General features: G+C 48.7%; 53 protein-coding genes, 1 pseudogene and 1 riboswitch (2 of these 55 cut by a window edge). Of the genes and pseudogenes, 15 read left to right on the forward strand and 39 right to left on the reverse strand.

Going from position 1 to position 57,671, the window contains the following annotated elements; all coding sequences use genetic code 11:
• The 3 genes from EIM92_RS23145 to EIM92_RS23155 all read right to left on the reverse strand — a co-directional run.
• A protein-coding gene (locus EIM92_RS23145) for a DUF3048 domain-containing protein (protein WP_246021140.1) crosses the window boundary here: on the reverse strand, nt 1-759 show its 5' portion. 324 nt of this gene lie to the left of the window's left edge; 759 of the gene's 1,083 nt are visible here — the first part of the coding sequence; it begins with the start codon at nt 757-759; its stop codon lies off the left edge, out of view.
• 153 nt (nt 760-912) lie between these two features.
• Nucleotides 913-1,743, reverse strand: a complete 831-nt coding sequence (locus tag EIM92_RS23150) for an alpha/beta hydrolase (RefSeq protein WP_125084869.1) — start codon at nt 1,741-1,743, stop codon at nt 913-915.
• 114 nt (nt 1,744-1,857) lie between these two features.
• Complete coding sequence (locus EIM92_RS23155) at nt 1,858-2,079, reverse strand: hypothetical protein (RefSeq protein ID WP_125084870.1); 222 nt, start codon at nt 2,077-2,079, stop codon at nt 1,858-1,860.
• A 247-nt stretch (nt 2,080-2,326) separates the two neighbouring features.
• Between EIM92_RS23155 and EIM92_RS23160 the strand changes: the two genes are divergently transcribed.
• On the forward strand, nt 2,327-3,028 hold the full coding sequence (locus EIM92_RS23160; protein WP_125084871.1) for a DUF1129 family protein: 702 nt from the start codon (nt 2,327-2,329) through the stop codon (nt 3,026-3,028).
• A gap of 123 nt (nt 3,029-3,151) precedes the next feature.
• Here EIM92_RS23160 and EIM92_RS23165 read toward each other — a convergent pair whose 3' ends face one another.
• From EIM92_RS23165 to purE, 21 genes are all read right to left on the reverse strand, one after another.
• Nucleotides 3,152-3,910, reverse strand: a complete 759-nt coding sequence (locus tag EIM92_RS23165; RefSeq protein WP_125084872.1) for a hypothetical protein — start codon at nt 3,908-3,910, stop codon at nt 3,152-3,154.
• The gene (locus tag EIM92_RS23170; RefSeq protein WP_211344402.1) at nt 3,910-4,605 is read right to left on the reverse strand and encodes an ABC transporter ATP-binding protein; all 696 of its coding nucleotides are present in this window, start codon (nt 4,603-4,605) and stop codon (nt 3,910-3,912) included. The genes EIM92_RS23165 and EIM92_RS23170 overlap by 1 nt, the downstream gene beginning before the upstream one ends.
• Nucleotides 4,606-4,646: 41 nt before the next feature.
• On the reverse strand, nt 4,647-5,030 hold the full coding sequence (locus EIM92_RS23175; RefSeq protein WP_125084874.1) for a GntR family transcriptional regulator: 384 nt from the start codon (nt 5,028-5,030) through the stop codon (nt 4,647-4,649).
• 45 nt (nt 5,031-5,075) lie between these two features.
• Complete coding sequence (locus EIM92_RS23180) at nt 5,076-5,834, reverse strand: ABC transporter permease (protein ID WP_125084875.1); 759 nt, start codon at nt 5,832-5,834, stop codon at nt 5,076-5,078.
• Nucleotides 5,827-6,777: an ABC transporter ATP-binding protein gene (locus EIM92_RS23185; RefSeq protein ID WP_125084876.1), complete on the reverse strand. Its 951-nt coding sequence runs from the start codon at nt 6,775-6,777 to the stop codon at nt 5,827-5,829. Before EIM92_RS23185 ends, EIM92_RS23180 begins: the two co-directional genes overlap by 8 nt.
• 173 nt (nt 6,778-6,950) lie before the next feature.
• Nucleotides 6,951-7,568, reverse strand: coding sequence for an NUDIX hydrolase (locus EIM92_RS23190; RefSeq protein WP_125085334.1), 618 nt, complete (start codon nt 7,566-7,568; stop codon nt 6,951-6,953).
• Between the two features lie 62 nt (nt 7,569-7,630).
• The gene (ilvA, locus tag EIM92_RS23195) at nt 7,631-8,941 is read right to left on the reverse strand and encodes a threonine ammonia-lyase IlvA (RefSeq protein WP_281279646.1); all 1,311 of its coding nucleotides are present in this window, start codon (nt 8,939-8,941) and stop codon (nt 7,631-7,633) included.
• A 183-nt stretch (nt 8,942-9,124) separates the two neighbouring features.
• Nucleotides 9,125-10,084, reverse strand: a complete 960-nt coding sequence (locus EIM92_RS23200; protein ID WP_125084877.1) for a ring-cleaving dioxygenase — start codon at nt 10,082-10,084, stop codon at nt 9,125-9,127.
• A gap of 160 nt (nt 10,085-10,244) precedes the next feature.
• Nucleotides 10,245-10,493 carry a hypothetical protein gene (locus tag EIM92_RS23205; protein ID WP_211344403.1) on the reverse strand — a complete coding sequence of 83 codons (249 nt, stop codon included), beginning with the start codon at nt 10,491-10,493 and terminating at the stop codon, nt 10,245-10,247.
• Between the two features lie 169 nt (nt 10,494-10,662).
• The gene (gene purD / locus EIM92_RS23210) at nt 10,663-11,928 is read right to left on the reverse strand and encodes a phosphoribosylamine--glycine ligase (protein ID WP_125084878.1); all 1,266 of its coding nucleotides are present in this window, start codon (nt 11,926-11,928) and stop codon (nt 10,663-10,665) included.
• Nucleotides 11,929-12,487: 559 nt separating this feature from the next.
• Nucleotides 12,488-14,035, reverse strand: a complete 1,548-nt coding sequence (gene purH, locus EIM92_RS23215; RefSeq protein WP_125084879.1) for a bifunctional phosphoribosylaminoimidazolecarboxamide formyltransferase/IMP cyclohydrolase — start codon at nt 14,033-14,035, stop codon at nt 12,488-12,490.
• A 235-nt stretch (nt 14,036-14,270) separates the two neighbouring features.
• Complete coding sequence (purN, locus tag EIM92_RS23220) at nt 14,271-14,903, reverse strand: phosphoribosylglycinamide formyltransferase (RefSeq protein ID WP_125084880.1); 633 nt, start codon at nt 14,901-14,903, stop codon at nt 14,271-14,273.
• Complete coding sequence (gene purM / locus EIM92_RS23225; protein ID WP_125084881.1) at nt 14,903-15,946, reverse strand: phosphoribosylformylglycinamidine cyclo-ligase; 1,044 nt, start codon at nt 15,944-15,946, stop codon at nt 14,903-14,905. The genes purN and purM overlap by 1 nt, the downstream gene beginning before the upstream one ends.
• Before the next feature lie 74 nt (nt 15,947-16,020).
• Nucleotides 16,021-17,499, reverse strand: coding sequence for an amidophosphoribosyltransferase (gene purF / locus EIM92_RS23230; protein ID WP_125084882.1), 1,479 nt, complete (start codon nt 17,497-17,499; stop codon nt 16,021-16,023).
• Nucleotides 17,484-19,727 (reverse strand): phosphoribosylformylglycinamidine synthase subunit PurL, encoded by a 2,244-nt coding sequence (purL, locus tag EIM92_RS23235; RefSeq protein WP_125084883.1) that lies wholly within the window; start codon nt 19,725-19,727, stop codon nt 17,484-17,486. The genes purF and purL overlap by 16 nt, the downstream gene beginning before the upstream one ends.
• Nucleotides 19,705-20,394, reverse strand: a complete 690-nt coding sequence (gene purQ, locus EIM92_RS23240) for a phosphoribosylformylglycinamidine synthase subunit PurQ (protein ID WP_125084884.1) — start codon at nt 20,392-20,394, stop codon at nt 19,705-19,707. Before purQ ends, purL begins: the two co-directional genes overlap by 23 nt.
• 3 nt (nt 20,395-20,397) lie before the next feature.
• The gene (purS, locus tag EIM92_RS23245; protein ID WP_055109705.1) at nt 20,398-20,643 is read right to left on the reverse strand and encodes a phosphoribosylformylglycinamidine synthase subunit PurS; all 246 of its coding nucleotides are present in this window, start codon (nt 20,641-20,643) and stop codon (nt 20,398-20,400) included.
• A gap of 177 nt (nt 20,644-20,820) precedes the next feature.
• Nucleotides 20,821-21,729 (reverse strand): phosphoribosylaminoimidazolesuccinocarboxamide synthase, encoded by a 909-nt coding sequence (locus EIM92_RS23250; RefSeq protein WP_125084885.1) that lies wholly within the window; start codon nt 21,727-21,729, stop codon nt 20,821-20,823.
• A 28-nt stretch (nt 21,730-21,757) separates the two neighbouring features.
• On the reverse strand, nt 21,758-23,056 hold the full coding sequence (gene purB, locus EIM92_RS23255) for an adenylosuccinate lyase (protein ID WP_125084886.1): 1,299 nt from the start codon (nt 23,054-23,056) through the stop codon (nt 21,758-21,760).
• Complete coding sequence (gene purK, locus EIM92_RS23260; protein WP_125084887.1) at nt 23,053-24,315, reverse strand: 5-(carboxyamino)imidazole ribonucleotide synthase; 1,263 nt, start codon at nt 24,313-24,315, stop codon at nt 23,053-23,055. Before purK ends, purB begins: the two co-directional genes overlap by 4 nt.
• Nucleotides 24,315-24,824, reverse strand: coding sequence for a 5-(carboxyamino)imidazole ribonucleotide mutase (gene purE, locus EIM92_RS23265; RefSeq protein WP_125084888.1), 510 nt, complete (start codon nt 24,822-24,824; stop codon nt 24,315-24,317). Before purE ends, purK begins: the two co-directional genes overlap by 1 nt.
• A 340-nt stretch (nt 24,825-25,164) precedes the next feature.
• Nucleotides 25,165-25,266, reverse strand: a riboswitch (purine riboswitch).
• Between the two features lie 272 nt (nt 25,267-25,538).
• Here purE and EIM92_RS23270 point away from each other — a divergent pair.
• Nucleotides 25,539-26,692 (forward strand): IS3 family transposase gene (locus EIM92_RS23270; RefSeq protein ID WP_125081524.1). Its coding sequence is split into 2 segments (ribosomal slippage): nt 25,539-25,800 and nt 25,800-26,692, totalling 1,155 coding nucleotides; the frame shifts between segments, so codons are not numbered across the junction.
• Between the two features lie 62 nt (nt 26,693-26,754).
• Here the strand turns inward: EIM92_RS23270 and EIM92_RS23275 are convergent.
• The 4 genes from EIM92_RS23275 to EIM92_RS23285 all read right to left on the reverse strand — a co-directional run bounded on the left by EIM92_RS23275 (nt 26,755) and on the right by EIM92_RS23285 (nt 30,192).
• Nucleotides 26,755-27,189 (reverse strand): universal stress protein, encoded by a 435-nt coding sequence (locus EIM92_RS23275; RefSeq protein ID WP_125084889.1) that lies wholly within the window; start codon nt 27,187-27,189, stop codon nt 26,755-26,757.
• An 81-nt stretch (nt 27,190-27,270) separates the two neighbouring features.
• Complete coding sequence (locus EIM92_RS23280) at nt 27,271-27,534, reverse strand: DUF1294 domain-containing protein (protein WP_125084890.1); 264 nt, start codon at nt 27,532-27,534, stop codon at nt 27,271-27,273.
• A 216-nt stretch (nt 27,535-27,750) separates the two neighbouring features.
• Nucleotides 27,751-27,882 carry a hypothetical protein gene (locus EIM92_RS24560; protein ID WP_281279647.1) on the reverse strand — a complete coding sequence of 44 codons (132 nt, stop codon included), beginning with the start codon at nt 27,880-27,882 and terminating at the stop codon, nt 27,751-27,753.
• Between the two features lie 174 nt (nt 27,883-28,056).
• A complete protein-coding gene (locus tag EIM92_RS23285) occupies nt 28,057-30,192 on the reverse strand; it encodes a DNA topoisomerase III (RefSeq protein WP_125084891.1) in 2,136 nt (711 codons plus the stop codon).
• Nucleotides 30,193-30,768: 576 nt separating this feature from the next.
• Between EIM92_RS23285 and EIM92_RS23290 the strand changes: the two genes are divergently transcribed.
• The gene (locus tag EIM92_RS23290) at nt 30,769-31,767 is read left to right on the forward strand and encodes a ketoacyl-ACP synthase III (protein WP_125084892.1); all 999 of its coding nucleotides are present in this window, start codon (nt 30,769-30,771) and stop codon (nt 31,765-31,767) included.
• 35 nt (nt 31,768-31,802) lie between these two features.
• Complete coding sequence (locus tag EIM92_RS23295; protein WP_125084893.1) at nt 31,803-32,372, forward strand: thymidine kinase; 570 nt, start codon at nt 31,803-31,805, stop codon at nt 32,370-32,372.
• 75 nt (nt 32,373-32,447) lie between these two features.
• Here the strand turns inward: EIM92_RS23295 and EIM92_RS23300 are convergent, their stop codons facing one another.
• Nucleotides 32,448-33,152 (reverse strand): hypothetical protein, encoded by a 705-nt coding sequence (locus EIM92_RS23300; RefSeq protein WP_342772886.1) that lies wholly within the window; start codon nt 33,150-33,152, stop codon nt 32,448-32,450.
• Nucleotides 33,153-33,337: 185 nt separating this feature from the next.
• On the opposite strand from EIM92_RS23300, the gene EIM92_RS23305 reads away from it, so the two are divergent.
• From EIM92_RS23305 to EIM92_RS23325, 5 genes are all read left to right on the forward strand, one after another.
• Entirely contained in the window at nt 33,338-33,550 is a 213-nt protein-coding gene (locus EIM92_RS23305) for a hypothetical protein (RefSeq protein WP_125084894.1), read from the forward strand.
• Nucleotides 33,551-33,605: 55 nt separating this feature from the next.
• The gene (locus EIM92_RS23310; protein ID WP_125084895.1) at nt 33,606-34,457 is read left to right on the forward strand and encodes a sulfurtransferase; all 852 of its coding nucleotides are present in this window, start codon (nt 33,606-33,608) and stop codon (nt 34,455-34,457) included.
• A 666-nt stretch (nt 34,458-35,123) separates the two neighbouring features.
• Nucleotides 35,124-36,005 (forward strand): alpha/beta hydrolase, encoded by an 882-nt coding sequence (locus EIM92_RS23315; protein ID WP_125084896.1) that lies wholly within the window; start codon nt 35,124-35,126, stop codon nt 36,003-36,005.
• Between the two features lie 1,102 nt (nt 36,006-37,107).
• Nucleotides 37,108-37,689 (forward strand): DoxX family membrane protein, encoded by a 582-nt coding sequence (locus tag EIM92_RS23320; RefSeq protein WP_125084897.1) that lies wholly within the window; start codon nt 37,108-37,110, stop codon nt 37,687-37,689.
• A gap of 275 nt (nt 37,690-37,964) precedes the next feature.
• Nucleotides 37,965-38,447, forward strand: coding sequence for a hypothetical protein (locus EIM92_RS23325; RefSeq protein ID WP_125084898.1), 483 nt, complete (start codon nt 37,965-37,967; stop codon nt 38,445-38,447).
• A 124-nt stretch (nt 38,448-38,571) separates the two neighbouring features.
• On the opposite strand, the gene EIM92_RS23330 is transcribed toward EIM92_RS23325, so the two are convergent.
• Nucleotides 38,572-39,330 (reverse strand): exodeoxyribonuclease III, encoded by a 759-nt coding sequence (locus tag EIM92_RS23330; RefSeq protein ID WP_125084899.1) that lies wholly within the window; start codon nt 39,328-39,330, stop codon nt 38,572-38,574.
• Nucleotides 39,331-39,524: 194 nt separating this feature from the next.
• Here EIM92_RS23330 and EIM92_RS23335 point away from each other — a divergent pair, with 194 nt between their 5' ends.
• Together EIM92_RS23335 and EIM92_RS23340 are read left to right on the forward strand one after the other, a co-directional pair.
• Nucleotides 39,525-40,877, forward strand: coding sequence for an IS4 family transposase (locus tag EIM92_RS23335; RefSeq protein ID WP_125081488.1), 1,353 nt, complete (start codon nt 39,525-39,527; stop codon nt 40,875-40,877).
• A 126-nt stretch (nt 40,878-41,003) separates the two neighbouring features.
• A complete protein-coding gene (locus tag EIM92_RS23340; RefSeq protein ID WP_125084900.1) occupies nt 41,004-41,735 on the forward strand; it encodes a LuxR C-terminal-related transcriptional regulator in 732 nt (243 codons plus the stop codon).
• A 272-nt stretch (nt 41,736-42,007) separates the two neighbouring features.
• Here the strand turns inward: EIM92_RS23340 and EIM92_RS23345 are convergent, their stop codons facing one another.
• The 5 genes from EIM92_RS23345 to EIM92_RS23365 all read right to left on the reverse strand — a co-directional run bounded on the left by EIM92_RS23345 (nt 42,008) and on the right by EIM92_RS23365 (nt 46,179).
• Complete coding sequence (locus tag EIM92_RS23345) at nt 42,008-43,381, reverse strand: amino acid permease (RefSeq protein ID WP_125084901.1); 1,374 nt, start codon at nt 43,379-43,381, stop codon at nt 42,008-42,010.
• 85 nt (nt 43,382-43,466) lie between these two features.
• Nucleotides 43,467-44,129 (reverse strand): hypothetical protein, encoded by a 663-nt coding sequence (locus EIM92_RS23350; protein WP_125084902.1) that lies wholly within the window; start codon nt 44,127-44,129, stop codon nt 43,467-43,469.
• Nucleotides 44,130-44,146: 17 nt separating this feature from the next.
• Nucleotides 44,147-44,599, reverse strand: coding sequence for a flavodoxin (locus EIM92_RS23355; RefSeq protein WP_125084903.1), 453 nt, complete (start codon nt 44,597-44,599; stop codon nt 44,147-44,149).
• A gap of 120 nt (nt 44,600-44,719) precedes the next feature.
• Nucleotides 44,720-45,346, reverse strand: coding sequence for a LysE family translocator (locus tag EIM92_RS23360; protein WP_125084904.1), 627 nt, complete (start codon nt 45,344-45,346; stop codon nt 44,720-44,722).
• An 86-nt stretch (nt 45,347-45,432) separates the two neighbouring features.
• Entirely contained in the window at nt 45,433-46,179 is a 747-nt protein-coding gene (locus EIM92_RS23365) for a YqcI/YcgG family protein (RefSeq protein WP_125084905.1), read from the reverse strand.
• 222 nt (nt 46,180-46,401) lie between these two features.
• Between EIM92_RS23365 and EIM92_RS23370 the strand changes: the two genes are divergently transcribed.
• The 3 genes from EIM92_RS23370 to EIM92_RS23380 are packed head-to-tail and all read left to right on the forward strand — an operon-like array spanning nt 46,402 to nt 49,861.
• Nucleotides 46,402-47,115 (forward strand): polyphosphate polymerase domain-containing protein, encoded by a 714-nt coding sequence (locus EIM92_RS23370; RefSeq protein WP_125084906.1) that lies wholly within the window; start codon nt 46,402-46,404, stop codon nt 47,113-47,115.
• A 5-nt stretch (nt 47,116-47,120) separates the two neighbouring features.
• A complete protein-coding gene (locus EIM92_RS23375; protein ID WP_125084907.1) occupies nt 47,121-47,822 on the forward strand; it encodes a DUF4956 domain-containing protein in 702 nt (233 codons plus the stop codon).
• On the forward strand, nt 47,819-49,861 hold the full coding sequence (locus EIM92_RS23380; RefSeq protein WP_246021141.1) for a CotH kinase family protein: 2,043 nt from the start codon (nt 47,819-47,821) through the stop codon (nt 49,859-49,861). Before EIM92_RS23375 ends, EIM92_RS23380 begins: the two co-directional genes overlap by 4 nt.
• 138 nt (nt 49,862-49,999) lie before the next feature.
• Here the strand turns inward: EIM92_RS23380 and EIM92_RS24795 are convergent, their stop codons facing one another.
• Both EIM92_RS24795 and amyS read right to left on the reverse strand, forming a co-directional pair.
• Complete coding sequence (locus EIM92_RS24795; RefSeq protein WP_425464217.1) at nt 50,000-52,699, reverse strand: alpha-amylase family glycosyl hydrolase; 2,700 nt, start codon at nt 52,697-52,699, stop codon at nt 50,000-50,002.
• 96 nt (nt 52,700-52,795) lie between these two features.
• Nucleotides 52,796-54,541: pseudogene (gene amyS, locus EIM92_RS24800) on the reverse strand (alpha-amylase); the annotation flags it as partial.
• Between the two features lie 551 nt (nt 54,542-55,092).
• Between amyS and EIM92_RS23395 the strand changes: the two are divergent.
• Nucleotides 55,093-55,347: a GlsB/YeaQ/YmgE family stress response membrane protein gene (locus tag EIM92_RS23395; RefSeq protein ID WP_125084908.1), complete on the forward strand. Its 255-nt coding sequence runs from the start codon at nt 55,093-55,095 to the stop codon at nt 55,345-55,347.
• A gap of 91 nt (nt 55,348-55,438) precedes the next feature.
• On the opposite strand, the gene EIM92_RS23400 is transcribed toward EIM92_RS23395, so the two are convergent.
• Together EIM92_RS23400 and EIM92_RS23405 are read right to left on the reverse strand one after the other, a co-directional pair.
• Entirely contained in the window at nt 55,439-57,037 is a 1,599-nt protein-coding gene (locus tag EIM92_RS23400; RefSeq protein ID WP_125084909.1) for a response regulator transcription factor, read from the reverse strand.
• On the reverse strand, nt 56,994-57,671 hold the 3' end of the coding sequence (locus EIM92_RS23405; protein ID WP_125085338.1) for an ABC transporter substrate-binding protein. The gene runs 744 nt beyond the window's last position; 678 of the gene's 1,422 nt are visible here — the last part of the coding sequence; its start codon lies beyond the right edge, outside the window; the stop codon is at nt 56,994-56,996. Before EIM92_RS23405 ends, EIM92_RS23400 begins: the two co-directional genes overlap by 44 nt.

Here is a 57,671-nt window from a genome sequence, read left to right on the forward strand (position 1 = left end):
TATAGCAGAATCATATTCATACCCTACCCGGTAATTATCGAGTTGAAATTTAACCTCGACCTTTTGAACGGGAGTGCCTTCGCCCGGATCTTCTTCATCGCGGAACGTATAGGTAGGAACATCTTCATCTTCGATGGCATATTTTCGTTTGGCCGCCCCTTCCAGCAGCTTTTCTATATTGGTATATAAATTATGTGGTGCCTTCCGGGATTTATCCCGCCAAAAATAGGCTCCAGCATTCGAGATCTCGTCCAGATCCTCCTTTCGCTGCTGTTGAAGAATGGCATAGGCGTCATTGCTCGCTCCGGCATGAACGAGCACGCCGTGATAGCTTTCTCCCAGATCAATCATATAGGGACGTATGCTGCGGACTGGCCCAATCCGTGTCGTCTCATCCCCACTTTGATAAATCGCGATAAGCCGGGTTACCCCGCCTTCAGCGAGTACTTCATATACAATGTCTGCTTGACCAAGCCCAGACTGCGGTCTCGCGGCCGGTGCATTGTTAATCATGACTGCCAACGGTTTCCGGGTAATCGGCTCCTCCGTAGGCAGGCCAGTCAACGGTGCTCTATATGCATACGTAGGCTCCTCCACAATAGGCTCCTCCAAGCTTGCCCCCGGCACTTCCTGGATTTCATTCCCGTTTCCCATGATGGCGGTCTTGCCTTGTCCACAAGCAGGGATAATCATTAAACTAGACAACAATAAGAGCAGCAGCATACGCTTTGAGCGTTTTGATGAATTAGAATAGTTCAAGTTGCTTTCCTCCGAACACCATGTATTTTCCTCATATTATACGCTGATTATCCATGTGTCGAAAGATATGATTCGTGATTCACATGCAAATCAAAGGCGCAGCTGCCGATTTACACGGCACTGCGCCTTTGATTTACCCAAATAATACTGTTCTTATATCATCCAATGCTGCCAATCCGTTTGAACAGTCTCTAGACCATTCAGCCACTCTTTCGTCTTCAGCAACAATTGATCGCGGTGTTCACTGGATGAATAGGTGTGATCGCCCTGAAAAATAATTTCCTTATCACAGCGGCCTTCCGGACGCATCCAGAATACTTTCTGAAAGAGAAAAGCATAATCCACTGGAATCGCATCATCCGATGTTCCGTGAATAACAAGCACATCTCCGGAAAACTTAATCGCCTCCTGGAAAGGCTGATACTCGCCCAGTGAATCAAAGAACAGTGGACTGAATCCATAACCGAGATAGTCGGCTAGCCCCTTGGCCTTCGCTTCATCGTATACATCCCTTCCTGTAATCTTCACGATATCGTTAAAAGGATAACCAACAGCAGACCACAGAATGAGCTTCTTAACGCGGCGGTCACGCACTGCGGTGAGAAGCGCAATTGCTCCTCCTAAGCTATGTCCGATCAGGATCACCCGTGTCGGATCAATATCTCCGCAGCTGAGTCCATAATCGAGAACGGTACGTGTCTGCGCAATCAGGGAGTCGACTCCCTCTTGACCATACTCGCCGCTACTCTCTCCGCAGCCAATATAATCAAATCGAACGACTAGGTTCCCCTCACTAGCCAGATCTCGGGCGGCCTTGACGAACAGTCGATCTACCCCGATTCGGCTGCCAACAAAGCCGTGGCAAATAACAATTAACGGGACACGTTCCTTACACCGCCCCTGTTTCTTCGCTGTCTTCCCGGGATAATGTATACTAGCCGTTATTTTCTCTTCCCCATGCTGAATAACAATTTGTCGCTCCATCCGCATTGACCTCCCTCGACTGTAATGCAATATATCAATTATTCCGATAAGTTTAATATGAATTATTGATTTATCTTAGCATTACATGAGGTCAGGTGTCAATCGTCACTTCAATTATTCATAATACTGCCGAAAATAATCCTGCGTTAATTCCCAGCCTTCCCTCGACCCAACTTCCTGGTCTCCGCCCGCAAGCCATGGCTCAGAATATCCCATACGGACCTCATGGTCCGTGAATTCGGACTCAGCATCCATCGCCGTCACTTCCTCTAAACTTCCTCTTGAATGGCTGTTAAGCAAATACTTCCGAGTTAGCTCTGAATTAAACTGTCCCATGGCTTTCGCACCTCACTTGTTTAAATTGAGAGAATATTGTCCACTTCTCCCTGCATATTATTGTTGGAGCGACGCCGTATTTTTATTCTGAATATCCCGTGATTCTCCAGACTCACTCTCAAGGACACTTCCGAGGACCCTTGCGAGAGACGGTGAATATGAAGTATACTACTGGAGAAAATCGGAAATTCGCACATATATATGCTAGGTTGAAATATTAGCCAATCATGCCTGGAGGGAAAGATTCATGTACATTCATGAGATGATCAGAGAAACGAATCAATTAAGAGGGCAGATGTCCCCGGCTAATGAGGCTTATTTTGGAGAAATGGTGATGTATTTTCGTTCCGGCTCCAGTTCGCTCACCGAGGCCAAGGGAGAAGAGGTTCTCCTTACGCTGGCTCGACGCATTATTAAGTATCAGGAGAAGAACATTTCGGCTTCAGAACTATTCGGTGATGATCCGAAGGCTTACTGCGAACAGCTTGCCGATGATGTATTAATGAAGAAGCCCCGAAGCCTGCAGGACAAAATCAAATACTACACAATGATTCCCTGGGTCGCATTGACTTGGGTATTCTTTATTTACATGCTCACAGGATTTTTCAGCAAATGGTTTGGCGGTGAGCTCGAGTACACCCAAATTAGTACGGCTTCCTTGATTCTCATCGCGGTTCTCTCGATTCTGCTGATCGAAGGGGTAACCCGATTTCTCGGCCCCGGAACTAAGCGGCGAACCGAGCAGGAGCAGCCCCATCACCAGTCAACAAAATACAACCCGAAGACGGTCGGAATTTATCTTGGTATTACTATAGCCATCGCAATAGTCGGCCTTGGATTGACTCGGCTGCTTCCCGCATTCACCGTATCGCCTTGGGACAGCCTGATCATATTCGCTATTGGCATTGTCGGCCAGAAACTGATTTTCGGTCGAAAAAGCAAGTCGTAATCATACCTCTCTTACCCGCTGTATGCAGTATGTAATGTATTATGCAGCAACCTAAAAGGCTAAGCAGGACATCCTGCTTAGCCTTTTAAATTACGAAGGAGCCCTGATCAGGTTTTTCGCTCCCTATATTTCAACTTTTCTGCTCATCAAATAATTGATCAGCACCAGCATTAAGACAATTATCACGCCTTCAAATAACAACTGCCCTACAGTCATAAACGAGGCAGAAGGCATTAACTGAGCATTAACTGCCGTATCCGAGTATTCCAAGCTGTCTATGCGAAACAGCAGTACATCATATCCTCTAAACAATATATGCTCTACCCAGCTCACTGTATTTTGAATAACGATAAATGCCAGAAGTCCGATCCAGGTACCTGCTTTGCCCCGCAAACTAACACTTGCTCCGATCGTTATCGACAGAAGAATACTCACCATCAGGTAAGTAAGGGACCAGCCCGTCATAAAAATAATCCCGAACCAATCCGTCACGTCAGCAACCAACAGCTCCTGTGGCCACCAGAAATCTTTAAAAACAAACTTGGTATATATAAAATAATGAGCGGTAACTAGAAGTCCCAATACCAGACTGAATATCCACCACAGGACGATGCTGCTTACTGCACTCCACACTGGCCGTATCGGCAGCAATCTGCGACTGTAGGCCTTTATGTTATTCTCGTAAGTCTTCGAGGCAAGAATGATCAGAATAATTCCAGTCATCACATACAGCATAATGGACAACAACAATATGATCGCCTGCTCCCAACCCCTGACATTGCCAATGACCCCGATTGCGATTTGCAGTAAAACCAATACAGCAAGAAGTCCCAGCGATAAATTAGCATTACGCTTCCAATCGTACTTAAGCAGTCTCAACATTACGTATACACCTCTTTAAACATGTCATCGACACTTTTTCCGTACTTTATCCGGAGTCCCTCTACCTCTTGCTGCATGATGATTTCGCCCTCGCGGATAAAGATAACTTCATCGAAAATCCGTTCGATATCCCGGACGAGATGGGTCGAGATAAGCATACTGCTATCCTCGTTATAGAACTCTACAATCGCGTCCAGAATTTTATCGCGGGCAACCGGGTCAACCCCGCCAATCGGCTCATCCAGCAAATACAGCTTCGCATTCCTGGATAAGGTTAGAGTCAGATGCAGCCGCTCGTTCATTCCTTTGGACAAGGAAGTAATCCGCTCCTTCTCATTTAAGTTCATAAAATCAAGCATATTATGTGCCTTCTCTTCATCAAAATCCGGGTAGAAATCCCGATAGAAATGAACCGCATCACGCACCTTCATCCACGATTCCGTTAACGGCTGATCCGGCATGAACGATACGTCTGCTTTGGTCTTCAAGCCCACTGAATTGCCCATAACATCAGCCGTTCCGCGATTAGGCTGTATAAGGCCTGCAGCGATTTTCATAATGGTGCTCTTGCCGCTGCCGTTGGTACCGAGTAGGCCTACAATTTTGCCAGCCCCAACGGAAAAAGAAACATCATGCAAAGCTTTTTTGGAACCGTAGGATTTGGATACACTTTGAAATTCCAGTATATTTTCCACAATATTCGTTCTCCTTCTCTAACCATGATCTGACTATAGAATTAGTTTTTAGATTCGCTTGAATTGCTGTGAACCGCTTCAGCAACGATCGCGGCGATATCCTCACTCGTAAATCCGAGCTCCTGCATGCCATGAATGAACCGTTCGAGCAAATCTCCCGCCATTTCTTTTTTGATCATCATAATTTTTGATTCCTCACTTGTCACATATCTTCCTAACCCTCTTCTAGTCTCTACAATCGCTTCCCGCTCCAGCTCCTGAAATGTCCGCTGCACGGTATTTGGATTAATTTGCAGCTCGGCAGCAAGCTCGCGAACAGATGGGATTTTGTCTCCCGCCTTCAACTTGCCGGTAACGATCTCTCTTTTGATATAGTTCATGATCTGTAAATAGATCGGTAAATTATTATCGAATTCAATACTCACAATTTGTTACCCCTTTCCGCCCTATACCCTCTGAGGCCATGCCCATTAGGCGACATCCCGTTTCTTAAACGTAACAAAGCTGACCCCGAGAAACAAGAACATATACACAGCCAATACGATGAGCGAAAAAGTCATGGTCATTCCCTGGAATGGCGGGCTGCCCTTTGCATACACCGATAAATCGGCATTCACAAACAGCCAATATTTAGCAAATGAATATCTGGACAGCAGGGAAACAATGATCCACTCCAGCATAAGCACTGCCATTCCAATGCCAATCGTAGCTCCACTAGAGCGGGTTAGCGTCCCGATCATAAACGTGAACGTCACATAAATCGTCAGGTATACCCCATGATACAGGGTAGCGGACAACAACTGGCTTAGCTCTGTAATACCCGAGAAGCCAAACATGACTGCTCCCGCCGCCAAACCTATGAACAAAGAATACAGCGTCAGCAAGAATGAATATAATAAGACGATCACGTATTTGGAAGCCAGAATTTTGCTGCGGCTAATTGAGCGAATCAGCAGCAGCTTGATCGTTCCGCCGCTAAACTCCTTGGAGACAACGCCCGCTGTGCAGATGATGCTAAGGATGACCAGAAACTGTCCGAGCCCGTTTTGCGCCACGACGACCTCAGCAAACTGAGGAGCCGTCAGAACATTTTGCAGTCCGCCCATGAACTGAGTCAGATATGCAAATAACAAGATGAATGTCGTAATGATCGCGTAGGGCACAAAAAAACTACGCTTCTTGAACATTTTCAACCATTCATTCCAAACCAGCCTGCCAAAACTACGCAATATAATTCCCTCCTGTCCATCTAAGGAATTCATCCTCCAACGATTCCCGGCTTTCCTCCATGCGATACAAGCCGATACGCTCTTCACTCAGCGCTTGAACTATACGAGGAATGTGACGATCACGTACAACAACCGTGATTTCCTTCTGCTCCGGAGCAATGCTGGCAATGGTAACCTCCTCCATTCGCTGAAGCCTTTCTTTGGCTCGCACGGCATTATCAGTCCGCAGCTTTAGCTTCACGTACTCCATTTCATTTTGAGGCTTATCTAAATCTCTTACCGTCACAAGCTCGCCTTGCTGGATCACGACGACCCGACTGCACATCAGCTCTATCTCTGACAGCAAATGGCTGGATACGAGAATCGCGATTCCTTCCTCACGGGCAATCTGCTTTAAATACTCCCGCATCTCGCGGATGCCCGCCGGATCGAGTCCGTTCGTCGGTTCATCGAGGATAAGAATCGATGGCCTATGCAGCAGCGCCTGCGCAATACCCAACCGCTGGCGCATGCCAAGCGAATACGCCTTTACCTTCTTATGCAGTGCCTGCTCGAGTCCAACTAGTTTCACAACCTCGTGAATTCGCTCCTCCGCAACCCCCTCTACCATCCGTTGAAATTGCTTCAAATTACCGTAGCCGCTCATATAACCATAGAACTCCGGGTTCTCAATAATGCCGCCGATGTGGGCGACAGCTTCTGTAAAATTTCGACGCACGCTCTTTCCTTTGACGAGAATGTCGCCTTCGCTCATGGAAATGAGGCCAACAATCATCCGGATAGTCGTCGTCTTGCCCGCCCCATTAGGCCCCAGCAACCCAACGACCTCCCCTTTTTGTATATCAAACGACAGCCGATGAACAAGATACTTGCTCCCAATCTTCTTACTCACCTGATTCACCGAAAGCACGGTAGGATATGTCTCTATTTTGTGTACGCTCATCATCCCACTCCTTTGTACTAGTGTTATAGTTGAATAGTACACTAATACCGAATCACTGTAAAGCCTTTTTTTATTTGCACAAATCAAAAACACTTTAATCCCTTTCATGACAAAGAAAAAAAGCAGCCTAATCGGCTAATCACCGATATAGACTGCTTATGAGAATGCTGCCCTTAATCAACCATCGTCGGCTGATCGGGATTCCTCTGGAACCCGAACATCATTTTGATCTGCTCCTCGGTGTTTCTTTGGAGCGATAGCTGTGGGAGGCGGTTTTCCGCAAAGAAGGCTACGTCATTCGTTTCAAGTCCCGCGGCGGCTTCACCACCGACAATTTCGCATTGAATAAATATTTTATAGATATGATATGGCTCTGGAGGATGCTGATGAAATTTCTTATCCAGTACGGCGAGCAAACGAATCGGCTTCGCTTCATACCCCGCTTCCTCCTTAATTTCCTTCACCACTACTTCAGAAGGAGACAGTCCAATGTCTCCCCACCCGCCGGGCAATGCCCAGCCACCGTCATGCTTCTCTTTGACGAGCAGTACCTTGTTATCCTTAAAAACAACACCGCGAATGTCGACCTTTGGCGTCGCATATCCCCGCTCGTTGGCAAAAGACAGTTCAATAATCTCTCGATCCACCGTTGTATAGCTATCCAATATGTCAATGCTAATTTTCCGGAGCTGCTCATAGCGTTCAGCATCATAGACATCCTTGGTATAGGCAAGCCCGGTCTGCGCGATAGCCTGTATTTGCTTCGCCCATTCCAGCCATTTTGGAGTCATGTTCATCTTCAGCCAACCTCCGTTCTACAACTGGATTATTCCGGTAAGTTACCCTCTTAGAATCAAATTAATAAGTTAAATAAATTCAGATCACGGTTCAACTCCGTATAGGTGATGCCTTTAGCATCCATGCGGGCGACCAACGCCCCATAATCCGCAGGGTCACTGAGCTCAATGCCAACCAGCGCCGGCCCGTTCTCCTTATTATGTTTCTTTGTATACTCAAACCGGGTAATATCATCGTTCGGCCCCAGCACATCCTGCAGGAACTCACGGAGCGCTCCGGCACGCTGCGGGAAATTCACCATGAAATAATGCTTCAGTCCCTCATATATGAGCGAACGCTCCTTCATTTCCTGCATACGATCAATATCATTATTGCCGCCGCTGATGACGCAGACGACCGTTTTGCCGCGAATTTCATCCCGATACAGATCAAGAGCAGAGACGGCCAGTGCCCCGGCAGGCTCTACAACAATTGCACTGTCATTATATAAATCAAGAATCGTCGTGCACGCCTTCCCTTCCGGCACCTTTGCAATATCATCCAGCACATCAGCGCATATGCGATAATTCAAATCACCCACACGCTTCACAGCTGCGCCATCTACGAACTTATCGATCGTCTCCAGCGTAACGACCTGCTTCTGCTCGAAGGATTCGCTCATCGAAGCAGCGCCTAGCGGCTCAACCCCAATCAGTTTCGTCTCCGGACTCATCGCCTTGATGTATGTGCCGACGCCAGAGGCCAATCCGCCCCCGCCGATCGTGACAAACACATAGTCCGCAGCCGTATCCAGATTCTCCAAAATTTCCATGCCAATCGTTCCGTTGCCCGCAACAATCTTCGCATCGTCAAACGGATGGATGAACGTCATGCCCTGTTCCCGGCACGCCTTCATCGCTTCCTCATAAGCGTCGTCATAAGTATCGCCCGTTAAAATAACCTCCACATGAGAGCCGCCGAATCGTTTGACCTGCTTCACCTTCTGGTTCGGCGTCGTACTCGGCATATAGATCGCACCCGGAATTCCCAGCGCATTGCAGGAGAAGGCCACCCCTTGGGCATGGTTGCCCGCACTGGAACAAACGATGCCCTTCTCCAGCTCCTCCGGACTTAAGCTACGAATCTTATTATATGCACCGCGGATTTTGAAAGAACGAACAACCTGCAAATCCTCCCGTTTCAAAAATACACGGCATTCGTATTTTGCCGATAATGTCGCATCCAATTGCAGCGGCGTACGCACCACAACTTCCTTAAGCACATGATGCGCGCGAACGATCTCTTCCATCCCTACCGTACGTTGTTCTGTACGTTGTTCTGTACGTTGTTCTGTACGTTGTTCTGTTTCTTGTTCCGTTGGATTCATCTTTTCTCCTCACTTCACTTCGACAAATTAATAGTTCATCTATTAAAATAAGCTTCTGCTAAAATAAACTTCAGTCCCCGGTAGAGCGAAAATGTCTGCCTAAACCACGCTGAAATACTCACCCCATTTGAATATCCTACAGCAACATAATTGCATCGATCAAGATGATATTTCAAAGCCGACTCATTCCCCTGCCCCTTCTTCATCCAGTTCCAATGAACGAACCTGAAAGCTGCTCAAATGGGGAAGTATTGCACTGCGACGCGACTCATACTTTGCAGGCAGCTTGAGCTCCTCACCAAGGTGCTCCGGCAGTTCGTCTATTGTAAAGCCCGGTGAGTCAGTGGCAATTTCAAACAAAATCCCGCCAGGTTCCCGGAAATACATCGCTTTGAAATACTCGCGATCGATGATCGGCGTTGGGCGAAGTCCGCACTCTTCAATCATTCTCCGCCACTCCTCCTGCTCCTCGCTATCCCTTGCCCGCCAAGCGATATGGTGAACCGTTCCCGCTCCACCGCCGCTTCGCGGAATATTCTCGGCGTTCAAATCAATCCAGTTGCCAAGATCTCCCGCCGCTTGATACCGAATAAGCCCTTCCTCCTCAGCAACCCGCTTCATATCGAGAATCAATTCCAGGACGCCTGCCGTACTTACGCTATTGCTGCTGAACAGCAATGCGCCGCCAAAACCCTTAATAGCATATTGCAAGGGCACTCCGCCAAATGACCATGTACTGGCAGGTCCCTCGGTCCGTTCCACAAGATCGATCAGCAGACCGGAATTATCTGTAAAACGTACATAGTCCTCGCCAAAGCGTGAAATGTCCATATAAGGTATGCCGAACCTCTTCAGACGTTTGCGCCAGAATAACAGACTGCCTGGCGGAACGGCATAAACCGTAACTCCGACCTGGCCTCCACCAATCATCCCGTTCTCCACACCGTCCTGTGGAAAAAAGGTGATAATCGTTCCTGGGCTGCCCGACTCATTTCCAAAATACAAATGATATATTTCCGGTGCATCAGAATTCACCGTTTTCTTTACTAATCTAAGACCAAGAACGCCTGCGTAAAAATCCACGTTCCCTTGAACGTCCCCCACAAACGCCGTAATATGATGTATTCCTGCCGTGGTTGGCATGGCTCGTCCTCCCGAAAAAACTTCTTCTCGTTATTATACGTAACCTGTAGCAACAATTCACCTTCTATCGCAAAGTTTTGGCTGGAAAACAAGAAACAGCGCCAGATATAATCTGCCGCTGCTGCTTGCTTAAACAATCATGCTTACACGATTTCCACGATCACTCCACTTGACCGCTGCGACGCTTCCCTGCATGCCCCGTGTTCTCGAAATCATCCGAAATATCCCGTTCGGCTGGATCTTTGGCAAGCTCCGTGAGCTTCCATTCCGTCGATCCCATAATCAGATCCGCAGGAAACTCTTGCCCGCGGTACAAATATTCCGATCTCCCCCACTCATCCGTGTACAACCCTTCCACTTCCACCTTCTCGCGCGAAATTGGAAGCATATCCTTCTTTTCCTGGCTCATGGTCGATTCGACGCCTCCATTCAACAATAATCAGAAATTTCTTATCGTTAAGATGCGCCGGAATCGGGCGGCTTATCCGTCTTGAGCACAGAATTAACTCAATTACAAAATAACCTGTTTAGCTAGTGAAAATAGATAAGATCCACGTTTCCGCCATGCTTTTTCATCCTTATACTAAGGCTTTCGCTGCAATATCGGAACGCTGATGCTTGCCCTCGAAGGTGATACGTTCCGCGGCGGCATAGGCCTTATCACGAGCTTCAGCAATATCTTGTCCTAGCCCGACGACGCCCAATACACGGCCACCGTTCGTGATCCACTCTCCAGCCTCATTCTTCGCTGTTCCTGCATGGAATACAAACGCATCCTCAATTTCATCCAGCCCGGAGATCGGCAATCCCTTCGGATAGGACGCTGGATAACCTCCAGAAGCTAGTACGACGCATACCGCCGCTTCATCGCTCCATTCGATCTCTACCTGATCCAAGGTTCCGTTAACGGATGCAAGAAAGATCTCTAGCAAATCGCTCTTAAGTCTTGGAAGCACAACCTGAGTTTCCGGATCACCAAATCTCGCATTAAATTCAATCGTCTTCGGCTTGCCATCCGGCGAAATCATCAACCCGGCAAACAGCACGCCCCGGAATGGGCGACCCTCAGCCACCATCGCCTTGGCCGTTGGCTTAATGATCGTCTCGACCGCTTCCTCAATGATGGATTCCGCGATATGCGGCAGCGGAGAGTATGTCCCCATGCCGCCTGTATTTGGTCCTTTATCATGATCATAAACCTGCTTATGATCCTGCGCTGCCGACATCGGACGTACAACTTCTCCATCTACAAATGCAAGGATCGACATTTCCTGTCCTTCCAGGAACTCCTCGATGACCACCTGGCTGCCAGCATCGCCAAATACCTTGCTAACCATAATGTCCTTCAAGGCAGCTTCCGCTTCCTCACGTGTAAAAGCTACCGTTACTCCTTTGCCCGCAGCCAGCCCGTCCGCCTTAATGACAATTGGCAGCTTCTGCAGATCAAGGTACGCTTTAGCATCATCATAATTGTCGAACTTCTCATAGGCAGCCGTTGGAATATTGTATTTTTTCAACAAGTCCTTCATAAACGTCTTGCTGCCCTCGATATGAGCCGCATTCTTTCTTGGCCCGAATACAGGAATCTTCTTTGCCTCGAACGCATCTACAATACCATCTGCCAGCGGATCATCTGGCCCGACAACCACCAAGCCAACCTGCTTCTCCTGGGCAAATGCCGTCAATTTATCGAACTCATTGACCGCAATCGGAACAATCTCGGCTACTTGACCAATTCCCGCATTGCCCGGCGCGCAATAAATTGTGCCTGCCTTCGGGCTTTTAGCCAGCGCACAACAAATCGCATGCTCCCGGCCGCCACCGCCAATCACTAAAATGTCCATACCGTTCCCCCTTATATCCAAACAGCAAACGGCAGGCCGCCTCCGCGGTCCACCGTCCCTGTCCATTCTGAAAGTATATTGAATTGCACAATCCATATCCGAAGCCCCGGCTGAACTCAAGATTCGACGCCGATTCCACCCCTCCGAAATACTTCGTGATCAAATCCCGACGTTTAAAACTACCTCTTATAATAAAGGTTTTAAACGTTGGGGTTTCAGCACCGAGAAGCTTGGGTGAAGCCAGGGGCTGAGGAGCGGAGCGTAGGCAAAACCTACGTGAGCACCGGAAGCCCCGGCTGAACTCAAGATTCGACGCCGAATCCCCTCCTCCGAAATACTTCGTGATCAAATCCCGACGTTTAAAACTACCTCTTATAATAAAGGTTTTAAACGTTGGGGTTTCAGCACCGAGAAGCTTGGGTGAAGCCAGGGGCTGAGGAGCGGAGCGTAGGCAAAACCTACGTGAGCACCGGAAGCCCCGGCTGAACTCAAGATTCGACGCCGAATCCCCTCCTCCGAAATACTTCGTGATCAAATCCCGACGTTTAAAACTACCTCTCTAGTGCTTGAAGTGGCGGATGCTGGTGAAGACCATGGCAACCCCATACTTATTCGCCATTTGAATCGATTCCTCGTCCTTAACCGAGCCACCGGGCTGAATAATCGCCGTCACCCCAGCTTTAGCCGCAGCCTCAACCGTATCGCCCATCGGGAAGAATGCATCCGAAGACAGCACGCTGCCCTCCACTTTTTCCCCTGCCTGTTCAATAGCGATTTTCGCCGAGCCGACGCGGTTCATCTGACCAGCACCTACGCCGATCGTCATATTGTCTTTTGCCAGCACGATCGCATTAGACTTAACATGCTTAACTACTTTCCAGGCAAACAAAAGCTGCTTCAATTCCTCCTCAGAAGGAGCACGATCGGTAACAACCTTCAAATCAGACTCCTGCAGGGAATGAACATCGCTCTCTTGGACGATCATGCCACCGTCGATGGAGGTAACCACCAGTTGGCTTTTACGGTTGGCTCCTAGCTCCAGGCCATTGATTTTCAACAACCGGATGTTCTTCTTCTGCGTTAATAGAGCTAATGCTTCATCCGTGAATCCAGGAGCAAGGATGATTTCCAAGAAAATCTCCTTGAGCTGTAAAGCTGTTGCTTCGTCAATAATGCGGTTCGCTGCAACGATTCCGCCAAAGATCGATACCGGATCAGCCTCATGCGCTTTGCGGAATGCCTCGGAAATGCTGGTTCCAATCCCCACGCCGCAAGGATTCATATGCTTAACAACGACGACAGCAGGCTCTTCGAATTCCTTGACGATTTGCAGTGCTGCATTCGCATCATTGATGTTATTATAGGAAAGCTCTTTACCGTGCAGTTGCTCCGCCGAAGTGAGCGTATCCGCTGCAGCCAGCGGTTTGCGGTAGAACGCTGCCTTCTGGTGCGGATTTTCGCCATAACGAAGATCCTGGATCTTCTCATACGTGACCGTAAAGCGTTCAGGAAGCGCGTCGCCATTCACATTCGACAAATAATCGGAAATCAAAGCATCGTAAGCTGCCGTATGGCGAAAAACTTTGGCCGCAAGCTGTTTGCGCGTATCCAGGGTCGTATCTCCTTCGGCTGCAATCTCATCCAGCACCTTGCTATAGTCGCCCGAATCCACAACTACACTGACAAAAGCATGGTTTTTTGCAGCGGAACGCAGCATCGTTGGCCCGCCAATGTCGATATTCTCAATCGCATCTTCATAAGTGACATCCGGCTTCGCAATCGTCTCCTGGAACGGATAAAGATTGACAACTACCAGATCGATATAATCCAGGCCAAGCTCCTTCATTTGCGCTTGATGCTCTGCGCTGTCCCGTATTGCCAGAAGTCCGCTATGGACTGCTGGATGCAGCGTCTTCACACGGCCATCGAGTACCTCAGGGAAGCCCGTAACATCGGAAATACCAATGACAGGGATACCTTCCTTCGACAACAGGTTTTTCGTTCCTCCCGTTGAAATAATCTCTACTCCTAATTGCGACAGCCCGCGGCAAAAATCCACGATACCCGTTTTATCCGAAACACTAACCAGCGCTCTTTTGATACTCACGATTGGCTTCCTCCTCTAATTATGGCAAGAATAACACCACGGCTTATGCCGGACTAGCGAAAAACTGAATGTTCCCTAATTTTATTGGCAAAATAAATCACCCGATATTTCTCGGGAAATATCGAAACACGATTATACCTGCTGTGAAAAAAAGACTTCTTTCGCAAAACACAGCGCCATTCATGATTACAACATTATTTTCGCATTTATTTAACCTCGTTCAACCTAAGCGAGCCTAAGAGATCGTAATCTTCCGCCCATCAATCCGAATCCTTCCCTCTGCAAACCAATTAACCACCTGCGGATATAAATCGTGCTCAGCAGCGCGAATCTTCTCTTCGAGAGCTTCAATCGTATCCGCCTGCTCGATTTCGACGATCTTCTGGGCAATGACCGGTCCGGTATCCATTCCACCGTCAACCAGATGCACAGTGACACCGGTGACTTTAACACCATAAGACCAAGCCTGCCCGATCGCATCCTTTCCTGGAAAAGACGGCAGCAGGGAAGGGTGGATATTAATCATCCGCCCTTGATACGCATCTACAAGAACCGGGGTGAGAAGCAGCATGTAACCTGCAAGCACGATCAAATCTACGCCTCTGCGTTCCAACTCTGCAGCAATCTCCGCTTCATAGTCTTCCCGGCGGGAGTAGGCTTTTCGTTCAAATAGAAAGCAATCTATCCCAGCCCGCCGCGCCCGTTCGACAACGGGAGCCTCCGGCTTATTGCAGACTAGCAGTACGATTTCCGCCCCTAGTATACCCTTGTGGGAAGCGTCTATAAGCGTTTGAAAATTACTTCCCTGCCCGGAAGCAAACACCGCAATCCGATAAGGGCTGCCGCTTCCTACAGATCGATCCATCATTATACTTCCGCTCCTGTAAACTTCACTTCCCTGTTGCCTTCCGTCACACGGCCGATCACATAAGGGGTTTCACCTGCAGCACGCAAAGTCTCTAGCGTCTTATCGGCATCTTTCGCAGCCACCACAATCACAAGTCCAATTCCCATATTAAAAGTCGTAAACATATCGCGGTTGCTCACATCGCCCTTCTTCTGAAGCAAGTCAAAGATCGGTAAAATCGGCCATGCGCCGTAATCGATCTCCGCATCAACATGTTCAGGGAGCACGCGAGGAATATTTTCAATAAATCCACCGCCTGTAATATGCGCCATCCCTTTCACCTGCACCTGTTCCAGCAAAGCGAGGACCGGCTTCACATACAGCTTCGTCGGCGTCAACAGCACATCGCCCAGCAGAGCGCCGTCAAGCTCAGGCAAAGAATCATGCAGGCCATAGCCGCATTGTTCAAGCAACAGCTTGCGAACAAGTGAGAAGCCGTTGCTGTGCACACCACTGGAGGCCAGACCGATAATCGTATCGCCCGCTGCAATCGTACTTCCATTAATAATCTTGCTCTTATCCACAACACCCACCGTGAATCCAGCAATATCATATTCGCCTTCGGCGTACATGCCAGGCATTTCAGCAGTCTCTCCTCCGATCAAGGCACATCCAGATTGACTACAGCCATCGGCAATCCCGGACACAATCGCTTCAATTTTAGCCGGAATTACTTTGTCGCACGCCAGATAGTCCAAGAAAAAGAGTGGCTCTGCCCCTTGAACAACAACGTCATTAACGCACATCGCCACCGCATCAATCCCGATCGTATCATGTTTGTCCATTGCAAAGGCGATTTTTAACTTCGTTCCGACGCCATCCGTCCCCGAAACAAGGACTGGCTCCTCATATTTATCTTTGTTCAAACCGAACAAAGCGCCAAAGCCACCCAAATCGGTTAACACTTCAGGACGATACGTCCGCTTGACGTGGCTCTTCATCCGCTCTACCGCTTCATTGCCCGCTGCGATATCCACACCGGCATTTTTATAGGCTTCAGACACGATGGACACTCTCCTCAAAATATTTTAGGGGTTGTTCAAAAAGTCAATCATTGATCATAATTAACCCCATTAACTTAACAACTGCAGCCGAACTTTTCCTCCCCCTCAAAATTCGTCCGGGTCGGATAATCGTTATCAAAGCAGGCCATGCACAGTCCGCCTTTATAATTCTTCGCATTATCCCCTTCCACCGCACTGATCAAGCCCTCAGCACTTAAGAATTCCAAGGAATCCGCATTGATTTCCTGGCGGATTTCTTCGACGGACTTCGAGGAAGCAATCAGCTCTGCCCGGCTCGGTGTATCGATCCCATAGAAGCAGGGATTTTTGAACGGCGGCGAAGTGATCCGCACATGCACCTCCGTCGCTCCCGCTTCGCGCAGCAAATTCACGATGCGGCGCGAGGTCGTCCCGCGGACGATGGAATCGTCGATCATCACGACGCGCTTGCCTTCGACGACCCGCCGCACGGCGCTGAGCTTCATTTTTACGCCCTGCTCGCGCAGCTCTTGGCTCGGCTGAATGAAGGTACGGCCTGTATATTTATTTTTGATCAAGCCAAGCTCATATGGAATCCCCGTCTGCTCGGCATAACCGATAGCTGCGGAAATACTGGAATCCGGCACGCCGGTAACGACGTCGGCATCAACGAATGACTCCTGCGCCATGACTTGTCCCATCCGTTTACGAGCCGCATGTATATTGGAGCCGTTCATGTCACTGTCCGGACGGGAGAAATAAATATATTCCATGGCGCATAACGCTTTGCGCTGAGGCTCCGCATAACGATCCTCATGGATGCCTTCCCTGTCCAACACCAGCATTTCGCCCGGCAATATATCACGCACCGTCTCCGCTCCAACAACCTCAAACGCGCAGGTCTCGGAAGAGAACAGATAAGCGTCGCCCAGTCGGCCCATTGTCAGCGGGCGAAGCCCATGCCGATCACTGGCGGCGATCATTTTATCATTCGTCAGCAGCAGGAAGGCGAACCCCCCAACCAATTGGCCAAGTGCGTCCCGCGCCGCTTCGACAAAGTCCTTGGACGAACGGGCGATCAAATGTGCAATCACTTCCGTATCGCTGGTCGTCTGAAAAATAGAGCCGCTCTGTTCCAGTTGATGACGGATTTGCGGGGCATTAACGATGTTGCCGTTCGTAGCCACCGCGAGATCCCCGTCCCGATATTTAAAAATCAACGGCTGTGCATTCATCAGACTGGTGTCGCCGTTCGTGGAGTAGCGAACATGCCCGATGGAACGTTCGCCATGCAGCGAGCTCAGCCTGTCCCGATCAAACACTTCCTTCACGAGCCCCATACCCCGGTAATAATTGAACTCATCACCATTCGTTACGCATAGTCCCGCGCTCTCTTCGCCCCGGTGCTGCAGCGCGTGCAGGCCGTAATAGGACAAAGAGGCGGCTTCGGGGTGACCAAACACCCCAAATACACCGCATTCCTCTTTTAACGTATCAAATATATCATTCTTGCCTGTTCCTTGATTGTAATAGTCTCCTGTCCAAAGCCCTTGCGGAATTATTGCATCAGACATGGAATTACATCCTCCCAGACCTGCTTCAGCTCACTTACCGGTCTGTTCAGCACGGAGCGGGCGTTCACAGAAATCTCCAGATTGTCGCCTGTAACCTGACCGATGTTTTGAACCGGAACGCCATAGGATGCGATCAATTGCTCCAGCTCGGCCGCCTTGTCCGGCGTCGCCGATAACAGAATACGGGATTGCGATTCGCTAAATAGAGCAAAGTCGGGACGAAGCTCTGTCGGCAAATTGACTTTTGCGCCAAGGTGGCCGCTGATGCAGGACTCGGCCAAGGCTACGGCGAGGCCGCCTTCGGACAAGTCGTGCGCAGACTGTACAAGACCTTTTTGAATCGCGGCCAATACGCCATCCAGCAATTTTTTCTCCACATTCAGATCAAGCGCCGGTGGACGTCCTTCTGTTACGCCATGAACGACGGCCTGGAATTCACTTCCGCCAAGTTCAGCAAACGTCTCGCCAAGCAGGAATACAACATCTCCCTCGGCCTTGAAGCCTTGCGTCGTTATATGATCGATATCATGCACAAGGCCGACCATGCCGACAACCGGCGTCGGGTAAATTGCGCCTTTGGAATTCTCATTGTACAAACTGACGTTACCGCCAATAACTGGAGCATCCAGCACACGACAGGCTTCCGCCATGCCGTCAACCGCTTTTTCCATCTGCCAGAAAATATCCGGCTTCTCCGGGCTTCCGAAGTTCAGGTTATCCGTAATCGCCAGTGGCTCAGCCCCCGAGCAGACCACGTTGCGCGCTGCTTCGCTAACCGCGATACGTCCGCCAACTTCTGGATCCAGATATACAAACCGCCCGTTGCAGTCCGTCGTCATAGCGAGTCCCTTACGCGTACCGCGAATTGTCACGACAGCCGCGTCAGAACCCGGCTGAACCGCTGTGCTGGTGCGAACCATGTAATCATATTGGTTATATACCCACGCTTTGCTCGCTACGGAAGGGGAGGATAATACTTTGTCCAACGCCCCGTTCAAATCCGTCACTTCGTCATAGCGCAGCGTATCTACATTCGCATTCTCTTCATAGTATGCTGGTACAGCCGATGGCTTGTTGTAAATCGGGCACTCATCGACAAGCGCCGTCACTGGCATATCGCCAACAACTTCCCCTCGGTGGATCAATCTCAGACGTCCATCATCCGTCACTTTACCTACTTTGGCGCAAACTACGCCCCAGCGCTCAAAAATCTCCATCGCCTGAGCCTCATCCTTCGGCTCGACGACGAACAACATGCGCTCTTGCGACTCGGACAGCATCATTTCATATGGCGTCATACCTTCTTCACGCTGTGGCACCTCATCCAAATACAGCTCCAGACCGTTACCAGCCTTACTTGCCATCTCCGCACTGGAGCAGGTTAGACCCGCGGCGCCCATATCCTGAATACCCAGTACGATACCGGAGTTTATCAGCTCCAGACATGCCTCCATCACCAGCTTCTCCATAAATGGATCGCCGACCTGTACAGCCGTCCGCTTCGATTCAGACTCTTCCGTCAACTCTTCCGAAGCAAATGTTGCCCCATGAATACCGTCGCGGCCTGTCGGAGGCCCCACATAAAACACCGGGTTGCCTACGCCCTTCGCGACGCCGCGCTGAATTTTATCATGTTCGATCAGTCCTACGCACATCGCGTTAACCAGCGGATTACCGTCATAGGCATCGTCAAACACCACTTCGCCGCCAACCGTCGGAATACCGATACAGTTGCCATAACCGGCAATCCCGGATACGACGTGCTCGAACAAATACTTTACGCGGTCGCTTTCCAGCTTGCCGAAGCGCAGGGAGTTAAGGAGTGCAACCGGTCTTGCGCCCATAGAGAAAATATCACGGATAATGCCGCCCACGCCTGTCGCCGCCCCTTGGTACGGTTCAACTGCAGAGGGATGGTTATGGCTTTCGATTTTAAATACAACCGCCTGGTTATCGCCAATATCTACGATTCCAGCGCCTTCACCTGGTCCCATCAGAACGCGTGGACCTTCGGTCGGAAAACGACGAAGCAGCGGTTTAGAATTTTTATAAGCACAGTGCTCAGACCACATGACGCTGAATACGCCGATTTCCGTGTAGTTTGGTTTACGTCCTAGAAATCCGCAAATCAGCTCGTACTCACTGTCCGATACGCCCATTTGTTTATAAATTTGCTGTTCTGCGATTTGTTCTGCATTCGGTTCTTTAGCGGACACTTGCTGACTCATGCCGATCCCTCCAAGCCTTTAATATCGATGTAAACATACGTTTTCCGTCCTCTGATCCAAGCAGGCTGTCCACTGCACGCTCAGGATGCGGCATCATGCCCACAACGTTCCCGCGCTCATTGGATACTCCCGCAATATCGTCTACGGAACCATTTGGATTATCCACATAACGGAAAATAATTTGATTATTCGCCTTCAATTGCGCATGCGTCTCTTCATCGCAATAGTAGTTCCCCTCGCCATGAGCAATCGGAATATGAATCTCCTCGCCCTTCTGGTATTGGGTAGTGAACGGATTATCATTGTTCTCTACGCGAAGCACGGTATCATGGCAGCGGAATTTCAGCGAAGAGTTGCGGCGCAGTGTGCCAGGAAGCAATCCGGCCTCGGTCAAAATTTGAAATCCATTGCAAATGCCGAGAATATATTTGCCTTGCTCGGCGGCTTTAGCTACCTCGGCCATGACTGGAGCGAACCTTGCAATCGCCCCGCAGCGCAGATAGTCGCCATAAGAGAACCCGCCAGGAACAAGAATACAGTCATAAGCGGAAAGATCTGTGGCCGTGTGCCACACATAATCGACTGGCTCGCCTATTGTGTCTTCAACGGCTTTATAGCAGTCGATATCACAGTTGGAACCGGGAAATACGAGTACTGCGAATTTCATGGATTAGCCCTCCAATTCAAAGCGGTAATCTTCGACGACCGTGTTGGCCAACAGCTTCTCACACATCTCTTTGACGCGGGCTTCTGCCTCGTTGCGATCATTGGTATCCAGCTGCAGCTCCAAATACTTACCGATACGGACACTTTCCACCTCTGCAAATCCCATAGAATGCAGGGCACCTTGTACGGCAACTCCTTGCGGATCAAGTACGCTTTGCTTGATGGTGACATAAACAGACGCTTTAATCATATTCCTCGTGTTCCTCCTAATGAATGATATAAATAAATCAATTGCTGATTGTTGCTGTATATATAAAGCCTTCGTGACAATTACGGCTGATGAAGCCTCGGTTGTTCGGCGTAAGAAGCATCGCTTATGAACCGCCTATGTGTTCTTCCTCCGCTAGTCACTACAGCCTTGATACTGTCAGTAATCCTCAGTTAACCTCTGACCGGTCAGGCGATAAAATATTTCCCGATATCGGCGGGCCGTCTCCTCAACGATAGATGGGGGCAAAGGCGAAGGCTTGCTGTTCTTGTCCCAGCCGGAACCGGCTAAATAAGTCCGCACAGGCTCTTTATCCATGCTCTCGATATCCATATCGAGCACGTAATTTTCCTTGGCCCAGAAACGTGCCGCATCCGGGGTGAAAATTTCGTCGATCAGGATAAGCTCGCCCTCCACCAAGCCGAATTCCAGCTTGCAGTCCGCGAGGATAATTCCCCGCTGGTCGCAGTACTGGCGAGCAAACTCATACAGCTCTATGCTTCGGGTGCACAGCTGCTCGGCAAGCTCTGTCCCGACCAGTTCCGTCATCCGCTCGAAGGAGATGTCCTCATCATGACCGACATCATTTTTCGCGGAAGGCGTAAATATCGGCTCTGGCAGCCTGGCGTTCTTTCTTAGACCTGCTGGTAGCTTCTTGCCATTGATCTCCCCGGTCTTCACATATTGCCTCCAGCCGCCTCCCGTGACATAGCCCCGCACGACACATTCAACAGGAATGCGGTCGGCTCTGCGGGCGACCATGATTCGATCCTGCAACAGATGCTTGTACTCCGGCTTCACCATATCCCCAAGCAGGTCTAAATCGGCATGGACAACATGATTATTAATAAGATCGCCGGTTAGCGAGAACCAATGTGCACTGAGACGGTTGAGAACGCTGCCCTTGTCAGGCACGGCCGGCTCCAATACGTAATCGAAAGCTGAAATGCGATCTGTCACCACGATCAGATAGTGCTCTCCCCAATCGTACAGCTCCCGGACTTTACCTTTATATAGCAGTGGTGCGTTTACAAGCACCGTCGCCGTGGAAATCGCCTGTGATTCCATTATCCCTGCCCCCTTGCATTTCGTAGTATTAACCAGACAATCCGAGCTTGCGGAAAATCGTATCTACATGCTTCAAATGCCAGGATGGGTTGAACGCATCCTCAATTTCATCAGGGCTTAGAACAGCTGTAATTTCCGGCGTCTCCTCGACCAGCTCGCGGAACTGGCGCTGCGTCTCCCAAGCCTGCATCGCCCGGGGCTGAACCGTATCATAGGCCTGTTCGCGGCTGAAGCCCTTATCGATCAGCTTCGTCATGACGCGCCCGGAGAAGGGAACCCCGAACGTGCGGCTCATGTTACGCTTCATATTCTCGGGGAACACCGTCAGATTCTTCACAATATTACCGAAGCGGTTCAGCATATAGTTGAGCAGCATCGTCGCATCCGGCAGGATCACGCGCTCCACTGAGGAATGCGAGATATCGCGTTCATGCCAGAGCGTCACGTTCTCGTAAGCGGACACCATATGCCCGCGGATAACGCGGGACAAGCCGGAAATGTTTTCGCTACCGATCGGGTTGCGCTTGTGCGGCATGGCAGAGGAGCCTTTTTGGCCTTTGGCGAAAGCTTCCTCGACCTCCCGAACCTCGCTCTTCTGCAGAGCGCGAATTTCGGTAGCGAATTTATCGAGCGATGTGGCGATTAGCGCCAGAGTCGCCATATATTCGGCATGACGGTCGCGCTGCAGCGTCTGCGTCGAGATCGGAGCCGGCTGCGTGCCTAGCTTCTTGCAGACATACTCCTCCACGAACGGGTCAATGTTGGCGTAAGTACCGACGGCTCCGGATATTTTACCGAATTGCACACCATCCGCCGCCCGGCGGAAACGCTCCAGGTTCCGCTTCATCTCTTCGTGCCATAAAGCCATCTTCAGGCCGAAGGTCGTCGGCTCTGCGTGTACACCATGGGTACGCCCCATCATCGGCGTGTCCTTGAAAGCAATCGCCTTCTCACGCAAAACTTCGATAAAATTCAAAATATCTTGTTCCAATATCTCATTCGCTTGCTTCAGCAGATAACCTAAAGCCGTATCGACGACATCCGTGGAAGTGAGCCCGTAATGCACCCACTTGCGCTCTGCACCGAGACTTTCCGATACAGCACGGGTAAATGCGATCACATCGTGTCGGGTCTCCTGCTCGATTTCGTAAATCCGCTCGATATCAAACGATGCCTTCTCACGCAGCAGCTTAGCTTCTTCTTTCGGAATGACGCCCAGCTCAGCCCAAGCTTCGCATGCGCAGATTTCCACTTCCATCCATGCTTTGAACTTGTTCTCTTCAGTCCAGATCGCTCTCATCTCAGGTCTGCTGTAACGTTCGATCATATGAGCTGGTTCCTCCAAATGGTAGATTGGTGTATAAAATCAATGCCTTCCTGCACATCGCTGCACAGCATATTGACATGTCCCATTTTGCGTTTGGGTGCCGATCCGGCTTTGCCGTATAAATGCACCTTTGGCACCACTTTCGATGATACTGAGCTATCGGGATCCAACGAGCCCCATTTCCCCGTCGCTACAGCTTCCGTCACGGCCTCGATATGCTCGCCGAGCACGTTCGCCATGACAACTGGCGTCAACAGCTTCGTATCGCCGAGCGGTAAATTGCAGACCGCCCGGACATGCTGCTCGAATTGCGATGTCGTGCAAGCCTCCATCGTATAATGCCCCGAGTTATGCGGGCGCGGCGCCAACTCATTCACGTAAATTCTCCCGTCTCCGGTCAGAAACATTTCTACGGCGAGAAGGCCAACGGCTCCCATTGATTCCGCGATCCGTGCGGCCAGCCGTTCTGCTTCACGCTGCACTTCCTCGTCGATTCTTGCCGGAACGATCGAGGCATGCAATATATTATCCACATGGATGTTCTCGGCAACTGGGAATGTTCGAATTTCGCCGCGCGGGCTGCGGGCCGCAATAACAGACACTTCCTTCACGAAAGGAATAAATTGCTCCAGCACGAGCTCCGTGCCCGCTTGACTCAGCTCCGCATAGGCCGGACCGATCTCTGCTTCAGAGCGAATCACCCATTGCCCTTTGCCGTCATAGCCGCCTGTCGCGGTCTTCAGTACGCTGGGAATTCCCAGCCTTGCCACCGCCTCGCGCAGCTGCTGCTCACTGCCGATCTCCGCATAGGGCGCTACCGTAGCTCCTGCCGCTTCTACGGCCCGCTTCTCACGAAGCCGATGCTGTGTCGTATATAGAAGCTGGCTGCCTTGCGGAACGTACGACATCTCTTCGAGCAGCTCCGCCACTTCCGCGTCCACGTTCTCGAATTCGTACGTGATCACGTCCGAACACTCAGCCAGCCTTCTAGCCGCCTCCTGATCGTTATAACGGGCGACGATCTGCTCTGCTACTTGTCCACATGGCGATGACGGCGTCGGGTCTAGCGTAACAAAGCGATAGCCGAGGTTGGTCCCAGCCAGCGTCATCATCCGCCCGAGCTGACCGCCTCCAAGAACACCGATCGTGGAGCCCGGCGGAATGACTGCTCCGAATCGTTCGCTATGCAACTGTTCAGCGCTGCCGCTCCTAGCTTCTTGACTCGCAGCTCGGTTCACTGCTCTAGAAGAATCGCTCATCACTTGATCTCCCCCAGCTCGGCTGAGCTGTCCAGCACCTGGTCGCGTATGCGATCGCGGCGCTCCTGCACACGAGAGGCCACCTCAGGATCAAAGGCTCCGATCATTTGCGCTGCCAGCAAGCCAGCGTTAATCGCTCCTGCTTTGCCGATTGCAACCGTAGCTACCGGGATTCCCCCCGGCATTTGCACGATGGAGAGCAGAGAATCAAGACCGTTCAAAGCGGCCGATTTTACCGGAACACCAATCACGGGAAGAACCGTTTTTGATGCAACCATGCCCGGCAGATGAGCCGCTCCCCCTGCGCCTGCGATGATAACCTTTAAACCGCGTTCAGCCGCTTGCTCCGCAAATTCAAACATTAAATCCGGCGTGCGGTGCGCAGATACAACCTGCTTCTCATAAGGGATTTGAAGCTCCTCCAAAACAGCGCAAGCATGAGACATCGTATCCCAATCCGATGTACTGCCCATGATTACTGCAACCTGTGCTTGTACCTGTGCTGACATGCTTCAACCCGCTCCTTCAATAAAAGTATTTGGTTATTCTGTTTGTTTATTCCCTAACTCCAGCCTAGACATTAAAAAAGGTCCGGAGCATTCTGGAAAATAACAAGTATTTTCAGATTCCCGGACCAGAGAGAATACACCGGATTCACGAATATCATGCTGCGTGATTCCTGATTTGCCTTATGATTACAGAAGCAAGCATGACGGCACACCCCAAGCGTGGTTCCTTCAGAGCCTGCTATTGCCCAATACAAAACCTTAAATATACCGGTAGTGGGTCAAACCGTCCTCATAATCTGCAATCATATCGAAGAAAGCTACTTCTTGCTTAACGAACCTTCTTCATGGCGTATTCACTCGTAGTCCGAAAATTTACGGTTTTCAGGTAGAGACTTCCGGGCCATATCCCCGGATTTATACGAGATCATTCTAAACGGACGGTTACCCGCCGTCGTATATCAGTTTAACAATGCCAAGTAGCTCATGTCAACTCAAACACGAACATTATTAATTTGCATAATCAGAATGTTCGTTTTTTCACGCTATTATGACGATATATAATACAAACAACAATCGGTGTACATTCAAAAAAGCAGACGGCAAAAAAAAAGAGAATGCCCCAAAGGACACTGATATTATCCCCTTACGGTAGACAGTGAAAAAAGAGTTCATGATATTATGAATTCAACACTGTAGACCGGAGGGGATTTTTCTATGCCACCAAAGAAGGGTCAGAAGTTTAATCGATACGACGAAGAAACGAAGCGAGAAGCCGTTCGTTTACGAATTGAAGAGCAATGGAGCTATACTCAGATCAAGGAAAAGTTGGGGATCAAAAGCGATGCTCAGATTGTAACTTGGGTACGCAAACATATGAATGGTGAATCGTTCAAGGATTATCGGGGGCGTTGGGCGAAAAAACACTTCAGCAGTCTCGAGGAAGAGAACGAGCATCTGAAAGCGCAGGTCGAATATCTAAAAAAGCTCAATCCGAATCTACATGGGGAGGGAAGTTGGATAAGCAAGCCCGGTTTAGGACCATCGAAAAAATGATTGGGAACCACTCGATAGTCATGCTGTGTAAGATTGCTGAAGTGTCTCGTGCCGGGTATTACAAGTGGAAAGCTGCTCTAAGTAACCAGCAACAACGTCAGGAGCGAGATGCTGATCTGAAGGAGCATATACTTGCCATTCACCGTTTGCGGCCCTATTTCGGTTACATCCGTATGTGTACGGCTTTACGTAGGGAAGGATTGCTTGTTAACCGCAAGAAAGTCAGACGGCTTATGCGTGAGCTCGGGATCCGGTCAGTCATCCGCAAGAAGCGTCCAAATGCAGGGCGCAAGCCTTCTGTCGTGTTTGCTAATGTCTTGAACAGGGACTTTCAAGCATCTGCTCCATTTACCAAGCTAGTCACGGATATTACTTACGTACGGATCGGTCACGATTTCACCTATTTGTCGACTGTAATGGATTTGCATAACAATGAGATTGTCGCTTGGGAACTCTCTGAGCGCAATGACTTGCAACTTGTGCTGGACACAGTAAAGCAACTCGGTACTCGCAAGGATGCAGTCTTACATTCTGACCAAGGCTTCCAATACACGCACAAGGCTTACGAGACTCAGTTGCTCGCACAAGGGCTCCAGGGCAGCCACTCAAGGCGAGGCAACTGTTACGACAATGCCTGCATGGAGTCGTTTTTCTCCCATTTGAAGACCGAACAGCTGTACCTTAAACGTCCGAACGATCAGCATTCAGCACGTCGTCTCATTGAGGAATATATTGAATTTTACAATCATGAGCGTTTCCAAAAAAAACTCGGCGACCGTTCTCCAGTTGAGTACCGGAAAGCGATCGCCGCATAAATTGATCCTCTTTTTTTACTGTCTACTTGACAGGGGTAAGACCACACTCTCCCTTAATTAGCTTATTTAACGACCAGCACAGGCACCTTGGCATGTTGTACGACATTATGGCTGACACTGCCAAGCACAAATTCGCGGATACCTCCAAGGCCACGGCTGCCGATGACAATAATATCATTATTATTCTTCTTCACATGATCCAGAATGACCTCTGCCGGCGAGCCTTGAATTAGCTGTACAGTACCGTTCACACCTGCTGCCTGCAGGCGGCCCTTCGCTTCTTCTACCGTCTTCTCCGCCAGCTCATAGAAATCCTGATTTATGGATGCCGGTACGGGGGCGTAGCCCTCCGCAACATAGAAACGCGGAAAATCAAAGACATGCACTACTTCAAGAGTAGCATCCGGCGACAATTTTACTAATTCAATCGCCTTATTCAGCGCTTTGGTAGCTGCCTTCGAACCATCGTAAGCTGCAACAATTTTGTTAAATAACATAAGTCAGCACCTCTCCCTATCTAGTTTGAAATACAAGTGAAGCGAGATCGTGCAATTCCTATACTATTATGAATAAAACTATTAAAACAAAAAATAACCTAGAAGAACTGCATTCATTGCAAGTAGCAGCGGAATGCCTACGCGGAAGCTGGCATGCTTCGTTTTATGCCGCTTTACGTTCATAGCCGTCAGCACACCGAGTGAGCCCCCGATTGCCGCCAAGAGAAACAATGTCCGCTCAGGAATCCGGTCACACCTCTGCCGGGCCCGGCGCTTGTCATCGGCCATGACCAGGTATGAAATAACATTAATGATTAGAAACCAGAGCAGCAGTCCGGATCTCATGCATACCGCCTCCACCTTCATCCGTCTTTGCAGAACCTCGTTTCCCTTAATTCTATTATAACGCTAACCGCATAAATTCAAAAGGCTCCCTTCACGGGAGCCCAGGAGCTCTGCTCAAATCTTAAGTTGACATCTGCTCGTTTCAGTTTCAGAACCTGCTTCCATTAAAAACACTTCACTTCATGAGCATATAAGCACAATCAGTGCCTTATCCGCTCACATCTTCGGAACTTCGTTCAGGCTGGGCGGTCGCTTGGCCTGCTTCTTCATCTTAGGCTCTGTCACTTCTTCCATAATACTGGATTTGTTCTGCTGATCTTTAATCTTCGTTGATTTGTGGTGGGGCATGCTCATCACCTCCCAGGCATAGGGTTCCGAGCATGCCGCTGTTTTATGCGGATATTAAGATAAGATATACCCAACAACTCCGGGCATCTTCTTCATACACCTTATCTACTTAATCTTGTCTTCTCGTCCTTGAGCTTGTCTTCACGTCTTATATCTAGTTAAATTCTTACCTACTTATTTCCTGTTCTTATTTTCCATGGCTGCTTTCAGCAATTCACCTAAATTGGAGCCGATAGATTCCTGTTGCTTCGTATATTGGCTTACGAGCCTTTTCTCCTCCCGCTTGGTCATTCGTTTGGGATCGTTATTGCTCAGCGTCTCCGTAATGCCACAAGGCAGACATTGGACGTAGCGGCCTGCTTTGCCTTCCTTCAGCTCCATCTTCTTACGGCACTGCGGACAACGACGGTTGGACAACCGCTTCTCACCGGAACGGCGATAGCCGCAATCCTCGCTCGGGCAAACGAGCATCAGCCCGCGCCCCGTCTTCTTCTCCAGGAGACGAGTCCCGCAATCTGGGCAATGGCTGTTGGAGACATTATGCGGCTTATAAGTCGCATCGCTGTTCTTCACGCCTGCGACGAGCCCCTCGGCCATCTCCCGTATTCCCTCGAGAAATGGACCCGGCTTGCCCTGTCCGCGGGCGATCCGCTCCAGCTCAGCCTCCCATTTCGCCGTCAGATCCGGCGAGCGCAGATCGCTGGGAGCCAGCTCGATCAACTGCTTCCCTTTGCCTGTCGGATGCAGCAGATTCCCCTGCCGCTCAATCGTATCCGAGCTGACCAGCTTCTCAATAATGTCCGCACGCGTAGCTGGTGTCCCCAAACCATGCTTCTCCATCTGCGTCAACAGTGCGGCTTCGCTATATCGCTTTGGCGGCTGCGTGCGCCCGCCCTGAATGCGGCAGCGCTTTACCGTTACGCTCTCTCCTTCATGCAGCACCGGCAAAGATGCACTGCCTGTTTCAGAGGAGTCGTCATCCTCATCCTCTTCATCCATAGCCTGCCCGTCATAGACGGCCCGCCAGCCGCTATCCTTCATCGTCGTACCTTTGGCATGAAGAGTCTCCCCGGCCACCTCCAAAGTAACAGCAACATTGTCAAAACGAGCCGCTGGATAGAAAAGACTGATGAACCGCCTTACAATCAAATCATATAACTTGCGCTCGTCCGCACCAAGTTCATTCAGCAGCACCGTCTGCTCAGTCGGAATGATTGCGTGATGATCAGTAACCTTGCTGTCATCGATGATTCGTTTACTCAACGGGAGCGGCTTGCGCAGCAATGGCCTTGCCAGCGAGGCATAATGGCCAACGGCTACGCTTGTCAATCTCTCCTTCAGCGTGTCCTTCATATCAGACGTCAGATAACGTGAATCCGTCCGCGGATAAGTGACAAGCTTATGCTGCTCGTACAGCCGCTGCAATACATTCGATGTCTGCTTGGCAGAAAACCCGAGCAATCGGTTCGCATCCCGCTGTAGCTCCGTCAAATCATAAGCCAAAGGATGCGGCACGTTCTTCTCACTCTTCTTCAGCTTCACGATCTTACCGCTACGGCCATCGAGCTTCCCTTGAAGCTGCTTCACCTTCTCCGGGTCAAAAATCCGCGAATCGTTATTCGCCCCCCGCCATACCGCCTCAAATGAACCCAAATCAACGCGCAGCGTGCTGTATTCCTCCGATCGGAAAGAGAGGATTTCTCTCTCCCGCTGCATAATCATACCTAGCGTCGGGGTCTGTACACGTCCCGCGGATAGCGGTGAGCCGAATTTGGTGGTAAGCGCCCGGGTAACGTTCAATCCGATCATCCAGTCCGCCTCGGCCCGACATCTTGCTGATTGATACAGCCGATCGTATTGATTTCCCGGCTTAAGCGAAGCAAAGCCCTCTTTAATCGCCTTATCCGTCTGCGAGGAGATCCACAGCCGCTGAAACGGCTTGTTCCATCTCGCCATGTCCATGATCCAGCGGGCCAGCAGTTCCCCCTCGCGGGCAGCATCCGTTGCAATGATCAAGGATTTAATATCCTGCCTTCTCATCAGCTGCTGTACGGCCTTGAACTGATGACTGCTCTCGCGAAGCACCTTCAGCTTCATTTTTCCAGGCAAAATCGGCAGATCCTCCAAGGACCAGGAACGGAACTTGGCATCGTAATCCTCTGGCTCGGCGAGTCCAACCAAATGGCCCAGTGCCCAGGTCACGACATATTTAGGCCCTTCCATATAACTTTTATGCTTATCGCGGCAGCCCATCACTCGCGCAATTTCCCGAGCTACGGACGGCTTCTCCGCTAGTACTAATATTTTCATGGGTCACAGATGCACTCCTTTCAGAGTTCATTATAACATCTGCAGGAGGGGGGGACGAAATCACACCAGGATAATAACGACCCGGATCATGTCCTTCTATGTCTATTATGTCTAACACCTTCGAAAGCAACAGCACGAACGGGATAAAAATATTTTTTGATGCACAGTATATCTTTCAACAGTAGGTAGGCATGGCAGTCAACCTGCCGCCGCGACAAACGTCCTGACCAAAAATAATTAACTCAAAGGGAGCAACTACTGAATCGAAGTGAAGATGCCACTGTGCCAGGAGATAAGCAAAAGGGGATAAGGTGAATGGACCACTAGAATTGTAAACAACCGCTTAAAACATTTAATTTAAGCAAATTAAATTTTCAACAAAGCTATACACCGAAGTCAAATTAATATATATTGTAACCAGGTACTAACACCTGATGATAATATCTGATTATAGCACTTGGTAACAACCTTGTGATAACCTTGGTGATCAAACCAAACTACATTCTAGATTTTCATATAACGACAGCAGCGTACGTCTCTTCACAAACCTATTTCGATAATAAAGGAGTGGTTCAATTGACTACTGAATCCAAATCACGGATTACGGCCATCGGCACTTATGTTCCTGAGAAAATTCTAACAAATGAAGATCTGGAAAAAATGGTTGAGACGAATGACGAGTGGATCGTCCAGCGGACAGGAATTCAAAAACGTCACATTGCTGCAGACGATGAATTTACCTCCGATTTGTGCATTCAGGCCGTCAAGCAGCTTCGTGACACCTACAACGTATCGCTGGAGGATGTCGATCTTATTCTCGTAGCCACATCAACTCCCGATTACCCTTTTCCCAGCGTAGCATGCAAAATCCAGGAACACTTCGCAGTGGCTAGCACCGGGGCCGTCGATCTAAATGCAACATGCGCAGGCTTCTCTTATGCCCTTCATATGGCCAATGGACTGATCACTTCAGGACTGCATAGGAAAGTGCTCGTGGTCGCAGGCGAAACGATGAGCAAGATTACAGATTATAATGATCGCAGTACATGTATTCTATTTGGCGATGGGGCTGGGGCTGTTCTTGTCGAGCGGAGTGATGCGGAAGCCGGCTGTTTCGAGGCCTTCGTCATGGGTACGCAGGGAGCTGGAGGAATCAGCGTATATCGTTCCGGACTTTCTAGAATGATGAACGGCCAAGCGTTGGATGGTCACGGTAAAATTGTGCAGAATGGACGCGAAGTATTCAAGTGGGCGGTACGCACCGTGACTGCCGGGATCGAGCAGCTGCTTGAGCAGGCTAATGTAAGCCGGGAGCAAATCGACTGGTTCATTCCGCACAGCGCCAATTTGCGCATGATTGAATCCATTTGCGAGAAAGCGAATATCCCTTTAGGCAAGACGCTGCAAAGTGTGCAGCACATGGGCAATACCTCTTCGGCCTCGATCCCGCTTGCCCTACAGGCAGGAATCGATTCCGGTCAGTTGAAGACCGGTGACAGGCTGCTTATTTACGGCTTCGGCAGTGGCCTGACTCATGCCGGACTTGTTGTGCGATGGGGTGTGTCCGCTATATAATTGGCAAGATGAACAACCAGAGAAGGAGAGCAGCGATGGCACAGCTATTTTTCAAATACGGGGCGATGAACAGCGGCAAATCCATTGAGATCCTAAAAGTCGCACATAATTACGAGGAGCAGAACAAACCGGTGATGCTCTTCACTTCGGCTCTCGACGACCGGGATGAGACAGGGTATATTTCCTCGCGCATCGGTCTGAGAAGACAGGCAATCCCCATCAAGGAAGATACCGACGTATTTGGTATCGTCAGTCGTCAGGAGCCAAAGCCCTACTGCGTGCTTGTGGACGAATGCCAATTCTTGAGTAAGAGCAATATCGAGCAGCTTGTCCGCATCGTAGATGAGCTCAACGTTCCGGTGATGGGCTTCGGCCTGAAGAACGATTTCCAGAATCAATTATTCGAGGGCAGCCGATTTATGCTCATTTACGCGGATAAAATCGAGGAAATGAAGACCATCTGCTGGTTCTGCGAGCGTAAAGCAACGATGAATCTGCGCGTAGAGAATGGAAAACCCGTTTATACGGGAGAGCAAATCCAAATCGGCGGGAATGAGTCCTACTACCCAGTATGCCGGAAGTGTCACAGCAGTCCTCCACTATAGCTACCATTATCGTAAGAAGGCACATGCCGATGCATGTGCCTTCTTACGTGCAACACACTTATGTTCCTCTACTTATCACTCCTCCTTCCCCCGCCTTGTTTCCCTTTTCAGCTTTATTCTACGGCCAAGTCTATCGCCAAAGCTACGACCAAATCTACGGCCAATGCAACGGCCAAAAAAAGTTTCACCATACAGTAAATTTCGGTATTTAAACCGACTAAACGGAAATTTAAAAGTCAGTGCCGTGCCTTGATCCTCGATTTCCACTGATTTTAGTGCTTGGGTACGCACGACACTGCGTACTAGCAGGCTGACTAGCTGCGAATTATTACGGCGGATCGCAATGGCCAGCTTGCATGCGAATGGTCTATCAGAGACAAGCCTGTCGTACAACGGCAGTACCGCCTGGGCCATCGCCTGATGAACTTTAGGCTCAAACATGAATTGCACGCTTCCCGGCGGAATTGTCGTTCCGTTCGTATATACAAGCTTTGGAAAAGAGAAATCTATGAAATAGCCGATCCCGTTTACCCCCAGCCCCTGCCTCGCTGCACCCGGAGCAACCGGTGCGAGCAGCTTTTTCATCAAATCCAGGTTCGCTGTGACGACTGCCCTGCTCCACCGAGTCGCAAACCTTTTACTTGTCGCGACGGTGCTATAGAATGGCAGCATGCTGGCTGCCGTTTTTTGCAGTACATTTGCATTGACCTTGGATTTGTTGAAGCCGGCGGCCCCACACTCGCAACCTCCGCTTCTTCCCCGCCATCTCGCCCTTCCCATATACCCCTTCCTCCTTAAGAAACGATGGGCATTGCCCTTATGCTCGTTGTCTGGAACTCTTTTCTATAATATATGGGGTAGTCGCTTGTCACGGCTGGGCTCTTGTCTCTACAATAGAGAAGTTAAAAGAAATAGGTACAAGTAGATGAGCAGGAGCGCCCTGCTTGAAGGAGGTTGGAATAAATATGCCAACGATTAGACGCCTTATTACTGAGCATGATTTGCAAACGGCCATGGAGCAAGGGCTACGTATTCGCGTCTTTCGCGACAACCACCTTATCGAATCGGGATCGATCATTATCCGCCTCACCGAAGATACCGTGATTACACAATCCAGCGTCAGCGACCTAGCCTACCATAACCGCGAAAGCTGCCAGTTTTTTGAGTTGAAGAAGTAATTGTTGAAGAAGTGACTGCTGAAGAAGTAATTCGTTTGAAGGGAGAGCAATACCTATGTCAAATCCACTCGTATCGAAAAAATGGCTTCTCGCCCGCATGTACGAACCCCATATGGTCATCGCCGATTGTCGGTTTCAACTCGGAGCCCCAGAGGCCGGCAGGGCAGCTTATGCCGAGTCCCATATTCCCGGCGCAATCTATCTCGATTTGGAGAGCGACCTCTCCGCTCCCGTCGCCGAGCATGGGGGCCGGCATCCGCTGCCTGATCCGGAAGTTTTGGCTAAACGCCTCAGCCAGGTAGGTATTAGCAACGACAGTGTTGTTGTCGCTTATGACGACCAAGGAGGTATGAACGCCTCCAGACTCTGGATGCTGCTGCGCTGGCTCGGCCATGATCAGGTATATATCATGGATGAGGGATTCTCGGCATGGCAACAAGACGGCTACCCCGTCACCGCCGAGCAGCAGGTGGTCATCCCTTCGTCCTTCCAGCCTGCGTTACATGATGAATTGATCGCCGATGTGAACTATGTTCGTAGCGCGATCGGCAATCCCGACGTGCTATTGGTCGATTCTCGCGAATCCCCCCGGTATCTGGGGCAGACCGAACCGATCGATGCCAAGGCCGGGCATATCCCTAGCGCGATCAACGCTTTCTGGAAGAACAATTTGGACGACACGGGTAAATGGGCCCCTGAAGAACAGCGCCGAGCCGGTTTGTCAGAAGTGATTAATGCGCTGGATGCCGGCCTCGAAGTTATCGTCTACTGCGGCTCCGGCGTTAGCGCCTGCCCGAACATCGTGGCGCTCCACTCGCTTGGCTATTTCAATGTCCGGTTGTATGCGGGGAGCTGGAGCGATTGGATTTCGTATCCGGATAACCCTGTTGCCACGGGCAGGGAGTGACAGCTTTCGCAGACATGCAGGTACCTCGGCAACCTTGCCGCTCGGATCGAATCGGGCCTTGGACGTATTGACTTCGAACGCAGTCAGTCAAAAGAGAGTCAACGCCCGCCCACTCAAGGGTATTTTATCGCAAATCACCCAATTTTCATAATTTGATGATCTACACCGTACGTGTACGATTAGCGGTCAAGCTTAATGCCAACGGAGGCGCTCCCTAATCGTTCCGCCACGACCTCTGAGATGCACGTTCGCTTGAGCAACAAACTCGAATTAGTTGAGTGTGCGGAGGTCGTGGAAACGTATCTTGGAAACGTATCTTAGGCAACACCAAGCTGCGTACAAGCTCAAGTCACCTGCTCTCAAAAAAGTGGGGATTCACTGGTATCCTCCTTTTATATGGTATAGATAATAACTTGTATGGGGTTTACATTTTTTACTAAATATAGTAAAGTTGTTTAGAAACCGCCCACATCATAACCATGCAAAGCTTGCTTCCTGCGGCATTGCCGCTGATCTCGAAAGGGGGTAGCCGCTATAGTTTTGAGAGGATTTACATTTCTATAGTAGTAAGGAGTTTAGCTACTGAGAGAGTAACAGAACTGAAGCATTTATTACTTACTCCAATGTGCAAGGCCAGAACATCTGAAAACAAGGAGGATAAGTGAAATGAAGAAACTTTTTACTCTCGTTGTGCTCATTACGCTGCTCGTCCCATCGATGTCCTATGCCCAATCTCCAACGCAAAATACAAGCGGTGCTGCCGCCGCAGCTTCCGGTGGAACCGTAATCCCGGCACCCCAGGGATACGACGCTTACCGTCATAATATTCCTCGCGGAAATGTGCAGCAAATTTCCTATTATTCTACAACAGTAGGCAAAACACGGAATGCAATGGTTTATACTCCTCCGGGCTATACAACGTCGCAAACCTATAATGTCCTCTACTTGCTACACGGCATTGGCGGGGATCAATATGAATGGCTTAATCAGATGAACCCTAGAAATATCTTAGACAACCTGTACGCTGATAACAAGCTGGAGCCAATGATTGTTGTCTTCCCGAACGGCCGCGCCATGCAGGATGATCGTCCAACTGGCGATATTTTTGCACCGGACAAGGTGGCTGCCTTCGAAACCTTCGAGTTTGATCTGATCAACGACCTCGTCCCTTACATTGACACTCATTTTCCGGTATATGCCGATGCCCAACATCGAGCTTTGGCTGGTCTGTCGATGGGCGGCGGACAATCGCTGAACTTCGGGTTAAAACATCTGGACAAGTTCTCCTGGATTGGCGCATTTTCATCCGCCCCTAATACAAAGTCGGCGTCACAGCTCATCACCAACCCGTCCCAGACAACTAGTCAACTAAACCTGCTATGGCTGTCTTGCGGCGCGTCGGACGATCTGCTATGGGTAAGTCAAAACTTTCATAACAGCTTAGACTCTATGAATATTCCCCATATGTGGTATCTGGATATCGGCGGGCATGAAGGTAAGGTATGGAGCAGCGGGCTCTATCAATTCTCTCAGCGTATCTTCAAGTAGAGTCATGCTCCCCTCATTAAATAACCCTAGAAATGCTGCGGCATTACTGGGGTTATTGCTATTATCATAAAAAAACAGCCCCAGGGATTGCCTGTTAGGTGTTAGGCTGCCCCCGAAGGCTACCTCTCCCACGGACAGCTATATGTCATGAATGAAGGATTCTCGAATGGCATCAAAACGGCTACCCCGTCACTGCTAGTCACTGCTAATCAGCAGGTGGCCATCCCTTCGTCCTTCCAGCCGCGTTACGTGTTACGTAATAATTTGATCCCCCGATGTGGACGATGTGCGAGGCACGATCGGCAATCTCGGGGCGCGATCGGCAATCCCAACGTGCTATCGGCATCCCGACGTGCTATCGGCAATCCCAACGTGCTATCAGCAATCCCAACGTGCTATCGGCATCCCAACGTGCTATCAGCAATCCCGACCTGCTATCGGTCGATTCTTGCGAAGCCCCTGGTTAGATTTTCTAACGGTTGCCACAGACGTTAATCAGTCGAAAATGAGCACTTCGGTATTCTAACGGTTGTAATCCACGTTATCTCTGCATAATACGCCGCAGCATAATAAAAACGTTACATTAACAACGTATACAACCGTTAGATTCCTAAAAAGCAGAAAATTTGCAGATTAACGGCAATGGCAACCGTTAGCGCTGACAAACCGTTGGACTCACATTCACTCCCTGAACACGCATTATCCACACGGACTCGCATAACGCAAAAAAAACGACTCCCTTTCCCATGGAAAAGTAGCCGGCATGCTTTACCGCTAGACTTGCTGTATGTTAATCTCACATCCTAAAATCGCATCCTCAAAAGCGTCAGAGAGCGCAACAAGATAAATGAATGAAGCAGCGTTTATCGATTTGCAACCTCGACCTAATCATATCATCCACAATATACCTTATAGCATTGATTTGCTCTCTTATAGCATTGTTTGCTCTGATGAAAAAACGCTGCAGGAATGAATTCCTAAAAAATCGTAAATAATAATTCCTAAGGATGAACAGAATATCCATCTTTCTCCTTCCACAATCCCATCAATTCATATAACATAAACCTAAATAATTAAAATTTAAAGTACAGGAGACGATGAAATGACAATCAAAGAGGAATTAAGAGGCAAAAACATCATTATTCCTGAAAACCCGGTTTCAAACTTTTTGTTTAATAACACAAGATCAGCACTTCTATGGTTAGTTATTCGGCTTTATTTAGGTTATGCCTGGCTAAGTGCCGGATGGGGAAAGGTTACGAACGATAATTGGGTCGGAAGCAATGCAGGCGCGGGGCTGACGGGATTCGTTAAAGGGGCGGTTGGCAAAGCGGCAGAAGGAAAAGACGTTGCGGGATGGTATGCCTCATTTCTGGAAAACATGGTACTCCCCAATGCTACACTCTTCTCTTATCTCGTTGCCTTTGGCGAGCTGCTCGTAGGACTCGGCCTCATTCTTGGCTTGTTGACAGGTATCGCTGCGTTCTTCGGCGCATTCATGAATGCCAGCTTCCTGTTCGCAGGAACCTTAAGTACTAACCCGCTGCTATTTATACTCGCCACCTGGATTGTGCTAGCCTGGAAGGTTGCCGGATGGTATGGACTCGACAGATGGGCGCTCCCTCTCCTTGGAACTCCTTGGACTCGCCATCGCAATAAAGGCGATCAGTCATCTGCAACATAAGTTAAATAGACAAGAAGGAAATACAAATTTACCTCTATAGAGAATAAAAGAGAATAAAAGAACATAAATACGGGCAGCAGTAAGTCACCTTTTGGTAGCTTGCTGCTGCCCTTTTTATGCAGAATAGGACTTTAAGGCACAAAATTAATCCCACATGAAAATTGGTCACGAAATTAACGTCAATCAATCCATTTCCAAATATTAACTAATGGCACGAATTCCCCGATATATACCTCATACGACTCAAAATATAAAAGAAAGAAGGTTTCCGACCAATGTACTTTCAAGCCTTGTCATTCTCAGCCGATACCATGCAGCAGAAAACAACATCCAGATTGGAACAGATCATACAGATCGCCCAAAGCGGCGCTTCAGATACAGAAAAAAGACAGATGATCAAAAATATGCAGTTACAAATGGATAGCGAAAGTATGGAAAAACTCATGGCAAATCTGCCTGAAGTAGGAACAACTGAGAAGCTAGAGAGGGCTGAGAGGGCTGAGAGGGCTGAGGAGTCTCAGCAGTTGGAGCAGTATGATCAGAAGGATGAACAGTTGAGTGGAGGCGAAACAACAAATGAACATGGAGATACGGTCGTAATTTCTCAAGAAGCCATGCATCAATATGAAAGTCGTCTGGTAACATTCCATCTTCAGGGGAATCATTCGCAGTTTGAACATTCGTCTGGCAACCCCCCATCTTCAGGGGAATCATCCGCTGCCACACAATCTTCCGCACCATCGCCTTCAGTAGAGTGAGCATCGATCTTAGCCCTTGCTACAAGAAGGGATACAAAGGATACAAGGGCTAAGAAGATCCCATAACCTACTGCTCATGACATGGATTTTTTCGAAAAATGCATAGATCCGCGCCTTCCGGCTCCTAAATATTCGCCATCTCCAGCACAACAGGGCAATGGTCGCTGCCCATAACATGGCAATCGATTTGTGCATCCACCAATTTCTCGCTGAGCCGGTTCGAGACCAGAAAATAATCGATCCTCCAGCCGATGTTCCGCTCCCTTACCTTTGGCATGTACGACCACCAGCTGTAGACATTGTCGCGGTCGGGATAAAAATAACGGAACGTATCCACAAATCCAGCCTCTAGCAGCTGCGTCATTTTCTCCCGCTCCTCCAGCGTAAACCCCGAATTGCCCGCGTTCGATTTAGCATTTTTGATGTCGATCTCCCGGTGTGCAACATTCATATCCCCGGTTACGATAACGGATTTCTGTCGATCTAACTCTACCAAGTAACTACGAAACCGCTCCTCCCACTCCAATCGATAGGGCAGCCTGGAGAGATCTCGTTTCGCATTCGGCGTATACACATTCACCAGATAAAATGACTCGTACTCCAGTGTAATAATTCGTCCTTCCGGCTCCGAATCATCTTCCAGCCCATATCGCACAGATTGCGGCTTGATTCTCGTAAATACAGCGGTTCCGGAATACCCCTTCTTCTCCGCATAGTTCCAATACTGCTCATATTCCTCGCTCAGTTCCAGGTCAATTTGCCCTGCCTGCAGCTTTGTTTCCTGAACGCAAAATATATCCGCATCCACTGCCCGAAAATAATCATAAAACCCTTTATTTACGCACGCTCTAAGCCCATTGACATTCCATGACACCAGTTTCATTTCTTCTATCTCCCCTGCCTTAATATCACCATAAATTATCTTACTCAACTTTCGCACCTAGAAAAATGACTTAAACCCTTGAGTGCGCAAGAAGAATTCAATAGATTTACTCGTATTGACAAAAAAACACCTTGCTTGTTTGGTATCATGGAAGTGTCTAATCAACCATACCAACAAGAAAGGTGTGTAACCCTATGTTACAACAACATTCCCTGTCTGAACAGTCTCACTTTCCCAAAATTTTTGCCAGTCTCCACATCGGAAAAACGTTACGACAAGCGGGTATTTCTAAATCTTTCGGTCTTTCAAGTCTAGCGATTTTCCAAATCGTGTTCTCTTTGGTCTTTGAGGGGAAAAACTGGTTTCGACTCCTGGAAAGTGATCGCGGAGCAGATCTTCCCGGCAAGGATGTTATCTACCGTTTTTTGAATCAGGCTTCTTTTGCTTGGCGGCGCTTTTTGCAGGCTTTGAGTCTTCGAATCGTGCACCATTTCGAATCGCTCATTTCGTCCCACCGGGTACGTGTGTTCATTATTGACGATTCCGTGCTCAGCCGAAATCGTAGCAGAAAAGCGGAACTCTTGGCACGTGTATTTGACCACTCCACAGGCAAATTCACCAAAGGTTACACTATGCTAACGCTAGGCTGGTCAGACGGATTTAGTTTTGCTCCGCTTGATTTTGTCATGCTGTCTTCCGCTAAATTAGCCAACCGTCTGTGCGAAATGGCTTCGAATCTTTCCAAACGCAGTAACGGCTACAAACGCCGGATGGAGGCCTTTTCTCGAAAGCCGGATGCTGTCGTAGCCTTGCTGGAACGAGCCTTACGTGGAGGATTCACCGCTGATTACGTGCTTATGGATAGCTGGTTTACGCAAGCTCCACTGCTTCGCGAGCTCACTGGCCAAGGTCTGCCCGTGATTGGCATGGTTAAAGAAATGAAACAACGCTATCTAGTTCAAGGCAAGCGAATGACACTGCGCGAGGTGTTTCAAAGCCTTCCTGCATCGAATGCCAAAGATATTAAAGGCTCGATCATCGTACACACCGCCTGCGGTCTACCCGTGAAGCTTGTGTTTGTCCGCAACCGGAATAAAAAACGGGAGTGGCTGGCGATTTTAAGTACAGATGTGACGCTTGATGCGACTGAAATCGTACGTATTTACGGTATGCGCTGGAGCATAGAGACCTTTTTCAAAGTCACCAAAAGCTACTTAAAACTGGGAACCGAATTCCAAGGCCGCTCCTTTGATCAGCTGATTAGCCACACCACGATTGTATTCAGCCGATATTTGGCGATGGAATACGAACGACGCCAATCGAGTGATGACCGAACATTGGGAGGACTCTTTTTCCTCTTTGCTGATGAGGTCCGCGATCTAGATTACCAGACTGCACTTCAGCAGCTCATGAGTTTATTTCTCGAAATGTCCCAGGCGAAAACAAAGAAGAACAAAACAGCTGTATTTTGTCAACTACAGGAATGGATCTCCGGTTTACCCAGCTATATTAAGGGTTTGTTTGGAGATTTGAGCTGCGAAAGTTGAGTTATCTTATATTTTGAAGCTTTGACTTAGATTTTACAATCTTAATTCAAAATTTACGTTTGAAGACCCGATAAATAGTAGTAGAGCTGATTTTTTGAATGAAAGGCAGTAAGGGGGTTATACATCATGTCTGAAAAAAAAGATGCATTTCATCAACCGTCCTCAAATTCAGCCGCCGTCTTTACAACCCAATCGCAATTTGAGCAAATTGTGCAGAACAACAAACAACTGATTACTATATTTCAAGAGTGCATCGACAACATCAAGGAGCATTTATCAGGTACCTATCTGTTCTTTCTGACCGACGAGGATGGCGTCCTGCTGGCTATGGATTATTGCCAGGAACTGCAGGAGGTTGTGCGTAAGTCTGAGATTCGCCTAGGAATGTATTTAACCGAGGAAAGCTGTGGAGTTAATGCGGTATCCGAAGCGATGGCCCACCGCACTCCAATTTATTTGCCGCCGGAAGAGCATGAAAGTCCTTTTTTCAAGAACTGGCATTGCTTCTCCACACCATTGACCGTCGGGTCAAAAACGATAGGTTATCTTGATGTCTCTACGATTAACGCCAATATGAAAAGCGAACTCATCGCCATCGCCAAGCTGATTCCGGGGAACATGCTGAGCAGTCTGCAAAATCTATCAGAAGCACCGCCGCTCGATCCAGTTCCGCTAACCGAACGTCAATTGCATGTGCTTCGACTGATCGCCCAAGGTCAGACGGTGAAGTCCATCGCCCTCAAATTAAATATTAAAGAATGTACAGTGAACCATCACAAAAAGATCATTTTCGAAAAACTCGGTGTCCAGTCTAGTACGGAAGCCGTATCAGTCGCTAGTCGGATGTCCTACTTATAACTAACGAGTACGGATAAATACCTATACATTCTTATAGGTGAAGTATGTAATTGTATATGGTAACATTTTTAATATACCTGAAACAAAGCAATACCCTAATTCTCGACAAAACATAGTCCTGCTTCCCTCGGGAAGCGATGTGATATGGCGGTAGAAAGATCGGTAAATCGGGTTCACTGATCCTTTCCTCATCATGGTGCATCTAAGGACACGTACCCAAAAGAGGAGACAGCGATTGACGCTGACTCCTCTTTTGCTTGCATTCGCCCTGCTTACGTCGGTTCCCCCTCCGCTCTCATTCTTCGCACCTTGCTTTTGTCCCTGCTCTTCTCCTTGCTCCAAATCCGTTTCATCAGCAGCGTTATTCCTCCAATTAACAATACAAAGCCCAAACTGATCCATAAGCCTGGACGGCTCGTGGGATGAAACGCTGTACCGATTATAGCTAGAGCGATGATCGTCGTACTGATCCAGCGCTTCGTCTGTCCCCAGCCGGTTAGCTTCAGCAGCCTTCCGGACGTGAATAGGATGAAGATCCAGTTGTACATAAGCATCAGACCTGCTGCGGTTGTCACGAACTCATACATTTTCTCGGGCAGGAACAGAGCTAACAGAATAGATCCGCCCAATGCGAGAGCCGTAACTCCAATCGCATAATAGGGGGTCTCCCTTTTCCCGCGGCTTACTTTGGCAAACAACGGAGGGGCATCTTTGTTTTTAGCTAAAGTCACGAGAATCGTAATCACGGCGAACAGGGAAGCAATCATGGTGGAGAATCCGGCAATAATGAATGCCCCATTAAAAAAATGCGGCACAAAGCTCAAGTTATACCCTTGAAGCGAAACAACGAATGGACTCTCTTTAGTCCCCATGGTGTTCCAAGGGGTCAGGCTTAGTGCCAGCAACAATGAGGCCATGTAAAGAACCGTCAATGTTCCAATCATCCATCGGCCCGCCTTGGGGCCTTCCTTGGGATCCTTCAGACGAAGCGCCAGAAGCCCCATCACTTCAATGCCGCCGAAGGCATAGAACGCATATATAAGGCTTGACCAACCGCCTATTATTCCTGTAGGGAAGACAGGCACGGGCCATTTGGGAGCATGCTTAGCCGTGCCGAGCCAGCCCAAAATTGCAGCGCCGGCGATCGCCAGAAAGGCGATAATCGCAGCCAGCTTCATGACCGCAAACAAATGCTCCGCCCGCTCGAACCCTTTTGTCCCCAATATAATGATGACTAGGCCGAGTACTGCATAAATCAAGGCGAATACCCACATCGGCAGTCCTGGGAACCATAGACGGGTGAACAGGGACAGAGCAGCCATTTGGCTTCCCATAATTAGAATCTCGGAAGTAAAGTACACCCAGCCGCTGCTGAAGCCAGCGGAACGCCCAAATCCTTTGCGTGCATATACACAAAACGAGCCTTCCTGCGGATCTTGCGAGTTCATGCGGGCGAGTACGTCAAATACGACAAATGTTCCGATCGCAGCTAGTATAAATGCTGGAATGATGGCCGGCCCGCCGATTTTAATACCGACACCCGTGCCGAGGAAATAACCGGTGCCAATAGTGCAGGCTACTCCCATTAACGACAATTGCCACCATTTCAGCGATTTCTCCTTTGTATCTTTGCTTGTCTCGTTCAACCCATTGATTCCCCTATCCTTGTATTTGCACACTTTGAACCAATCATGGTCTATTGTGCTGACAAGGGGATAGAAATATTCTAATCTAAACTGGAATTTCTACGGGTGCTGCTTCCATAACGACTTCCGCCAGCAGGTTCATATAGTCGAGCGACTGCTGCAGGGGCAGATTTTCCCCGAGATAACTGTATTTTCTCCCATTCATAAGTGCATAAACTACAATCTGATCTGCTGGTCTTCCATAAACGGAATGCCAGAACACATTCGTCATGTGTACGAAAGCTTGATTTACTTCGGCATCATCCTGAACCAAGAACTTCTGGACAATAAATTCATCCGTCTGCTTGTTGTGCCAAACGACCTGAAAGATCATGACGAGATTCAAATTCAATTCAGCGACATTCGTACTCCACTGCTCATAGAGAGCCACAGGATAATCCGCTGAGTTTGCTTCTTTAAAAATCCGCTCCAATTGCTCCATAACTGTACGATATACATGTCTGTAGTGGGCTTCCCCCAAAAAATCCTCAACTCGCTTCGGCCAACGACGCTCCAGCAGTAAATGTACGGGTATGCGCGCTCTTGCATCCGGTATCATACCATAGTATTCATTAATGGCGTGTCCGACTGCATATTGCACTCTGTGGCACCAAGTTAGCTTTTTGCTCGGAAGAGAGGAGCACGCTGCAGAATATGTCGTCCGGAGCCATTCCTCGAGTTCGTAATCAAATAATTGCATTCTCATCATAATTGCATTCTCATCGCCTAGGATTGGACATGCAGGTGATCGGCAAAACTCCTTCCGAACTCCCGACAAAGCTCCTGCTCCTCCTGATTTGGGCCGTACTCTACTTTCAGGCTCTCTTGAACTACCTCAACTCCAAGCTTCTTCATTCTCAATTCCAATTCATCCAGAGCCCCGCAATATAATCGATAACTGGTATCCCCGCTCCCGAACAAGGCTGTTCTTGCCCCTTTCCAGTCGATCTCCTCCATCTCCTCCAAAAAATCGTGGAACTCGTCTGGCAGTTCTCCATCGCCCCAAGTGTAAGCTCCAAGCAAAAATGCATCGTACTTCCTCAAATCGACCGCGTTGCAATCTTCTACCGCCTTCAATTCAGCAACTGCTCCCGTACTGCGTACGCCTTCCGCAATTAACTCAGCCATTTCCTCGGTATTTCCGGTCAGACTGGCATATATAATCATGATTTTATTCATTACTCTTCTCCTTAAATCAATTTCAAATGGATTCGATGATCTAGGAAGAATATAAATGATAATGATTATCATTGTCAATATTGCCTTAACCGAGAGACAAACGCAGTACAGCTTTAAACGTTATCCGAACAGCTCACTAAAGGCTTGCCAGCCGAAATATATCCCGAAAGCGATTAGCGACCACCCCGAAAGCAATGATATGCCCGTTAACAGTCGAGGCGTCAAGTAGCGACGAAAACCGCTGGACATGACCGCCATCGTCAAATCCCAAATCATTAGCCCCAAAATCACGGCCGAAGTGTACAGCACCAATTCTTTCAAGCCGTAGGTCTGAGCCGCCTTCGCCAAGATTGAGCCGTAAATGCCCAGCCAGAACATTATCGACAATGGGTTCGAGATCGATAGAATGAATCCTGTGCCGAACGATTTGTACAAAGTTTCGTGCCGGGCATTCCTATACTCTGCCACTTCCCTTGCTCCCCGAAGCCCGTCCCATCCGCTATAAATAAGCACAAAACAGCCGAACAGCCACAAGAAGGCCTTCACAAAGGGAATCTGCAGAAAGTGAACCGTTCCAAAATAAACGAGCACAATAAAAATAAAATCAGCTGCCAGGGAGCCGAGCCCCAGAATCCAGGAGTTCCAGAAGCCGCCCCGAATCCCGCGATCCATCTGCGCGGCATTGACCGGACCGATCGGCGCAGCTAGCGACAGCCCTAGTAAAATGTAACTTATAAACAAGCTCATGCCTTCGTCCTCCCATCCCATGGCTCTCAGCAAACGTCGAACTTGTACCATTTTATTCAGGGTGGGAGGATTGTACGACAATTGAATCAACTTTTCTTCAGATGAATATCGGAAAAGGGACACCGGTCGCCGGACGGAGCAGTATCATCCCGCAGAAAGTATTGCTTCCACTCCAAGTTGTCCTCGCTTCCGTAGCTGTTCAGGTCGGGATGAATACCGACAGCATCATATTGCAGAATACGTTCCCTGATCCTATGCTTCATGCGGTTGGCCGCTTCACTAGATGAATTGAAATCCACCAGCACCCAACGAGGCGTGATCGCCATAATAAAGTAGGGAAAATGCCGGCTTTGGCGCAATCGATGGGCGGGCGTAGCGCAGTACATGAAATATTGCTCTTGACCAAAACAGTACTCCCAAACCGGATCATGAGGATCAGTGGGGATATGAGCGGGCCAATCATGATTATCCAAGGCTCGAACTTTGCGAAGCAGCGTCCAGAATATTTCCCTGTATTCCTCAACGGAGCAACTGTCAGTCAGTTCCTTCGACGTCTCGCAAAATAGAACCAGTGAAGTATACCTGCCATAGCTTCTGGCTTGTTCCCCGAAGCGTTTCAGCAGTGTGGCCATCTCAGTCGCGGCCTGGTCGCCCCGCGGATCTCCGATGAAGCCGTATCTAAAATGCCCCTGTTTGAACCCAATGGTTGCCGGGATACATGGAAATAAATACGAGGGATCGGACAGCTTCATTGCAAATTGTCGATACGCTTCGTACTTCCAACCCTTTTCTTCTAGTAACAGCTCCTTCATTCGGACTTGATCATACAGCATAACACCCATTCCTCCTCTGTAGTACAGTATTGAAGGAAGTATAGATGTGTGATTGTCCCGGTCATAACTTCTCAAAATGATAACGATGCCATTCCTCTTCCTAATCCTCACGAGACCCATTAACTTTCAGTTTACATTCAGTTCACATTAAGTAAGAAATCAGAAACCATTGCTAGGATATGTCTTGTAACCCACACATGAAAAGAGGTGTACAAGCATCCAATGAGCACGAAACTTAAATATCGGCATGAGCTCAAATTTATCATTAATCGGCAGCAATACTATGTTATACGGCAAAGGCTGATAAACCTCATGGATCATGATCAGCATGCGGGAGCAAACGGCGAGTATCATATCCGTAGTCTCTATTTTGACGACATTGATAATACGGCACTGCATGAAAAGCTCGGGGGCATCCGCCAGCGCTGCAAATATCGCATTCGCATTTACAATGTGCGGGATCACATCATCCATTTTGAGAAAAAAATCAAGCTAAACGACTACATCGCCAAGGTAAAGGAGCCTATTACCCTGGACATGTATCGCTCCATTCTCGCGAATGACTTTCAGGTTCTTCACGTCCCGGATAAACCGCTTCTAATGGAGCTGTACCAGCAAATGAATCACCGTCTGCTCAGACCTAAAGTCATCGTGGATTATGTGCGTGAGCCATTGGTTTATCCCTACGGCAACGTTCGCATTACATTTGACAAGGATTTAAGAACGGGGCTGCATCAGATGGATATTTTCGATAAGGATTTGAAGCCCGTCGCAGCGATGGACGAGAATTTCATCATTTTAGAGGTTAAGTATGACGAATTTATTCCGGAAACGATCCGTTCTGCTCTGCAGCTAGAAGGACTTCACCGTCAATCTGCATCAAAATACGTCATTTGCCGCAAATTTCTTAAAGAAAATTCATGGGAGGATTATTGATATTTATGGAAACTACAACGAACACATCGTCGACTACATTTAGCGATATTATTAAAAAATCAGTACTGAGCAATTTCACATCCGATATCAGCCTGTCCAAAATTCTTATTACACTAGGCGTCGCTTTCATCATCGGCTTATTTATTTTCATTCTGTATAAAAGGGTATTTAGCGGCGTGCTGTATTCGAAAAGCTTCAATGTTTCATTAATCGGCATGACTTTAGTGACGGCGATGGTCATTATCGCAATCAACTCCAACCTGATTCTATCGCTCGGGATGGTCGGTGCCCTTTCAATCGTTCGCTTCAGAACACCCATTAAAGATCCAACAGATTTGATCTTCCTTTTCTGGGCAGCCGCCGCGGGGATTGTGGCCGGAGCTGGCTTCTATACTCTCGCCGCCGTCGGTTCTGTCATCATCGGATTGGTGCTGTTTCTATTCATCAAAAACTCGACATTGGAGACGCCTTATTTGCTCGTGATCAACTGCAGCGGCAATGAGAGTGAGCAAGCGATTCACCAGGCTATAACCGGACTTGTAAAACGCTATAATGTGAAGCAAAAGACAGTATCACCCGGCAACATCGAGATGACCTTTGAGGTGCGGCTCCGTGATCACGAAAGCGCATTTGTCAACCGAATCTCCGAGCTGGACGGAGTAAGAAACGCGGTGCTGATCAGCTACAATGGAGACTATGTATCATGAGATTGCGCTTGAAGGCCAATCTGCGGACTCTCTCTCTTGCGGCGGTAATGTGCTTGAGTCTCGCAGCATGCTCTAACTCTATTTTGAATGCTCCAGCTTCTGATTCTTCTTCCAGCAATAGCAGCTCGACTTCCAACAGTGCTTATAACCGAACATCTGGAACAGCCACAGAGCAACTGCTAGACGAGGTTGTATTCCCCAAAGACAAAATCATTGATGTAAAAATAACAATGAACGAGGACGACTTCCAGGATATGCTGAATAATGCTAGTGCAGAGGAGTATAAGCCGGCTTCGGTGAATTACAACGGGCAACAAGTCGACAATATCGGCATCCGTACTAAAGGGAATCTCACACTACGCAGTGTGGTCCAAATGCCCGACTCCGATCGGTATAGCTTTAAGCTGTCTTTTAATGAGTATGTCAATCAAACCTTGGGCGGCTTGGAAAAAATCAATCTCAACAACAATTACAGCGATGCCTCGTATATGCGGGAATATCTCGCTTATGAGCTGGCAGAATCGCTAGGATTGCCGACACCTAAATATTCATTTGTCAATGTTTATGTCAATGACGAGCTTTGGGGGTTCTACCTGGCGGTGGAGCAAATCGGCACCTCCTATCTGGAGCGGCATTTTGACAATGCCTACGGGGCATTGTACAAAGGCGTGATGACAGGCTCCGGCAGCGATTTGCTCTGGCTGGACGACGACCCGAAGTCCTACACTGGCCTGGAACTGAAGTCCAACTCCCATAACGGAAATGTGCTGATCGATATGCTGGACGAGCTGAATCACGGCACCGATTACGAAAGTGTCCTCTTCGTCGATAATGCTTTAAAATATATTGCTTTAAACGTGGTCACCAACAATACGGACAGCTACATTGGCGGCAACAAACAAAACTATTATTTATACGAGGTAGACGGCGTGTTCTCCATTCTGCCTTGGGATTTCAATATGGCCTTTGGTGGATTGGGCGGCGGTGGTATGGGCATGGGACGAGGCGGCGCAGAGCGCAACCAACTGGCCGGAAACGCAGAAACAGGCGCATCCATAGCCCCTGAGGCTGAAACACGCCAAGATACTTCAACAGGTGATGAAACCAACCAGCGCGCGGATCAGGTGCAAAGGCCGTCCGGTACATCGCTGTTCATTGACGAGCCTACACAAGGCGCACTGGCAGAGCGGCCGCTCATCGCTAAGCTCCTGGCCGTTGACGCTTATAAGGAGCGATACCATAGCATTATTGAAGAAGCAATCCAGGGCTATTTGTCAGAGGACAAATTCTCAACCCGGGTCGAACAACTGAACCAAATGATTGCCGCGTATGTGAAGCAGGACCCTACAGCTTTTTATACGTACGAAGAGTATCAGCAGGGCGTGGCGCAATTAGTGGCTGCCAATGCAAGGCAAGTCGACAATATTGCACAACAGCTGGACGGAACGATTCCGTCCTCGGGTGACGGCTCAGGCAGCGGTGGCATGGGTGGAGGCATGAGAGGCGGCATGGGCGGCAATATGGGGGGAAGATTCGACGCAGGTGCAGCTCCTGACACATCGACCCATATCAATACTCCGACTACAGCAGGAGAGCAGGGTACTGGGGCTCAACCAGGGACGACTCCATTGGAGGCTGGGCAAGGAGCACCCAGTCAACAAGGGGCGATCCCCATACAGACTGAGCAAGAGGCGTCGAATCTACAAAGTGTCATTCCATCACAGTCAGAGCAAGAAGTGCCAAATTTGCATGGTGCCCTTCCCTCACAGACAGAGATAGAAGAATCGCTTATACAAGAGGAAGCACCTGCCTGGGACAATCAGCCATTTGTTCCTGACAGGCCAATGCCTCAGGGAGAGTCCGAAGTCAGAAGACGCGCTCCAGACGGAATGGGCTTCGGAGGTAGAGCAGGCGGCTTCGGACCTCAAAACACTCAGCAGCAGGGCAGCACCTCAGAAGCCATTACGGCAGGTATTTCACTGCTAGTTTTGCTTGCCGTCAGCGCATTCGTACTTTATTTCCGGCGAAAGCGGCTTTAGCCCTGATGAAGTCCCCGTATACATCAAAAGAACAAAACATGTAAAAGAATGCCCCAGCATCCAATAGATACTGGGGCATTCTTATTATAACTTTGTACAGTCACAGGAGCGAACTAAAGTGCCTGATGTTTAGATGGCTCAGGCTGCTGCAGCTAGCAGTGGAGGACCCGATACGATTTGTCCATTCCCGTTATACGTCCAAGTACCAATATTAAAGAAGTAATTTCTCATATTATTGCTGTCCCAATTCCCTTGACCGTCTGTAAAGCACGCTTCTAAACGAGAGGCGCTGCCGATATCCACCGTATATTTGCTGTAGCCCGGCACTTCCGACGCTTCCATCGCGATTCCTGGTGACGCCGTCCACGTCCCGCCCTCAGGACGATAGTGAATATACGGCGTAGCATAACCTTGCTTGTAATAAACCGTTACCTTATTTGGCTCCTCGATATCACCAGGTTCGTCAGGGTTCGATTCATGCCATTGTACACCGTCATACCATCCATCTGCTGTTCGTACGAGCCCCGCCTGATTTTGGCCTGGATTCTGCTTACCTGAGTTATCCTTGAATATTAGCGTTGCACTGTCTACGCCTTCGATTTTGTAAGAATACCAATCTCCCGCAACTTTCGTCATTGCCGGTGCTGTAGCCCAGCTCGGCTCACTTACCTTAGGTGATGTTTCATAATAATAAAGATGCGGCGCAACCCAATCTGCCGGCTTTTTGAAGTAGATCGTCAAACCTGCATCCGGATCTTTCTTCGTATATTGATATTGCTGTACAGAGGAACCTTCCCCATTCTCCGCATATAATCGCAGTGTGGCGGAATCATCAAATTCCATATCAGAACCGATCGTAATTTCCGTACCGTCCGTGAATGGAATACCTGCTGAAGGGTCACTGCCATCCAACGTATATTTCCCACCATCAGCTTTAGTTACACGAAGGGTGATCGTCAATGTCTCCGTCTTAAAGTTACCTCCTGCTGGCGATGCCGACACAGCTGGCAAGGACGATTCGGCGGTCTGCTCAATCAGGATCAAACCGTTAGCATGCGCTGTAAATGTGGCAATCCCGCCCGACACAACGGTTTCATTGCCAGTGTAAGCATCGCGTACCGTGCTGCCGTCTGAAAACGCCGAGGATACATTAACGTTTGTTGTACCTGAAGCACCCATGACAACAACCACTTGATCCTCAATCCCATTCTTCGAATATGTCCGTTTAAACGTATACGGCGCATCCGCAAGTTTTGCGTGGCTGCCTGCCCCAACCGAAAGGTGATTGCTACGGAATTGACCAACCTTTTGCCAGTGCGACAATACATTTTGATTTAAGCCATTCCAATTCATCGAAGAGCGAGTCCCCTGCTGCGGATCTGAGCCCGTCTCGCCAAAAGCTCTGGCTGCCTCATCCCCATAGAACGTTTGCACTCCACCCGGTAACAATAGCAACGCGCTTCCCGCCTGAATCAAGCTGCTGCGATCATATAAACGAGTATCATGCGATGAAATATAGCTCAGCACATTGAAACTCGGATCACTGTTAATTTTAGATGCATAGTCAGCATAAATCCCTTCCAAGGCGTTGAGATTGCTGTCCTGGAAGCTGAAATTGATCACCGAGTCAAAGCCATTATTAAAATACTCACTCTTACCGACGCCGTGACCCCATACCTCCCCGGTCATCCAAAAGTCGTCGCTCCAATCGGCTCCCGGCTTACCCGGATTGTTCTGTCTCCATCTCTGCAACGCTGCGCTGCTCTCGTTCTTAAGCTGCTTCCAACGGTTCAGTTCTACATGCTTAGCCGTATCTGCCCTGAAACCATCAATCCCGAACTCCTCAACCCAAGACGCCAGCATTTTAATGATATGGTCGGCTGGGGCGATTCCAAGGTCTTTACGCAAGCCCGATGCTGCTGGAACGATCCAAGCATCATGGCCCACTGTTTCCTTAGCCCATTTTGTCTTCAAAAGAGGGGCGAGACCTACATTACTGGTTACATCCGTCCTGAAATCAGGCAGGTCACCTACGCACTGAGTCAAATCGCTATGACCGCAATTTTCATACCCGCTAACCCCAGCACGAACCCAGCTGCCCCACCAGCTTGACCAGGCGGATGAGTTATTATAGTCGATAAAGTCATGGAAGCTATGCCAGTTTTGGCCGCTGCCTGGCGTCCAGCTGGCACCGATGCCGTTTCTGGCCCCAAAATTGTAATCCTCCATATCCTGCAGTGTCGAATAACCCGGATGATTGAGAACGACGTCCAACACGACACGAATGCCCTGAGAATGCGCTAAATCCACAAACTCCCGCATATCACTAACCGTCCCCATATTACGATCCATCATCGAAAAGTCGAGCGCATAGTATCCGTGGTAGCCGTAATGGGCAAAATCTCCCCCGGTACCGCCTCCGACCCAGCCATGCATCTGCTCATACGGAGCAGAAATCCAGATGACGTTCGTGCCCAGATCCGTAAAATAACCCTCGCGAAGCTTCTCCGTCAAGCCCTTCAAATCTCCACCGTGAAACGTTCCGATATTCTTCCCGGTGGCATCTCTCTGCGGACGTCCGTAGGCATTGTTATTGCTCGGATCACCATCCTTAAAACGATCCGTCAACACGAAGTAAACGTTTGCATTATCCCAGCTAAAAATCCCGTTCTGCGAACTAGCATTACTCACCGAAGCGGCAGCACTCACTAGAGTAGCAGGATTCGCCAAAGTAGCCGTACTTGCGGATGCGGCTTCACTTGCCGCCGCTGTGATCTGGCTTACCGCGCTAAAAGTACTGGCAGTGCTCCCAGCCAGTGCGTAAGACGCATTGGTCACAGAAACAATTCCTTCGACTTCTCCACCTGCCGCAGCAATCGGGTTACTATTGTGCCATGTCCCATCATACCAGCCTTCAGCATTCCGGAAGAAGCCTGGCTGGTTCGAGCCCGGGGTCTGCTTCCCGCTGCTGTCGCGAAATATGATGTTCGCGCTATTCGCGCCCTCGATCGTATAACTGTACCAATCCCCTTGCTCTTGAATCATGGCTGGAGCAGACGCCCAAGCAGGTTCAGTCACTGTAGACGAAGTGCCGTAATAATACAGTTGAGGAACTCCCCAATCCGCCGGCTTTTTGAAATGAATGGTCAGGCCATTTACCGGCTGTGGAGTTAGATTGCTCGTTCCCTGCTTCACCCAGACCGATACCGAACCACCGTTCACTTTGAAATCACCATATCCAGAAGAGTTAATCTGGACAGTATCCGTACGGTTGCCTGTAATATCGTACCAAGTCTCTCCCGCATGCTGCATTCCAACGTACATCGTCTTCGTTCCACCTGAGCCGTCCGTAATCAGTGCGGCTAGGCCGGAATTCGGTTTAGCTGCCACACCTTCTCTCGTCCACCCGATAATGTCCTGATGATCGATATAATCATGCTGCACTCCATAGGCATAATCCTTCCGTGCTTTAAGCAATGGATCCAGCTTGTCCTTCATCGCCGGGATATTATTATTCGGAATGCCATAATAATCACCATAGAACACCATTGGATAACCTTGTTCACGAGTTAAAATGTACGCATAAGCCAGGGGCTTAAACCAGCTCGGAATCCAGGATTCCAGCGATTGACCTGGCTGAGTGTCATGGTTGTCCACAAACGTAACCGCTTTTTGCGGATTAACATTGACAAGCGTTCCCTGAGCGATATTCCGCATGTCAAAGTTCCCGTTGCTGGAGGATGCAGTCTGGAATTTATAATGCAGTGGAACATCGAACAAGGACATATTACCGCCAACCTTGTTCAAATAATTTTGTAGTTTGCTAAGATCACCGCTCCAGAATTCACCAACCGTGAACATTTCCTTGCCAGTGTTGGTGCGTACATGAGTAACAAAATCCTTCATAAAATCATATTTAATATGCTTGATCGCATCTAGCCGGAATCCGTCAAGATTTAGCGTATTTGCATACCATACGCCCCAATTTTTGATCTCGTTCACAACGTCAGGGTGATCGAAATCAAGATCCTCGCCCATTAAATAATCATAATTTCCGTTCTCCGTGTCTACTTCCCAATCCCAGTTCTTGCCGGCAAATTTATAGACCGCTTCTTTCTTGGTATTCTCGTTCCAATTCACCCCGTCAAAATGCTGCCATCTCCATTTGAACGATGAATACTGATTCCCGCGCCCCGGGAAATCATATTTTGTCCAGGCTTTAATATTATAGCTGCCCGAAACTTCCTGATTACGATTATTGCCGGCAACCTCAATTGCATTACCTTCCTCCGTACCCTCTCCACCCATTCTATGGTTAACTACAACGTCACCATATACCTGGATATTATTGCTGTGAAGTGCGGATATCGCTTGCTCCAGTTGACTCTTCGTGCCATACTTCGTCCGAACCGCACCCTTCTGATTGAACTCGCCCAAATCATACAAGTCATACACACCGTAGCCAACATCATTAATACCCGAATGCCCTTTATAAGCCGGAGGCAGCCACACCGAGGTAATGCCAATATCCTTCAAATTTTCTGCATCCGCTTTCAAGTTATTCCAATGGTTTCCGCTATTCGGCAAATACCATTCAAAATACTGCATCATCGTTCCATTAAGCGGCTCCGCAGCCGTCGGCTGCACAAGTGTATCCGCAGCAATTTGGAGCGCCGGCATTTCCTCAGCATAAACCTTATCTAAAGATACCCATGGATTTATGAAGACCGAAGTCGCGACAAAAATTAAACTTAACCACAAAGCTATAAACTTCTGAGCCTGTTTTATCAATGTTATTCCTCCTCTATTCCTTTTTGTCTTTTGCGATGCAAAGGTTTGCACAGATGACAAAACTTCAACCTTCAAATTTTCTACCCATAAGCGACAAACTCCCTATATCCCGTCTTTCACTCTTTTCTATGCAATCGTTTGAATTTTAAACCTCAGAAAATCCTCCTCCCTTAAAGAAGTCAACTCCCCAAAAATACTCATTGGTTGTAAGTGCTTTCATAATGACAAATTCTTCTTATGTTTATTTTTGGAAGCTATTGTGTTGGATTGTACCAGATCGACCGCTAACTACACAAGCCCTTTTTGAGAAATAATTTTAATTATTAATAAACTCAGTTATATCTCAGGCTTGTTTCTCATTCGTGAAAGGGAAATGTTTAAAATCGATAGAGGTGGTTAATAGTAAACAGACAGCCTAATCAAAGATTGAGGTGATAAGAATGGGTTTCTTATGGTCATTAATTATCGGTGGTGTGATTGGCTGGCTAGCAGGACTGGTTATGGGCAGGGACATTCCCGGTGGAATTATCGGGAACATTATTGCTGGCTTTATCGGAGCTTGGCTCGGCAGTCTCATTCTTGGAAACTGGGGGCCTGTTATCGGTAACTTCTACTTCGTTCCCGCACTAATCGGGGCTATCCTTCTTGTGTTCATCGTCAGCCTGATTATGGGTTCTATGCAGCGCAACCGATAATAAATAATTGCTAAGGAAAGAATAAATTAGTACAAGGGCGACCGGGTATTCCGGCCGTCCTTGTCTAAGTGATCCTTCTATTCTTGTAATGCTAACCGGCCTCCTCCCGATATTCAGACGGGGTTTTCCCCGTTATCTTTTTGAATACCTGACTGAAATACCTGGGATCCTGATATCCAACAAGCGGAGCTACTTGATAGACCTTCACATTCGTATTTTGCAAGATGAATTTGGCCTTTTCGATACGGCACTTCGTCAAATATTCCAAAAAAGTATACCCTGTTTCTTGCTTAAATAGCATACAGAAGTGGCTTATACTTAGTTCGGCTATTTCGCAGACCTCTTCAATGCTGAGATCCTTGTGATAGTTGTGAGTGATGTACGAGGTTGCCTTTCCAATAACAGCCTGAACATCTCCACGCGAGTAATTCTCCTTGTTCTGCAAAATCCACTGACCGAAACAATCCTTCAATACGGCGATCATTTCACTTAAAGTCGGCAGGGAGTAAATCTCCTGCAGCAAGCCTTCCAGAGACCACTCCAGCATCATATTCATGCCTTCGAATTGACGATACAGGACGATCGTCAGCTCGATAATCATTCGCTCCGCCTGCTCCTTGGTCAAAGCCTTTTCCTCGAAATAGCTCTTCATTTCATCAAATAGGTTCAGCAGCTGCTGACGATCTAACTTGCGAGCGCATTCCAGTAGCGATTCTTCTATCAGCTTAGGATATCTAGCTTCCGTAGCTTCCGTAGTATGAGCTGCCTTTTCGCGTTCCGAATAGACATAAACTCCTTCCTCACCGAAATAAAATCGCTGATACAAGGCTTGGGCCGCGTTCTGATAAGCTTCATTTAAACGATTAATGCCGATCATGCTCCCACTAAAACCAGCTGAACAAGACAACTTCGTATTTGCTTTGATTTGGCTGATCAAATCATTGCCGAGACATACCTTTCTATCGCTAAGATGATCAGGGAACAGGATGACCCATTCGCCGCTATGAAAAGGAAACGTCGTAAGCCCCCCTTGATTCAGAGACCACTCGCTAACGATATTGCGTATCGCAAACAACCATAGGCGTTTATCCTCCATGCTCCACTGCTCATTCAGCTTCAAATAATGATCGAGCTGAACGACAGCCATAAAATACCCTTGCTCCAGCTCACTGTTCTCCAGCCAACGCATATGTTGCAGTGGGCTTTGATTTCCATCGATAAACTCAGCAAACAGCCTCTCTCTAGCGAGCAACGACAACACTTGAACCGAATGCAGCAGTTTGTCATTTTCCTGTTGCTTGTTCAGATGCTTCTTGGCTCGCATAATCATTTCAATCAACTCGTCATGATCGATCGGCTTTAACAAATAGTCAAAAGCGCCCTCGCGCAGCGCCTCGCGCGCATATTCGAATTCGCCATAACCGCTAATAAATATAAATAACCTCTGCGAATTTTCCGCCAATACTTCCTTCATCAAAGAAATCCCGTCTTTGCCCGGCATGCGTATATCACTAATAATCATATGCGGCGCCGTTTCACGAACCAATTGAAGAGCCTGTTCCCCATTTCTGGCTTCTCCGGCTATTTCTAAATAAAGCTCTTCCCAGGGGATCGCAGCCTTCAAACTACGCAGAATAATAGGCTCGTCATCGACCAAGATCACCCTGTACTTCTCTTCCGTCGCCCCCATCCATGGCACCTCCCGAATTCTTAAAGGGTAAAGAACTTCTTCGTTGATTCCAATATAGATTAGAGCTAAGCTGCAAATCCTCCAGAGCTTCCTCTGCACTCATCTGGCCACCGATCATTTCCTTCACGCCCTTTAAGAAGGATCTTTTGACCTCTGGGGACAATATATTGTCATAAGGGACGAAGCTATGCGTGCTTTGCTCCATCAATGTGATTACTTGAGCAAACACGGGGCCCGTTTTTTCGGGATCATAGCTAATTTTAATCGACGGCAAACGCAGGCCTTCATACACAATACGGCTTTGGATTTCCTTCGTATAGAAACGCTCCAGCAAATCCAGCGCGGCCTCCTTCTTCGTTTCATCTAGGTTGGATGACAGTCCGATACCAATCGTATAACCGCCAGCGATCGAACTGGTTTCTCCCAACCGAAAGGACGGAAATGGAATAACGCCTACTTCGTCCTGGAAGCTTGATTTGCTATGAGAGACCTGATCATCTCGATGAAATAAATTGATGTCCCAATTCCCATTTAAATACATAGCAGCTTTGCCCTCGGTAAACTGGGAAATTGCCTCTTCCGTGGTAAAGCCGTTAGCCGAGGGAGCGAAAGCTCCTGCCTTTACCCACCCGTC

Source organism: Paenibacillus lentus (assembly GCF_003931855.1).
GTDB lineage: Bacteria > Bacillota > Bacilli > Paenibacillales > Paenibacillaceae > Fontibacillus > Fontibacillus lentus.

Coding starts and splice junctions, on each gene's coding strand:
- EIM92_RS23150 (WP_125084869.1), bottom strand. CDS start 1,743: ATGGAGCGACAAATTGTTATTCAGCATGGGGAAGAGAAAATAACGGCT.
- EIM92_RS23155 (WP_125084870.1), bottom strand. CDS start 2,079: ATGGGACAGTTTAATTCAGAGCTAACTCGGAAGTATTTGCTTAACAGC.
- EIM92_RS23160 (WP_125084871.1), top strand. CDS start 2,327: ATGTACATTCATGAGATGATCAGAGAAACGAATCAATTAAGAGGGCAG.
- EIM92_RS23165 (WP_125084872.1), bottom strand. CDS start 3,910: ATGTTGAGACTGCTTAAGTACGATTGGAAGCGTAATGCTAATTTATCG.
- EIM92_RS23185 (WP_125084876.1), bottom strand. CDS start 6,777: ATGAGCGTACACAAAATAGAGACATATCCTACCGTGCTTTCGGTGAAT.
- EIM92_RS23190 (WP_125085334.1), bottom strand. CDS start 7,568: ATGACTCCAAAATGGCTGGAATGGGCGAAGCAAATACAGGCTATCGCG.
- ilvA (WP_281279646.1), bottom strand. CDS start 8,941: ATGAATCCAACGGAACAAGAAACAGAACAACGTACAGAACAACGTACA.
- EIM92_RS23200 (WP_125084877.1), bottom strand. CDS start 10,084: ATGCCAACCACGGCAGGAATACATCATATTACGGCGTTTGTGGGGGAC.
- EIM92_RS23205 (WP_211344403.1), bottom strand. CDS start 10,493: ATGAGCCAGGAAAAGAAGGATATGCTTCCAATTTCGCGCGAGAAGGTG.
- purD (WP_125084878.1), bottom strand. CDS start 11,928: ATGGACATTTTAGTGATTGGCGGTGGCGGCCGGGAGCATGCGATTTGT.
- purN (WP_125084880.1), bottom strand. CDS start 14,903: ATGATGGATCGATCTGTAGGAAGCGGCAGCCCTTATCGGATTGCGGTG.
- purF (WP_125084882.1), bottom strand. CDS start 17,499: ATGTCTGATGCAATAATTCCGCAAGGGCTTTGGACAGGAGACTATTAC.
- purL (WP_125084883.1), bottom strand. CDS start 19,727: ATGAGTCAGCAAGTGTCCGCTAAAGAACCGAATGCAGAACAAATCGCA.
- purQ (WP_125084884.1), bottom strand. CDS start 20,394: ATGAAATTCGCAGTACTCGTATTTCCCGGTTCCAACTGTGATATCGAC.
- purS (WP_055109705.1), bottom strand. CDS start 20,643: ATGATTAAAGCGTCTGTTTATGTCACCATCAAGCAAAGCGTACTTGAT.
- EIM92_RS23250 (WP_125084885.1), bottom strand. CDS start 21,729: ATGGAATCACAGGCGATTTCCACGGCGACGGTGCTTGTAAACGCACCA.
- purB (WP_125084886.1), bottom strand. CDS start 23,056: ATGATCGAACGTTACAGCAGACCTGAGATGAGAGCGATCTGGACTGAA.
- purK (WP_125084887.1), bottom strand. CDS start 24,315: ATGAGCGATTCTTCTAGAGCAGTGAACCGAGCTGCGAGTCAAGAAGCT.
- purE (WP_125084888.1), bottom strand. CDS start 24,824: ATGTCAGCACAGGTACAAGCACAGGTTGCAGTAATCATGGGCAGTACA.
- EIM92_RS23275 (WP_125084889.1), bottom strand. CDS start 27,189: ATGTTATTTAACAAAATTGTTGCAGCTTACGATGGTTCGAAGGCAGCT.
- EIM92_RS23280 (WP_125084890.1), bottom strand. CDS start 27,534: ATGAGATCCGGACTGCTGCTCTGGTTTCTAATCATTAATGTTATTTCA.
- EIM92_RS24560 (WP_281279647.1), bottom strand. CDS start 27,882: ATGCCCCACCACAAATCAACGAAGATTAAAGATCAGCAGAACAAATCC.
- EIM92_RS23285 (WP_125084891.1), bottom strand. CDS start 30,192: ATGAAAATATTAGTACTAGCGGAGAAGCCGTCCGTAGCTCGGGAAATT.
- EIM92_RS23295 (WP_125084893.1), top strand. CDS start 31,803: ATGGCACAGCTATTTTTCAAATACGGGGCGATGAACAGCGGCAAATCC.
- EIM92_RS23300 (WP_342772886.1), bottom strand. CDS start 33,152: ATGGGAAGGGCGAGATGGCGGGGAAGAAGCGGAGGTTGCGAGTGTGGG.
- EIM92_RS23305 (WP_125084894.1), top strand. CDS start 33,338: ATGCCAACGATTAGACGCCTTATTACTGAGCATGATTTGCAAACGGCC.
- EIM92_RS23310 (WP_125084895.1), top strand. CDS start 33,606: ATGTCAAATCCACTCGTATCGAAAAAATGGCTTCTCGCCCGCATGTAC.
- EIM92_RS23315 (WP_125084896.1), top strand. CDS start 35,124: ATGAAGAAACTTTTTACTCTCGTTGTGCTCATTACGCTGCTCGTCCCA.
- EIM92_RS23320 (WP_125084897.1), top strand. CDS start 37,108: ATGACAATCAAAGAGGAATTAAGAGGCAAAAACATCATTATTCCTGAA.
- EIM92_RS23325 (WP_125084898.1), top strand. CDS start 37,965: ATGTACTTTCAAGCCTTGTCATTCTCAGCCGATACCATGCAGCAGAAA.
- EIM92_RS23330 (WP_125084899.1), bottom strand. CDS start 39,330: ATGAAACTGGTGTCATGGAATGTCAATGGGCTTAGAGCGTGCGTAAAT.
- EIM92_RS23335 (WP_125081488.1), top strand. CDS start 39,525: ATGTTACAACAACATTCCCTGTCTGAACAGTCTCACTTTCCCAAAATT.
- EIM92_RS23340 (WP_125084900.1), top strand. CDS start 41,004: ATGTCTGAAAAAAAAGATGCATTTCATCAACCGTCCTCAAATTCAGCC.
- EIM92_RS23350 (WP_125084902.1), bottom strand. CDS start 44,129: ATGATGAGAATGCAATTATTTGATTACGAACTCGAGGAATGGCTCCGG.
- EIM92_RS23355 (WP_125084903.1), bottom strand. CDS start 44,599: ATGAATAAAATCATGATTATATATGCCAGTCTGACCGGAAATACCGAG.
- EIM92_RS23360 (WP_125084904.1), bottom strand. CDS start 45,346: ATGAGCTTGTTTATAAGTTACATTTTACTAGGGCTGTCGCTAGCTGCG.
- EIM92_RS23365 (WP_125084905.1), bottom strand. CDS start 46,179: ATGCTGTATGATCAAGTCCGAATGAAGGAGCTGTTACTAGAAGAAAAG.
- EIM92_RS23370 (WP_125084906.1), top strand. CDS start 46,402: ATGAGCACGAAACTTAAATATCGGCATGAGCTCAAATTTATCATTAAT.
- EIM92_RS23375 (WP_125084907.1), top strand. CDS start 47,121: ATGGAAACTACAACGAACACATCGTCGACTACATTTAGCGATATTATT.
- EIM92_RS23380 (WP_246021141.1), top strand. CDS start 47,819: ATGAGATTGCGCTTGAAGGCCAATCTGCGGACTCTCTCTCTTGCGGCG.
- EIM92_RS23395 (WP_125084908.1), top strand. CDS start 55,093: ATGGGTTTCTTATGGTCATTAATTATCGGTGGTGTGATTGGCTGGCTA.
- EIM92_RS23400 (WP_125084909.1), bottom strand. CDS start 57,037: ATGGGGGCGACGGAAGAGAAGTACAGGGTGATCTTGGTCGATGACGAG.